The 57,671-nt window shown below is 40.6% G+C and carries 47 protein-coding genes (1 of these 47 running past the window's edge); 15 read left to right on the top strand and 32 right to left on the bottom strand.

Going from position 1 to position 57,671, the window contains the following annotated elements:
• A protein-coding gene (locus PTI45_RS11345; protein ID WP_069327694.1) for an FAD-dependent oxidoreductase crosses the window boundary here: on the top strand, positions 1-817 show its 3' portion. The gene continues 752 nt to the left of window position 1, outside the view; the window shows 817 of its 1,569 coding nt (coding positions 753-1,569); its start codon lies beyond the left edge, outside the window; its stop codon occupies positions 815-817.
• A 172-nt stretch (positions 818-989) separates the two neighbouring features.
• Here the strand turns inward: PTI45_RS11345 and PTI45_RS11340 are convergent, their stop codons facing one another.
• Entirely contained in the window at positions 990-1,337 is a 348-nt protein-coding gene (locus tag PTI45_RS11340; RefSeq protein ID WP_069327693.1) for a YrhK family protein, read from the bottom strand.
• Positions 1,338-1,604: 267 nt separating this feature from the next.
• Here PTI45_RS11340 and PTI45_RS11335 point away from each other — a divergent pair, with 267 nt between their 5' ends.
• Complete coding sequence (locus PTI45_RS11335; RefSeq protein ID WP_069327692.1) at positions 1,605-2,897, top strand: homocysteine synthase; 1,293 nt, start codon at positions 1,605-1,607, stop codon at positions 2,895-2,897.
• On the opposite strand, the gene PTI45_RS11330 is transcribed toward PTI45_RS11335, so the two are convergent.
• The gene (locus PTI45_RS11330; RefSeq protein WP_069327691.1) at positions 2,854-3,426 is read right to left on the bottom strand and encodes a dihydrofolate reductase family protein; all 573 of its coding nucleotides are present in this window, start codon (positions 3,424-3,426) and stop codon (positions 2,854-2,856) included. The genes PTI45_RS11335 and PTI45_RS11330 overlap by 44 nt on opposite strands.
• Before the next feature lie 115 nt (positions 3,427-3,541).
• A complete protein-coding gene (locus tag PTI45_RS11325) occupies positions 3,542-4,006 on the bottom strand; it encodes a hypothetical protein (protein WP_069327690.1) in 465 nt (154 codons plus the stop codon).
• A 183-nt stretch (positions 4,007-4,189) separates the two neighbouring features.
• Here PTI45_RS11325 and PTI45_RS11320 point away from each other — a divergent pair, with 183 nt between their 5' ends.
• A complete protein-coding gene (locus PTI45_RS11320; RefSeq protein ID WP_069327689.1) occupies positions 4,190-4,909 on the top strand; it encodes a 3-ketoacyl-ACP reductase in 720 nt (239 codons plus the stop codon).
• A gap of 141 nt (positions 4,910-5,050) precedes the next feature.
• Entirely contained in the window at positions 5,051-5,635 is a 585-nt protein-coding gene (locus PTI45_RS11315; protein ID WP_069327688.1) for an LOG family protein, read from the top strand.
• 104 nt (positions 5,636-5,739) lie between these two features.
• Here PTI45_RS11315 and PTI45_RS11310 read toward each other — a convergent pair whose 3' ends face one another.
• The 6 genes from PTI45_RS11310 to PTI45_RS11285 form a co-directional block, all read right to left on the bottom strand.
• Positions 5,740-7,446: a methyl-accepting chemotaxis protein gene (locus PTI45_RS11310; RefSeq protein WP_069327687.1), complete on the bottom strand. Its 1,707-nt coding sequence runs from the start codon at positions 7,444-7,446 to the stop codon at positions 5,740-5,742.
• Between the two features lie 224 nt (positions 7,447-7,670).
• Positions 7,671-9,209 (bottom strand): PucR family transcriptional regulator, encoded by a 1,539-nt coding sequence (locus PTI45_RS11305; RefSeq protein WP_069327686.1) that lies wholly within the window; start codon positions 9,207-9,209, stop codon positions 7,671-7,673.
• A 136-nt stretch (positions 9,210-9,345) separates the two neighbouring features.
• A complete protein-coding gene (locus PTI45_RS11300; protein WP_069327685.1) occupies positions 9,346-10,218 on the bottom strand; it encodes a carbohydrate ABC transporter permease in 873 nt (290 codons plus the stop codon).
• Positions 10,218-11,150 (bottom strand): carbohydrate ABC transporter permease, encoded by a 933-nt coding sequence (locus PTI45_RS11295; protein WP_069327684.1) that lies wholly within the window; start codon positions 11,148-11,150, stop codon positions 10,218-10,220. The genes PTI45_RS11300 and PTI45_RS11295 overlap by 1 nt, the downstream gene beginning before the upstream one ends.
• 96 nt (positions 11,151-11,246) lie before the next feature.
• Positions 11,247-12,551 carry an ABC transporter substrate-binding protein gene (locus PTI45_RS11290; protein WP_069327683.1) on the bottom strand — a complete coding sequence of 435 codons (1,305 nt, stop codon included), beginning with the start codon at positions 12,549-12,551 and terminating at the stop codon, positions 11,247-11,249.
• A gap of 146 nt (positions 12,552-12,697) precedes the next feature.
• On the bottom strand, positions 12,698-13,645 hold the full coding sequence (locus PTI45_RS11285; RefSeq protein ID WP_069327682.1) for an aminopeptidase: 948 nt from the start codon (positions 13,643-13,645) through the stop codon (positions 12,698-12,700).
• Between the two features lie 168 nt (positions 13,646-13,813).
• Between PTI45_RS11285 and PTI45_RS11280 the strand changes: the two genes are divergently transcribed.
• From PTI45_RS11280 to PTI45_RS11270, 3 genes are all read left to right on the top strand, one after another.
• Positions 13,814-14,350 (top strand): cysteine hydrolase family protein, encoded by a 537-nt coding sequence (locus PTI45_RS11280; RefSeq protein ID WP_069327681.1) that lies wholly within the window; start codon positions 13,814-13,816, stop codon positions 14,348-14,350.
• 195 nt (positions 14,351-14,545) lie between these two features.
• Entirely contained in the window at positions 14,546-15,406 is an 861-nt protein-coding gene (locus PTI45_RS11275; RefSeq protein WP_069327680.1) for a basic amino acid ABC transporter substrate-binding protein, read from the top strand.
• Positions 15,407-15,482: 76 nt separating this feature from the next.
• Positions 15,483-16,136 (top strand): amino acid ABC transporter permease, encoded by a 654-nt coding sequence (locus PTI45_RS11270; protein WP_069327679.1) that lies wholly within the window; start codon positions 15,483-15,485, stop codon positions 16,134-16,136.
• A gap of 16 nt (positions 16,137-16,152) precedes the next feature.
• On the opposite strand, the gene PTI45_RS11265 is transcribed toward PTI45_RS11270, so the two are convergent.
• The 3 genes from PTI45_RS11265 to PTI45_RS11255 all read right to left on the bottom strand — a co-directional run bounded on the left by PTI45_RS11265 (position 16,153) and on the right by PTI45_RS11255 (position 19,586).
• Positions 16,153-17,493, bottom strand: a complete 1,341-nt coding sequence (locus PTI45_RS11265) for a TrkH family potassium uptake protein (protein ID WP_069327781.1) — start codon at positions 17,491-17,493, stop codon at positions 16,153-16,155.
• A gap of 27 nt (positions 17,494-17,520) precedes the next feature.
• Positions 17,521-18,651, bottom strand: coding sequence for a nitric oxide synthase oxygenase (locus PTI45_RS11260; protein WP_069327678.1), 1,131 nt, complete (start codon positions 18,649-18,651; stop codon positions 17,521-17,523).
• A gap of 452 nt (positions 18,652-19,103) precedes the next feature.
• The gene (locus PTI45_RS11255; protein WP_069327677.1) at positions 19,104-19,586 is read right to left on the bottom strand and encodes a Dps family protein; all 483 of its coding nucleotides are present in this window, start codon (positions 19,584-19,586) and stop codon (positions 19,104-19,106) included.
• Between the two features lie 356 nt (positions 19,587-19,942).
• Here PTI45_RS11255 and bacA point away from each other — a divergent pair, with 356 nt between their 5' ends.
• The 3 genes from bacA (at position 19,943) to PTI45_RS11240 (ending at position 22,727) form a co-directional block, all read left to right on the top strand.
• Entirely contained in the window at positions 19,943-20,779 is an 837-nt protein-coding gene (bacA, locus tag PTI45_RS11250) for an undecaprenyl-diphosphate phosphatase (protein ID WP_069327676.1), read from the top strand.
• Positions 20,780-20,915: 136 nt separating this feature from the next.
• The gene (locus tag PTI45_RS11245; RefSeq protein ID WP_137223124.1) at positions 20,916-21,290 is read left to right on the top strand and encodes a hypothetical protein; all 375 of its coding nucleotides are present in this window, start codon (positions 20,916-20,918) and stop codon (positions 21,288-21,290) included.
• Between the two features lie 102 nt (positions 21,291-21,392).
• Positions 21,393-22,727: a hemolysin family protein gene (locus PTI45_RS11240; protein ID WP_069327674.1), complete on the top strand. Its 1,335-nt coding sequence runs from the start codon at positions 21,393-21,395 to the stop codon at positions 22,725-22,727.
• 91 nt (positions 22,728-22,818) lie between these two features.
• Here PTI45_RS11240 and PTI45_RS11235 read toward each other — a convergent pair whose 3' ends face one another.
• Positions 22,819-23,877, bottom strand: coding sequence for an anthranilate phosphoribosyltransferase (locus tag PTI45_RS11235; RefSeq protein ID WP_069327673.1), 1,059 nt, complete (start codon positions 23,875-23,877; stop codon positions 22,819-22,821).
• Positions 23,878-23,898: 21 nt separating this feature from the next.
• The gene (locus PTI45_RS11230) at positions 23,899-24,492 is read right to left on the bottom strand and encodes an ANTAR domain-containing response regulator (RefSeq protein ID WP_069327672.1); all 594 of its coding nucleotides are present in this window, start codon (positions 24,490-24,492) and stop codon (positions 23,899-23,901) included.
• 451 nt (positions 24,493-24,943) lie between these two features.
• On the opposite strand from PTI45_RS11230, the gene nirB reads away from it, so the two are divergent.
• Genes nirB through cobA form a run of 3 tightly spaced genes read left to right on the top strand, consistent with a single transcriptional unit; the run spans position 24,944 to position 28,566 of the window.
• On the top strand, positions 24,944-27,394 hold the full coding sequence (nirB, locus tag PTI45_RS11225; protein WP_069327671.1) for a nitrite reductase large subunit NirB: 2,451 nt from the start codon (positions 24,944-24,946) through the stop codon (positions 27,392-27,394).
• A gap of 18 nt (positions 27,395-27,412) precedes the next feature.
• The gene (gene nirD, locus PTI45_RS11220; protein WP_069327780.1) at positions 27,413-27,724 is read left to right on the top strand and encodes a nitrite reductase small subunit NirD; all 312 of its coding nucleotides are present in this window, start codon (positions 27,413-27,415) and stop codon (positions 27,722-27,724) included.
• 17 nt (positions 27,725-27,741) lie between these two features.
• Positions 27,742-28,566: a uroporphyrinogen-III C-methyltransferase gene (gene cobA, locus PTI45_RS11215; protein WP_069327670.1), complete on the top strand. Its 825-nt coding sequence runs from the start codon at positions 27,742-27,744 to the stop codon at positions 28,564-28,566.
• An 11-nt stretch (positions 28,567-28,577) separates the two neighbouring features.
• On the opposite strand, the gene PTI45_RS11210 is transcribed toward cobA, so the two are convergent.
• From PTI45_RS11210 to PTI45_RS11165, 10 genes are all read right to left on the bottom strand, one after another.
• Complete coding sequence (locus PTI45_RS11210) at positions 28,578-29,015, bottom strand: Imm63 family immunity protein (RefSeq protein ID WP_069327669.1); 438 nt, start codon at positions 29,013-29,015, stop codon at positions 28,578-28,580.
• A 212-nt stretch (positions 29,016-29,227) separates the two neighbouring features.
• Positions 29,228-31,000, bottom strand: a complete 1,773-nt coding sequence (locus tag PTI45_RS11205) for an adenine deaminase (protein WP_425415579.1) — start codon at positions 30,998-31,000, stop codon at positions 29,228-29,230.
• Positions 30,997-32,073, bottom strand: a complete 1,077-nt coding sequence (locus tag PTI45_RS11200; protein ID WP_069327668.1) for an ABC transporter ATP-binding protein — start codon at positions 32,071-32,073, stop codon at positions 30,997-30,999. The genes PTI45_RS11205 and PTI45_RS11200 overlap by 4 nt, the downstream gene beginning before the upstream one ends.
• 16 nt (positions 32,074-32,089) lie before the next feature.
• On the bottom strand, positions 32,090-32,881 hold the full coding sequence (locus PTI45_RS11195) for an ABC transporter permease (protein WP_069327667.1): 792 nt from the start codon (positions 32,879-32,881) through the stop codon (positions 32,090-32,092).
• A gap of 7 nt (positions 32,882-32,888) precedes the next feature.
• Entirely contained in the window at positions 32,889-33,710 is an 822-nt protein-coding gene (locus PTI45_RS11190; protein ID WP_069327666.1) for an ABC transporter permease, read from the bottom strand.
• A gap of 180 nt (positions 33,711-33,890) precedes the next feature.
• Positions 33,891-34,883 carry a nucleoside hydrolase gene (locus PTI45_RS11185; RefSeq protein ID WP_083243486.1) on the bottom strand — a complete coding sequence of 331 codons (993 nt, stop codon included), beginning with the start codon at positions 34,881-34,883 and terminating at the stop codon, positions 33,891-33,893.
• 84 nt (positions 34,884-34,967) lie between these two features.
• Positions 34,968-36,044 carry an ABC transporter substrate-binding protein gene (locus PTI45_RS11180; RefSeq protein WP_069327664.1) on the bottom strand — a complete coding sequence of 359 codons (1,077 nt, stop codon included), beginning with the start codon at positions 36,042-36,044 and terminating at the stop codon, positions 34,968-34,970.
• A 229-nt stretch (positions 36,045-36,273) separates the two neighbouring features.
• The gene (locus tag PTI45_RS11175; RefSeq protein ID WP_069327663.1) at positions 36,274-36,621 is read right to left on the bottom strand and encodes a DUF2294 domain-containing protein; all 348 of its coding nucleotides are present in this window, start codon (positions 36,619-36,621) and stop codon (positions 36,274-36,276) included.
• Between the two features lie 328 nt (positions 36,622-36,949).
• The gene (locus PTI45_RS11170) at positions 36,950-37,903 is read right to left on the bottom strand and encodes a nucleoside hydrolase (RefSeq protein ID WP_069327662.1); all 954 of its coding nucleotides are present in this window, start codon (positions 37,901-37,903) and stop codon (positions 36,950-36,952) included.
• Between the two features lie 164 nt (positions 37,904-38,067).
• Positions 38,068-38,970 (bottom strand): diacylglycerol/lipid kinase family protein, encoded by a 903-nt coding sequence (locus PTI45_RS11165; RefSeq protein ID WP_069327661.1) that lies wholly within the window; start codon positions 38,968-38,970, stop codon positions 38,068-38,070.
• Between the two features lie 359 nt (positions 38,971-39,329).
• Here PTI45_RS11165 and PTI45_RS11160 point away from each other — a divergent pair, with 359 nt between their 5' ends.
• Positions 39,330-40,196, top strand: a complete 867-nt coding sequence (locus PTI45_RS11160) for a YitT family protein (protein WP_069327660.1) — start codon at positions 39,330-39,332, stop codon at positions 40,194-40,196.
• A 319-nt stretch (positions 40,197-40,515) separates the two neighbouring features.
• On the opposite strand, the gene PTI45_RS11155 is transcribed toward PTI45_RS11160, so the two are convergent.
• From PTI45_RS11155 to PTI45_RS11140, 4 genes are all read right to left on the bottom strand, one after another.
• Entirely contained in the window at positions 40,516-42,372 is a 1,857-nt protein-coding gene (locus PTI45_RS11155; RefSeq protein WP_069327659.1) for an ABC transporter ATP-binding protein, read from the bottom strand.
• Positions 42,369-44,102, bottom strand: coding sequence for an ABC transporter ATP-binding protein (locus PTI45_RS11150; RefSeq protein ID WP_069327658.1), 1,734 nt, complete (start codon positions 44,100-44,102; stop codon positions 42,369-42,371). The genes PTI45_RS11155 and PTI45_RS11150 overlap by 4 nt, the downstream gene beginning before the upstream one ends.
• On the bottom strand, positions 44,102-44,602 hold the full coding sequence (locus PTI45_RS11145) for a MarR family winged helix-turn-helix transcriptional regulator (protein ID WP_245703473.1): 501 nt from the start codon (positions 44,600-44,602) through the stop codon (positions 44,102-44,104). Before PTI45_RS11145 ends, PTI45_RS11150 begins: the two co-directional genes overlap by 1 nt.
• A 197-nt stretch (positions 44,603-44,799) precedes the next feature.
• Positions 44,800-45,318: a MarR family winged helix-turn-helix transcriptional regulator gene (locus PTI45_RS11140; protein WP_069327657.1), complete on the bottom strand. Its 519-nt coding sequence runs from the start codon at positions 45,316-45,318 to the stop codon at positions 44,800-44,802.
• Positions 45,319-45,458: 140 nt separating this feature from the next.
• Between PTI45_RS11140 and PTI45_RS11135 the strand changes: the two genes are divergently transcribed.
• Positions 45,459-47,957 (top strand): S-layer homology domain-containing protein, encoded by a 2,499-nt coding sequence (locus PTI45_RS11135; RefSeq protein WP_069327656.1) that lies wholly within the window; start codon positions 45,459-45,461, stop codon positions 47,955-47,957.
• Positions 47,958-48,075: 118 nt separating this feature from the next.
• Here PTI45_RS11135 and PTI45_RS11130 read toward each other — a convergent pair whose 3' ends face one another.
• The 4 genes from PTI45_RS11130 to PTI45_RS11115 form a co-directional block, all read right to left on the bottom strand.
• Positions 48,076-50,370, bottom strand: a complete 2,295-nt coding sequence (locus tag PTI45_RS11130; RefSeq protein WP_069327655.1) for an ATP-dependent DNA helicase — start codon at positions 50,368-50,370, stop codon at positions 48,076-48,078.
• A gap of 334 nt (positions 50,371-50,704) precedes the next feature.
• Positions 50,705-51,034, bottom strand: a complete 330-nt coding sequence (locus PTI45_RS11125; RefSeq protein WP_069327654.1) for a hypothetical protein — start codon at positions 51,032-51,034, stop codon at positions 50,705-50,707.
• A gap of 22 nt (positions 51,035-51,056) precedes the next feature.
• Positions 51,057-56,555, bottom strand: coding sequence for an RHS repeat domain-containing protein (locus PTI45_RS11120; RefSeq protein ID WP_069327653.1), 5,499 nt, complete (start codon positions 56,553-56,555; stop codon positions 51,057-51,059).
• 12 nt (positions 56,556-56,567) lie between these two features.
• A complete protein-coding gene (locus PTI45_RS11115; protein ID WP_175425171.1) occupies positions 56,568-57,248 on the bottom strand; it encodes an RHS repeat domain-containing protein in 681 nt (226 codons plus the stop codon).
• Between the last annotated feature and the right edge of the window lie 423 nt (positions 57,249-57,671).

Below are 57,671 nucleotides of genomic sequence, written 5' to 3'. Positions count from 1 at the left end.
AGTCACTGACCAGAATGGATTTTACTTTGCTCGTCTACGTGCTCAACGTTCTTATACATTAGCGGTTCGTGCAGAGACGACTTTTGCCGGTGGGATGTATCTGAGTGTAGATGAACCAAAACACTCTCTTCGTTCGGCTACGATTGATGGACAAGAAATGTTGATCGTTGGCGGTAATGGACACAAAACAGGTCAAGAAGATGAGACGATTACGCATTATGAAGGTTTGGAACACTTTGTAGGCATGTTACTGGGGATCAAAGAAATTCCCTACCGCTGGTCAGCTCAAGATTTATTTTCGCTTGATGATATCCCATGTATTGGTTATATCACAGAAGATGAGCCGAATATTCTAGTCGGTACCGCTTTTGCCAAATGGGGGATGACTTCAGGTACACTTGCAGCTCATATGATGACAGATATGATTATGGGTCGGGATAATCGGTATGCTGAACTGTTTAACCCTTCTCGCAAGCAACCGTTATTGACTAAGATCAAAACAGCTGTTGTCCAAAATGCGAATGTGGCTAAAGAAATGATTACAGGTAAATTAGACTTTAACCGCCGTAAAGCCGATGATCTGGACAATGATGAAGGCGGAGTCATTTGGCATCATGGGAAACGCACCGGTGCTTATCGTGATCCAGAGGGTGCTCTACATATGGTGGATACGACATGTACCCATATGGGTTGTGAAGTCGGTTGGAATGAAGCTGAACGCTCGTGGGATTGTCCTTGTCACGGAGCACGATTCGCCTATAATGGTGAGGTGATTGAAGGCCCAGCGACTAAAGCGTTGAAAAAAGTAAATCGGTAATCAGCATTTCTATAGAGCCTATCTTAGAATTAAATAGAGCGTATGTTAGAGTTAAATATAAAAAAACCTCAACTCTTATCGTTGAGGTTTTTTGTTGCCGTTTTTTGTTTTCATAATCATCTATAATCTGAATGCAAACGGTGTGCTTTATATTATCTTTATATCCTGCTGTTTATTTAGAAGGATAAAAAGTCTCTTTTCCTTTTTCATCGTCAATCCATTCCATATGAACACGTTGAATAATAGAAATAATCGCTCGCAGCAATGTATTCGCATTACCGATAATAAACATAATCGTGCCTGTTTTCGTTTCACTGGTAAAAAAGAAATAACTACCTGTCAAAAAACAAAGTGTTGTAAAAATATCATTCAATAGCCGGAATAGTTCATACCGATTGTTGGTAAAGATACGCCGATGTGTTAGATCCACAACAAGACTGGTTTCATCTGGTTTACGTATACGCATCCGACGTGATTTTCGTGGTAGATTCTTTCTTCTCGTTGCATCACGTTTTCGCATAAGATCACCCTCCTCGTCTGATATTACCCTTATTTTCAAAGAGTGAAAGTCATTCAAGAGAAGCTTTTATGTCGTAAATATCAACACTTTATTCACAAAACTATATGTACTCCAGCTATAAAGCATACTATTTTTATAGGAATTATAAAATTAAGATTGAATATTACATCAGATCATGCGAAAATAGGTAAAATTGAGAATGAACAACACCTCTGATTCGACAGCCTCTATTCACCTATTCTATTTGGTTAAAGGAGATTTGAGCTTATGTCTGAACATCAACCTTTTTCATTCGAAACGTTAGCTATTCATGCAGGACAAGAAATCGATCCGACTACTTTTTCAAGAGCTGTACCGTTATATCAGACTTCTTCATATGGATTCCGTGATAGTGAACATGCGGCTAATTTATTTGCACTCAACGAATTTGGTAATATTTATACCCGTCTGATGAACCCGACAACGGATGTATTTGAACAACGGATTGCTGCTTTAGAAGGTGGCGCAGGTGCACTGGCTACCGCATCAGGGCAAGCCGCGATCACATTTTCGATTCTCAATATTGCCAGTAGCGGTGATCATATTGTATCCGCGGCGAGTATATATGGAGGTACATACAACTTATTTGCTAATACATTGCCTAAGCTTGGTATAGAAGTTACATTTGTTAATTCAGACGATCCGGAGACGTTCCGAGCAGCGATTACAGATCAGACGAAAGCGCTTTATGCAGAAACGGTAGGTAATCCGCTAGGAAATGTGCTGGATATCGAAGCTGTTGCTGCGATTGCCCATGAGCATGGGATTCCGCTAATTGTCGATAATACTTTTCCAAGTCCTTACTTGCTTCGTCCGATCGAACATGGAGCGGATATTGTAGTGCATTCGGCGACCAAGTTTATCGGAGGTCATGGTACATCTATTGGTGGTGTGATTGTAGACAGTGGGAAGTTCGATTGGACAGCCCATGGTAAATTTCCAGGCTTAACTGAGCCTGATCCGAGTTATCACGGCTTGGTGTATACCGAAGCGGTAGGTGCTATTGCTTATATTATCAAAGCCCGTGTACAACTGATGCGTGATCTAGGCGCGCCGATTGCTCCATTTAACTCGTGGTTATTGTTACAAGGATTAGAGACGCTCCATCTGCGAATGGAACGTCATAGTGAAAATGCTAGTCAAGTGGCTGCTTTTCTAGAGCAACATCCGCAAGTCGAATGGGTAAGCTATCCCGGTCTAGCCAGTCACCCTTCTTACGATTTGGCACAGAAATATTTACCTAAAGGTCAAGGAGCGATTCTGACATTTGGGATTCGTGGTGGCGCTGATGCCGGGAAGAAATTGATTGAGCAAGTTCAATTATTTTCACATCTTGCTAATGTAGGTGATTCCAAGTCGCTTATTATTCATCCTGCCAGTACAACCCATCAGCAGTTAACGGAAGAACAACAACTAGCTGCGGGCGTACGTCCAGAATTGATTCGTTTATCGGTAGGCACAGAACATATTTCGGATATTATTGCTGATCTGGAGCAGGCGATTGCAGCAAGTCAGGCTTAACATAATGTAGTGTGACGAGTTGTCCATACGAACGAGTCTCTTGAGCAATCCATGATGAGGTCGGGAATCCTTCTCGGAAAAGGGGGATTCCTGAACCTAACATCACAGGTGCTATCGTAATGATCATTTCATCGATCCAATGATGTTGCAAAAATTCATGAACAAGCTGACCGCCGCCCATTAACCAGATATGCTTACCTGATTGTTCTAATTGCTGTGGTACCCACGATGTTAATTCTTCTTGAATAGGAGTAACATGTTCGTCTGCCTGCTGAGATGAACGAGAAAATACATAACACTGCTTATCCTGATATGGAAAAGGCATATCAAACCCCTGAATAACTTCATATGTATGTCTACCCATAAAAATCGTATCAACCTGCTCTATAAAATCGTTATACCCGTTATCACCTTCCCCTTCAATCTGTTCTAACCACTCTACACTTCCTTGTTCATCCGCTATATACCCGTCTAAAGACATAGCTATAAACAAAATAACACGACGCTTGGATGGATCTTTGAATTTCATAAATACACCTCCTAGTTTGTATTTATTGTAACAAAAAAAGATAAATCAGTACACATGTTCGTGTGACTAATCTATCTTTTTATCATTGTATATTGGTAGTTCGTTAGATGTAAGATCATGCAATATTCCCTGTCTGATGGGCATTTAACGCATCATAATACGCTTCTAAAGAACGATCCAGAATCGTTTCAAAAATAAAAAGTTCTACGTCAGGCAATAAATCGCGTGCATATTCCCACGCATTTTCTTCAATTCGCAAAGCAATCCGTGCACACTGCAAAGAATCCGAACACTGCTCTAATTCATCAGCTAACATTTCTAACATCGGATCATGAGCATGACCTAATTCATGAGCAAAAATGATCTGAATATAAGATTCGATAGGTTGTAACGATCCAAATAGCTCGATACATTGTTCTTCAATTTCTTGAATATATAAAGTAATCGTACGGCTGTTCATACCGAACTTGCCACCTATCGAACGATCACCTGGAAAATACGGTTTGGTTAACACGTGCACATGACTATTGGCGCGGTGCAATAATTTTTCAATAATAGGTTGAACATAATCTTGATCCAAAAGGCATCCCTTCACTTTCTAGGAATTAAATTCCACAATATATCAGTATATAGGAATTGTCGGAATTTGTAACTGATTTTATTACATTTTCTCAAAAGTAATTGCTTTAATTTTGCCCCGATGAGTTCGGAAGAGTATAATAGGTACGCAATCTATCACACGATTACTAGGAGGATTTCATCTATGGATATTCATCATAAAACAGCTATTATCACAGGAGCAGGTAAAGGAATCGGTAAAGCGATTGCTGAAGCTCTTGCGAAAGAAGGCGTGCAATTAGGATTACTAGCACGTACTGCTTCAGATCTAGAACAGTTGAAGGCTGAATTGACTTCTACTTATGATATTCAAGTATTTACAGCGACAGCAGATATCGGGAACTCGGAAGAAGCACGTCAGGCAGTTGCTTCACTTGCGGCTTCTTTGGGACGTGTAGATATTCTGATCAATAATGCTGGAATCGGTAGCTTCGGTAAAATGGTTGATATGGACCCGGCAGAATGGGAACAAATTCTACGTGTTAACCTAATGGGTACATACTATGTGACTCATGAATTGTTACCAGGTATGATCGCACAAGAAAGCGGAGATATTATCAATATTGCTTCTACTGCGGGTGAACGTGGATTCGCTACAGGATCAGCTTATTGCGCTTCCAAATTTGCTGTGATGGGTATGACTGAATCATTAATGCAAGAAGTACGCAAATTCAATATCCGTGTAACTGCGCTAACACCAAGTACAGTGAATACGCCACTTGCAGTCAATGCAGGGCTACCGATTGGTGAAGAAGATCGTATGATGCAACCGGAAGATTTGGCTGAATTGGTTGTAGCTGCACTTAAATTACCTTCTCGTGTGTTGCTGAAAAGCGCAGGTCTATGGACAAATAATCCGCAATAATTCAATTTTGCTTATCTATTTCTTTATTAAAGTTCTATTAGGGGATCAAGCCTTGAATATATTCAAGGCTTTTTCTTATATTGCGCTGATAAAGGGTATATATACTATACAGATATATACCTTGCATAAGGAGTGAATAGTATGAGATCAATATGTGTATTTGCAGGCTCGGGTACAGGATATAATAGTGATTATTTGCAATACGCATCATTGTTAGGTCAACGTATTGCTGAACATGAGATTCATTTGATTTATGGAGGTTCACGACTGGGATTGATGGGTGCTATCGCAGATGCCGCTTTACAAGCAGGAGGTACAGTCACAGGAATTATGCCTGCTGGATTGCTACATAGCGAACGAGGCCATCAAGGATTAAGTGAGTTGATTCGAGTCGACAGTATGCATGAACGTAAAGCAATGATGCAAGAAATGGCAGATGCTTTTATCGCTTTACCCGGTGGATTAGGTACACTGGAAGAATTATTTGAAGTATTATGCTGGTCACAGATTGGAATTCATCATAAGCCGTTAGGATTATATAATGTGAATCAGTATTATGAACCTCTGTTACAGTTGATTCAACATACTGTTCGTGAAGGATTTTCAGGTTCGTCTTCGTTAAGCCGATTGGTCTATTCTGATGATGCAGATACATTGTTAGAACAAGTGAGTCATGATATGCCGATCACTTCTGATCTGCGTTGGGACCCTTCTGCTTGGACTTGAACAGATTGGCTATGTGTACAACAAATACCCGCTGAATCGATCATCTATGGTCGGTTCAGCGGGTATTTGGTTTGTGATATTTTCTAAGACATTATCCGATTAGATTACGAAAGAACTTTGGATACTGCTGCTTGCAATTGAGATGACATCGCATCTAACTGCTGTGAGCTTGCCGCCAGTTGTTCAATCTCAGTTCCTACGGTTTCTGATACAACCAATACTTTATTAGAAGATTGAAGGGCATGTTCAATCGTTTCTTCTAACTGAATTAATTTTGCTTTTACCTTTTGAGAACACTCGATTTTTTCTTGAGCAATCACAGATACTTCACCAATACTGATCGCTGTTGTTCCTACCGCTTGCCAGATCGCTTCCAAAGCTTCTTCAGATGATTGCGCCGCAGCACGACCGGATGCGAGATGGAGACTACCTTGGTTTAACGTCTCTACAGCACGAGTAATCGATACACTCATTTTGGAAGTGAATTGTTCTACCGATTGTGCTCCTTCACTTGCTTGTTCAGCCAGTCGTCTGACTTCTGAAGCGACTACTGCGAATCCTCGCCCTGCTTCTCCTGCACGTGCAGCTTCTATCGAAGCATTGAGAGCTAGTAGATTTGTCGATCCTGCAATCTCTGAGATCGTATGTGCAATCAATTGAATTTCTTTGGAATAGCTATCTAACTCCTGTACGATTTTCCCATTTTCAACAGCGGCTTGGGCAAATGCTTCTAACGATTGAATCGTTTGTGTCATCGTTTCTTTGCCTCGTTGCGCTGTTTCTTGTGTATATTCTGAATCCTGCACAGCTCCGTTGATACGAATCGCAGCACGAGTAATAAGATGTGAGAGTGTCTGCATAATATCGTTGGATTCGTGAATCACTTGGTTGCCTGAAGACGCATTGCTATTCATTTCTTTATTACTAAGTACAACCTCACTATACGAATGACTCATCTGTTCGAGTGATCTGGAAAAGTGCTCTGACGAATCACTGATCTGACTTGCCGAAGAATACATATTCTGGCGAATGTCTGCCATTAGATGCGATAAATTATCCATCATGGCACGAATCGACAGACTTAAACGTCCAATCTCATCTTGACTACGTACTACAGGAAGCTCTACTTGTAGACTGCCCCCTGCGACTTGCTCAGCAGCCCGAGTGATCATAATTAAAGGACGTAACAGACGCTTCGTTACTAACCACACTACAATCATTGCAGCAACAATTTCTAATACAACGAATAAAATAATCCCTTTTTCAAAACTAGCATTGGCTTCTTCATAAGGAGCATTAGGTACACCCACATACCAGATACCAATCACTTCACCGGAAGCATTTTGAAGAGGCATATATGCGGCTTGATTGACTTGCCCGACCACATTTGCTTCGCCTGTATAGGATTGACCTTGTTTTAATACGATATTACCGACTGTATCTGAGATTTGGGTACCTGTTGCACGTTGCCCATCTTCTTTGATCACATTTGTAGCAATTCGAGTATCATTTAAAAATAAAGTAGCGGTATCCCCTGTTTTTTGACCAAATTGATCTATCCATGCAAATTGATCATTCATGACCTGCGAGCCTTTATACAATTTCCCATCACGCGCTTCCCATTCCCCGGGATACATCGCATCCATTAACAAATAACCACTTTCCAGATCGCCAAGTAGTTTTTGGTGAGAAGCTTGAATCATTTGGCTACTGGCACGTTGAACTGCATAATAACCCAATAATCCACTTCCAATAATAATAACGATACTAATATAAATAACCATCTTTTCTCGAAATCCTAATCTTGCCATACCTTTTCGTACTCCCCCTAATTATGCTGTTTACCTGTAAAAATGTAACTCTATTCGTACTTATTCATGTGCAATCTCTGTTGTTATCCCCAGTACAACATCATTTGCTAACTATCTTGCTTATTATTTATCGGTCAAAATCATTAATTGATTAAGCTTCTATGTAACTAAAATTTAAAATAAAAAGCCGTTCTCTCTGATGAGAAAACGACTTGGATACTTCATTATTCGGGATGTTCTAACAGGTAATAGTAGATCAAGCACATCTGGTAGACCAATTGCTCATGAGGATCGTTAAGATCAAATCCTGTAATATCTCGAATACGTTCTAACCGATACTTTACTGAATTGCGGTGGATCGATAGCAAATGAGCAGTATCAATCAAGCTACTTCGACTTTCCAGATAGAAGAAAAGTGTCCGTAATAAATCGGTCGTATGTTCTTCGTCATATTGCTTGAGCTTACCGAGCTTACGGTCAAATAGTATACCGAACCCTTTCTCATCCATCGTGCCACGTAGTAAATGATAGACTTCGATATCTTTGTAAGCGGTCAAAGCGGTTTCCCCGCTCAATCGGCGAGAAATCGTTAGTGCATTACGGGCTTCGCTAAATCCTTCATGGATATCCCACAACGCTTTGGGGCGACCAATACCCGAGCGATATCCTGCTAATTTGCCTTCTTTATCATTTAACCATGACAAGACAATATCTGCCCATGGAATAGTCTGTTGGCGCTGATCTCCCGCATAATCTGCATTCACTTGAGGTGTAGGTAGAAATAGAATCGCACGATTACTACGAAACTCGATATGTGGACGAATATTATACTTGGCAGCTTCTTGGTACAATAAGCGTGTCAACCATTCTTCATCCGGTGCTACACGTCCTTCAATCACAGCCACTTCCCACAAATGAGAAGGATTCATTCCTAATTGTTGACCACGATCTTCGACTTCATGACGAGGAGGAGCCGGTGGTGTCATCAATTCATCTATAAAATTACCTCGTAAACGGTTTTCAGTGTCTTCGATAATTTTGTTACGCATCAGTTCTAGCGCCAGTACTAATCGTGCTTGTTCAATCCCCACTTCTTCCATTGCATCTAAATGTTCTTTATCGACTAACAGATAAGCGACACTACGCTGATCGACATTAATATTTCGCCGGACAGGATACTGCGCATGATGGAAATCCCAACCGATGGGTGAGGAGACGATCAATTCTTCACTGTGGTTGATCACAGCGACAGGTGCTTTGAGTAGTCCTGCCACATGATCGCTTACTGCTTGGATACCTATATTTTCAAGAACCATGGTGGTTAATGTACGATACGCTTCATCTGATCGTTGCAGTAACACTTCTTGTCGATGGAGTGCTTGTTCGATAACAGCATGAGTGATATCACTATATGAAATGTCTTCTGGTAATTCGATCAAGGGAAGTCCATACTGATCACTTAGCTCTTTCGCTTCTGCTGAAATATGATCAAGCACCTGTACCGATTTGATCACCAGACCTGCTGCTCCACTTTGATGTAACTGTTGAATCATTGTTAGTAATAACGCTGGACGATCTCGAAGCGCATATGCGGTCACCAGAATAAGTACTCCTTGCTTATCTCCTGCAATCTCATAAGGTTCTTCAATAATATCAATCGTTTTGACTACACGATCCAGCCCTTGTGCACCGCTTATCACCTTCGTTTGATGTAACAAAGGAATCTTTAATAACTCTTGTATCGTCAATTCTAGCACTCTCATTTTGTTCACCACCATATTCACATTGTTGCTAGATCTATCTTCTGCTCTATCATACTATCCTAACACACCAAAAAAGCGTATCCCTTTCTTCGGTAGAATAGGATAACGCTTAATGGAGTTGCAATACTATAGTGACTTATCCTTTGGTACCTGCGGTCAAATTCATCCCTTCGATAAAATAACGTTGAAAAATAAAGAACAACACAATCACAGGCAATAATACCAGTACAGAACCTGCCATCAGATAATTCCATTGTGTCTGTACACTTCCTCGAAAAGATTGCAGACCGATTTGTAAGGTATACAGCGACTCATCATTTACATACAACAGTGGACCCAAAAAGTCATTCCATGCGCCGTTAAATGAAAGAATCGCAATCGTTGCTAGTGCAGGCTTGGATAGTGGAATAATCACTCTTAACCATGTATAAAAGTGACTGGCTCCATCAATCTTCGCGGCTTCACTCAGTTCACGAGGAATACTTAAATAAAACTGTCGCAACATAAAAATATAAAAAGCACTTCCCAAAAACTGCGGAATAATTAACGGATAATAAGTGCCCACCAAATGTAATTTGGAAAACATCACATATTGCGGAATAAGGGTAACAAATCCCGGAATCATCATAGTCGCTAGCAAAATCGAAAACCATATTTTTTTACCACGAAATCGAATACGTGCAAATCCATACGCAACAAATGCGTTCACAATCACATTACCAGTGACTGCAAAAAAGGAAAGCAATAATGTATTCAACGTATATTGAGTAAATGGAGCTGCTGCCCATGTACGAATATAATTATCCAGATGAAATTCTTGCGGGATAAACGTAGGCGGATATTGAGCAATTTCTTGCATCGACTTTAACGATGTTGCGATCATCCACCAGAGGGGCAATAAGAATAAGACACTTCCTAATGCCAGAATGATAAAAATAATGATTTGACGTGGAGATAGACGCTTTTTATGATGTATCTGCGGTGAGATATATGGCTGTACACGTCCCATTATTGATCATCTCCTTCATAATACACCCAGCGTCTGGATAATTTCATATTGATTAAAGTGAGTACAAGCACGATCACAAATAGCACCCATGCCATACCCATGGCATAGCCCATATCAAACACAGTAAACGCTTTGTGCCACATATGCAGATTATAAAAAAGCAGTGAATTCATAGGTCCACCGTTGCCACTTTCAGTCATAACATATCCTTCTTGAAATACTTGAAATCCACCGATAAAACTGGTTACAACATCAAAGAAAATGACAGGCGAAATCATCGGCAACGTGATATGCCAGAATCGACGAAACACAGAAGCTCCATCTAATTTAGCCGCTTCATAGAGTTGTGAAGGTACACCTTGTAAGCTCGCTAGATATAGTAACATCCCTCCGCCTACTGCCCACATTTTCATCAAAATAATCGCCGGCTTAGTCCATACCGGATCACTTAACCAAGCAGGACCTGATATACCTACCCAAGATAATAAGGTATTGATTAACCCACTGGTTGGACTTAATAATTGCATCCATAGAAAATAGACACCGACTCCAGATAGTACAGCAGGCAAATAATAGATCGTGCGGAAAAAGCGCATCCCTAAGATCTTCTCATTTAATAACAAAGCCAGTAGCACAGAACCGATCGTCGTTAGAGGAACCATCCATACAACATAATATAATGTGTTTCCTAAAGACGTCCAGAACAAAGGATCATCGGAAAACATCCGTCTATAATTGTCTATCCCGATAAAGTCCATTCGTGAGGTCACATCATAATTGGTAAAACTGGCATACAGCGAAAATAACATAGGAAACAATGTAATCCCAAATAATCCAATCAACCACGGCAGTATAAACATATACCCTTGTCTTTCTTCCTGACGGGCTAATTTAGACAGTTTCGGACGTTTATGCCCGATCGTTGCTTTCATGATTGACCCCCTTTATGAACGTAGGAAGCGAGAGTTTAACAAGGATTAGCTCCGAGTCCACTCTCGCCTCTACACTTGAATTACATAATGATTGATTTATTTTGTATTTTGCGCCATCAAGTTCTGTATATCTTGTTGCGCCGCTGCTAAAGCTTGCTCGGGCGTTTCTTTTCCCAGCAATACAGCATCCATATGTGGATTAATTAGATTTTTATAATCAGGAGCACTTAATGGAATAGGGAATAATTTGGTACTTTCTAGATTTTCCACTGAAGCTTTGTAGACTGGATTCTGATTCGCTTCTGGATCTTGTGCGGCTTCCATATTAGCGACATTATCAAAATTTTTGATGGCCCAGTATTTCTGAGCTTCTACACCTGTTAGATACTTCATAAATTCCCAAGCTTCCGCTGGATGCTTAGCTCCGCGAGGAATTTCTACAACGAATCCACCACCACTACTCCAATGACCGGAACCACTTTCACGTTCTGGAATCGGGGCTACACCAAAATCGAGGTCTTTGCCAAACTCTTCAAGTTGAGTGTTATACGTTCCTGTCTGAATATACATAGCGACTTTACCTGAAATAAAAGCATCGCTTTGTCCATTACCGAATTCGGCTTTCATCGCATCTACCGTCTGACGACCTAGACGATCTTGCCAGGACAGCAACCATTTCAGCGTGTCTACTTTGCCCGGAGTATTGATCGTGGTCTGATTATTATCATCAAAGTACCCTTGACCGTTGTCTCCGTTGATCAACCAACTATCTATCCCAAAATCACCCCAAAGTGGATAGAACCCAACTTGTTGATAGGTATCGCCACTTTTTTTATCTAATTTTTGAGCATACTCTTCCAATTCTGCCCATGTTTGTGGAGGATGATTGGGATCAAGCCCTGCTTCTTTAAAAGCGGTTTTGTTATAATACAGCATTCGTGTATCCGTATTGAACGGTAACGCATATGCTTCATTGTTATAAAGTACATTTTTCCATAATTCTGGATAGAAATTGGCTTCAATATTATCTTTTTGCAAATAAGGGGTTAGATTGGTATTTTGATTTTTGCTCGCCCGGAGATTTACGTTGGCGTAATCATTAATAATGACATCCGCCGGATTACCAGCCGCCACTGCCGCAAGATTCTTTGTCCAAATATCACCAAAAGGGAGGTATGTATGCTTAACAATAATGCGATCCTGCGAAGCATTGAAGTCACTGATAATCTTTTCGATAATCGGACGACGAGTCTCCGAACCCCAAAATGTCCAAAAATCGATTTCTACCTTGCCATCTGCTCGTTGCTCCGATGAATCAGATCTTGGCGTACAGGCAGTCATCAACAATAAAATAACCATTGGGACAATCCATAATATATTTCGTGTATACTTACGATGCATGAACAAATTCCTCCCTGTGTAATTAACAATAGAATAAAAAAGCTCTATATTTACAATAAAAGACAAAGTATTACTTTGAATCCACTTATTACAATAAAAAAAGAGCAACTTCTTGTAATAGCAAGAAGTCGCTCTTTTTACTTTTTTTATGCTAACAATTCGCCTGCACGCATAATCAGAACATCATCCAGATACACGTCTGGCTTCTGGACAACAGCGTCAATATGTACACCTGCTGCAACTGTTCCACCAAATGTATTATTACTGCCAAAAGCAACATGGATCGTACCGTAGACTTTTTCATCTTCCAACACAATTCCTGTAATACGTGCTTTATCATTTGTTCCAATTCCAAATTCACCTAACATCCGTCCATCGCCGTCACCTAACATCAGCAATAATTCGGCTCCTGTATCCCCTTCGGCAGCGACCAGACGACCTTCACTAATATTCAGTAATAATGGAGAATCCAGTGCTCCGATCCCTGCAATAGAACCATCAATCACGATCTGACCTTGAGCGGTTCCTTCCATCGGAGCAATATAAGCTTCACCTGAAGGTAAATTACCGGATTCTCCAGGGTTCAAATACAATCCTGTACTCGGAACACCTTCACGTTCTTCTATTGAAAAGGATAAGCTATATCCTTCTTTTTCAATACGGACTGTCGATGCTTTGGTCAGTAAAGAAGTTACATGTTCTGTTAATTCTTTCACTTTGGCATATTCAGCAGTGATCGCACCATGGGTGAACATATCTTCTGTAATTCCTGGCATCGTCGCTACCCGTGTACCTGCGGCTGCGGCTTGCTTACGTGCAGCGGTATGAGTTAACGAATAACGTGTTACACAGATTGCTACCGAAGCGTTCATCATCGCTGTAGCAATCGAAGCAGGTGGTTCTTCTCCTGATTTGCTACGCTCTTGCATGACCATCAACATCGATTCTGCTCCTAATCGCTTTCCTGCTTCATACAGAGATTCAGCTAGATGTTGGCGACTATCATCAGCCACTACAACCAAAGACTCTCCTGCTTGGAGTCCAAGACAATCAATCAATACATTTTTACTAATTTCGATACGTTCTTCGCTCATGGTATATCCATCCTTTGATTCTAGAGTATAAGTAAGATTGATCGCGTACTTTATGTCTTATATTGTTCCATAACTCTGTATAAAACACCAATCGCATTTATATAATCCAGATGCTTTTTAAGATATAATATGTTTTTACATCATACATAGGTGATCGGAGGAATAAAGATGAAGCAGGCATTACTTGTTGTTGATATGCAAGAAATCTTTTTTGATTTGCCTGAAAATGCGTTGTATCAACGCGATCGACTCACTACAAAAGTCAATCAACTGATTGCCAAAGCTCGTACTGTAGATTGTCCGGTGATCTTTATTCAACATACCAGTTATACCGCAGGCGAAGATCTATATGTCGATACGCCTGAATGGGAAATCTATCATAAGCTAGATCGTCAGGATAAAGATCCTGTGTTCCGCAAAACCAAATGGGATGCTTTTTACCAGACGGAACTACTACCATGGCTTCAAAAAAATCAGATTCAGCAACTCATTTTTGCAGGTGCACAGACTGAATTCTGTATCGATACTTCTATGCGAGCTGCCTATAGTCTAGGTTATCAGCAAAATATTGTGATTAAAGATGGCACCAGCACACTGGATAGCTCTGTATTGCGTGCCGATCAGATTATTGCTCATCATGAAAATGTATGGAATGGTCGTTTTGCTCAAGTCCTATCGGTTGAGGATGTACAGTTTCAATCTTAACTGAATATATAGTCTTATCGTGACGTTACCTATTCTCTCTTTTGTAAAATAGTTCTCTACCTACTTTACAAAAGAAAGAGTAGGTTTTTTGTATTTATGTGACTTTATCTAACAAATAAATAATATTTATTGAGCTTTTAGAACTTAATTGGTAATATACATATCATATAAAGTAAATTAATAGGGGGTTATGATTTGAAAAAGACTTATTTGTTAACTTTTATGACATTAATTATGGTAATTGTACTTTCTGCATGTGGTACACCGCCTGCTAAAGACCCTGCTCCTGCTGCTTCTACAGATTCAAGTACAACCACAAATACCAGTGATGAGACGATCAAAGTTGCTACAGATGCTTCATACGCTCCGATGGAATTTATGGATTTGGATAAAGTCTCAGGGTTTGATATTGATTTTCTAGCGGCTGTTATGGAAGAAGCGGGTTTGAAATACGAGGTTACTAATATTGGATGGGACACTCTACTGGAAAGTGTAAAACAAGGTACCGAATACAAAGCAGGTATCTCTGCTGTCTCGATCACCGATGAGCGTAAAGAAACGTATGCGTTCTCAATCCCTTATTTCGAATCAACCAATATGATTATGGTCAAAGAAGGAAGTAACATCAAAAGCGCAACCGATCTCAAAGACAAAACCGTCGCTGTCCAAAACGGAACGACTGCGGATATCTTGATGTCCAAAATTATGGGTCAAAATAGTACCAATCTTAAAAAGTTCGATAGCAATACGTTAGCACTGCTCGAACTGGATAATGGCGGTGCAGATGCTGTTGTCGCAGATATTGCTGTGGTGCGCGAATATATCAAAAACAATCCTAACAACAAATTAGTCGGCATCACCGATAATACTAATTTCAATTCAGAATACTATGGACTGATCTATCCTAAAGATAGCGATCTCAAAGCTAAAATCGATCCTGCCATTCAAACGGTGATCGACAATGGGAAATATGCTGAAATCTATCAAAAATGGTTCGGCACAGCGCCTGATCTGACGAATTTAAAAGCTGAAATTACTAAAGCAGGGACTTCATAAGCGTAATGCGTCTATCGTTATTCTGTTCATCATCTATGTCACTACAAAAACCTTTTAACATAGAAAGGGACTCTGCATGACAGACTTCAGATTCGATATTATCGCTTATTACCTCCCGATCTTATTAAAAGGGACTTTGTTAACGATTGGTATTTCATTTGCAGGTATTATTTTCGGATCGATCCTTGGATTGATTATGGGATTTGGACGGATGTCTTCCAAATGGTATTTCAACTTACCGACAGCTTGTTATATTAACTTTTTTCGTGGAACTCCATTGCTTGTGCAAGTGCTTATGGTTCACTTTGGTCTGATTCCACTATTGCTTGATCGAAGTGATCCCATTCTAGCTGCAATCGTCGCTTTAACACTCAATTCAGCCGCGTATACTGCTGAAATTTTCCGTGCTGGTATTCAATCGGTTGAAAAAGGGCAAACAGAAGCGGCGCTATCCCTCGGGATGACACGCCGCCAGACGATGCGCTATATTATTTTGCCACAAGCGATCAAGCGAATGATCCCTGCTTTTGGTAATGAATTTATTGTACTGATCAAAGACTCTTCCCTGGTTGCAATTATCGCCGCTCCTGAACTGATGTATTATGCTAACAGTATGCGCGGGCAATATATGCGTGTCTGGGAACCTTATATCACAGCTTCCATCATCTACTTTATCCTCACCTATTCGCTAAGTAAATTATTGAACTGGTGGGAAAAGAAAATTAATTAATAAGCAACAGAGAACATCAGCCAATCAGTACCTTTTCTTCCGGGTAACTGAACTTGGCTTCTTTGTTTTTCTGTGCTAGTGCATACGCTAGAGCAAGTGGACCAAGACGACCGATAAACATGGTAATAATAATGATCACTTTTCCTGCGGGTGTTAAATGAGGCGTTAAGCCCATTGATGAACCTACTGTACCGAAAGCTGATACCGTTTCATAGAAAATACTTAAAAATTGCGCATCTGTTCCACTTTCCGTGATGGTCAGTAAGATCGTCATTGTAAACACAATACCCAGCGAGATCATAATAACCGCTAATGCACGAAATGCTGTATCAAAGCTAATTCTACGGTGGAACGCACGAATCTCACTACGACCCCGGACAACACTGTAGAGCGCCAGCATTAGAATCGCAAACGTATTGGTTTTGATCCCGCCACCGGTGGAACCACTAGCAGCTCCAATAAACATCAGAATAATAAATACAAATTGCGTTGCCGCCATCAGACCACCGATATTGACGGTATTATAACCGGATGAACGTGGCATAACGCCCTGGAATAACGATGCCCAGATTTTCTCGGTGATACTCAAATGCCCGAGTGTTGCTGGATTGCCCCATTCTACTATCAGTACAAACAATACGCCAAATACGGTCGCAATCGCTGAAGTCATCAGTACCAGTTTGGTATTTAAAGAAAATCTGCGCCATCTGCGCTTTTGCAATATATCGGTTACGACAATGAATCCAAGTCCACCGATCACAAATAGTGAAATAACGACCGTATTGACGACCGGATCGCCCACATGACTGGACAAGCTATCTGGAGACAAGGAGAAGCCTGCATTATTAAAAGAAGAGATCGCGTAAAAAGCGCCCTGATATAGCGCAGGTACCCATCCCATTGTCGGTCCCCAATGCAGTGTCAAAGTGATCATCGCTACAAATTCAAGTACAAAAGCGATCAGGAAAATGTTAAGCGATAATTTCACTAATCCCTGCGTTGAAAAAGCATTGGTCGCTTGCTGGATCATTAAACGATGTTTGAGTCCAATCTGCTTTCCTAATAACACAGCAAACAGTACCCCGAATGTCATAAATCCTAGTCCACCGATCTGAATCAATACCATGATGACCAGTTCACCGAATAGTGAAAAGCTGGCTCCCGTATCAATCACAGCAAGCCCTGTCACACAAACAGCTGAAGTGGCGGTGAAAAAAGCATTCAATAACCCTACACTATGACCATTAGTACCCGCTAACGGAAGACTCAGAAGTATCGTTCCAATAAAAATCATCCCTGCAAACCCCAGTGGAATCAAGCGTGCCGGATGAACAAACCCTTTCATATGCCTTGCCATTTTATTCAAAATAATATTCCTCTCATGTTAATGAAACGGACAGCCTCCTTGCGAAGCAGAAGCTTTCTGTTCATATAGTTTATCCTGATAAAAGAAATTGGGAGTGACCACCCGGTTATCATACGATTGATGGAAAATATGTGTAGTTGCAGGTGACATTGGCGGAATAAGCCATGTCCAGTTACCTGTTACAGCACGTCCTGCTTCAGCTTCCCGTTCTTCAAATCGTTGAAATTGTGAAGCTGCTGTGTGATGATCAACAATACTCACACCTGCTTCTTTAAACGAATATAACACAGCCAAATTCAATTCAACTAATGCACGATCTTTCCATAATGTGGATTTGCTACTGGTATCGAGTCCCATGATTTTTGCCATTTGTGGTAACAAGTTATATCGCTGTTCATCAGCAAAGTTACGTGCACCGATCTCTGTCCCCATGTACCAGCCGTTAAAAGGAGCCGCTGTATAATGGATACCGCCAATATTTAAGCGCATTTCAGAAACGATGGGAACAGCGTACCACTTTAATTCCAATTCTGTAAATCCCGGAAAATCAGGATGGATCATCGGTACTTCCATTACATCTGCTTGAGGAATCTCAAACCAGCGTGGTGAACCATTATGTTCACTAATGACTAATGGGAGCACATCAAACGAAGTTCCTGCCCCTGTCCAACCCAAACGTTCACAAAATTGCGTAAACTCAAGCGAAGCAGGATCACCGATTATCCCTTCTTTCGTCTGATAACCTGCATAGCGAATCAATTGATGATTCCAAACTCTCATCTCTGATCCGTCGATCGCACGAGGTCTAAAAATAGTGATCGTTGGACGCACTTTCCCTACATTTGTAGCATACCGGATATGCTCAAGTAAAGAGTCAGCAATCTGCTCCGTTCCCTGAATATGGCGTTGATCCCGTACTTTGAGATTATCCCAAAATAAACGTCCAATACAGCGATTACTATTACGCCATGCCATCTTAGCCCCATGCTCTAATTCTTCAAATGTATGTTCATAACTTCCATTGTTTTGAATATCATGTTCAACTTGTTGTAGACGTGCCTCTAGTTCAGCGTCACTTTTGCCAAGTTCTTGATAACATTGACGCAAAAATAATGTTGCTTCCTGTATTAGCGGATGTGTAACGGCCATGTATTCCACCTCATTTTATCTTATCCATTAGAATCTACTTCTATCACCATATAAAAACAGGCGACGCTCTGGTGGGAGCCCGCCTGATTAGTCTGTGTATCGTTATTAGGATTGTCCATATTATACGTTACAAACCAATGCTTCGGCAGTCTTATGACACAATTGTCACAGAACGTGCACATCCTTGCTGTATAAGGGCTGATAGACTTTCCATATCGTTCCATAAATAGAGGGTACACTCTAAAATACGTATCAATATTGTAGTTGGATGACCTTGATATAGCTTTGATTTACTTTAGCTATAAAACAGATATTTTTGCTTACACAATAAAGATCATTACTATATATAACGACATAAAAAGTCCTCCAGATGATACTCTGGAGGACTTTGATATCACTATAATAGTATAAACAATATAAATTCGGATTGCTGTTAGCTAGAAAAAGGAATCTTAGCGACCAAGATAAGCGTTTAACATCCATGCTGCTTTTTCAATCTCGCCACGAATACCGATCAATAGATCAGCAGTCGGTTGGTCACTGACTTGTTCTGCAAGAACGATTGTTTCTGTTAATTCTGTAGATACGGTTGCGATATCTTCGACAAGTGAACTTACCATTTGGTTCGCTTGCTCTGTACCTGTTGCTTCAAGCAATGTAGACAATTCCAATTGCTCACGAAGTGTAGCGACAGGTTGACCACCGATTGCTAGCAAACGTTCAGCAATATCGTCCATATATACAGTAGCTTGATCGTATAATTCTTCGAATTTAGCATGTAGTGTAAAGAAGTTCTCACCTTTGACGTACCAGTGGAAATTGTGAAGTTTGGTATAAAGCAAAGACCAGTTAGCAATTTGTACATTCAAAGCGTTATATAATGCAGTTGTTTGTGTAGTCTCAGTTGTAGTAGAAGTGTTTTGTAGAGATGTCATAGATAATTCCTCTTTTCGTTTTATATTTTTAAATTTAGACTTATTCTAATTCCTGAATTAATAATAACAGATAGAATAGAATTTGGCTAGTGTTATCTGCAAAAATTATTTTTTATGATCGACAAATTACGAGTTTATATGTTGCTAATCGTAACTATTTCTAAATAAGCAAACGCTTACTTTATGAATAACCTTTACATATCTAGTTCTTTTCGTTCAGTTTTCTTACAATGGTCTGGCTATCTAAAAATAACATAGGCTATCTAGCAAATTGACGGAGTGCGGTCTTATCTCATACTATGGAGTAAGCGTAAATTACATTTATACCTATGCTCACATTAAAAGGAGGTCCGTTCGTGGATATTATTTCAGCGATTATTATGGGTATTATTGAAGGCTTGACGGAGTTCTTGCCAGTATCCAGTACCGGGCATATGATTTTGACCAGTTATTTACTTGGTCTAGATCAGAATGCAGAACAGGTCAAAACATTTGAGATTGTAGTACAACTCGGAGCCGTACTTGCGGTTGTCGTACTGTACTGGCGTAAGTTTATTGATATTTTGATGACGATTCCTGATCTATTTAATGGTCGTCTCAAAAGTAAAAATGGTATGGCTCCTCAACGCCGTCTAAACATTTTGCATATTATTTTGGCGATGTTGCCAGCTGTTGTGGTTGGATTGATTTTGCATGACTTCATTAAAGAACACCTTTTCGGACCTATGACTGTCGTCTACAGCCTTGTTGTCGGTGGTTTGCTAATGATCTATGCCGAATGGCGTAAAGGCCGCTCAGCGGGTAATATGACGGTTGATGATATTACATACAAGCAGGCTTTTGGTGTAGGCTTATTCCAGTGTCTTGCTCTATGGCCAGGATTTTCTCGTTCCGGTTCTACCATCTCAGGTGGACTATTGCTCGGGATATCTCACACTGCTGCTGCTGAATTTACATTCCTAGTGTCTGTGCCGGTAATGTTCGGAGCAACAGGACTTGATCTTGTCAAAAGTGCACAGTATTTAAGTATGGATGACTTCGGATTTTTTGCAGCTGGATTTATTGCGGCTTTCCTTGTCGCTCTAGTCGCAATCAAAACATTCTTGAATCTGCTTAAACGTCTTCCATTGTATGTATTTGCTTACTATCGCTTTGCATTAGCTATTATTTTCTTTATCTTACTTACTCGTTAAGCAAAAGTTAGTATAGAGCTAATCCGTAATCTGATTCAATATTCGATATTCAGAGTTAATATATTTGTAATAATATGAATATATATAACTATACATGAGGACGACTTTACCGTCCTATTCAAATGGGAGATGCTACTTGGATACTTTACCCGCACGAAGGCGAATGATGAGTGCTGTACTGATGAGTCTAATCATGCTGTTGTTCTGTATGCCATTTCAATCAACAGATGAAGAAGACTATGACTTTGCTGTCACAACTGGAATTTATCCAGGCAAAATGACATACGGATCAGCACGGTATGCAGGTAATGTAGATGGCGGATCAAATGTGCCTACTTTACCACCAGTGATGACACTGGCTGCTTACTTTGCGATTCTGGTTCGGTATGTGCGTATATCGATCAGTCCCACTCATCTTCTTTCTTTCATCCCTCTCTTGCTCAAGCGCTTATTACTTGCAGAGCTTAAGTACCGGTCCAATTATATGGATACAGTTTCCGTACGACCTTAATCATGTCTAACACATTTGCTGATAGTAAGTGTGACTCATTCACATTAATGGATCGCGGATGCTGACCCGATAGGATCGGCACGCACGAAGGGAGAGAGTTTGTTGTCTGACAGTATTAATATAGGACTTAATTTAACGTTATTTGTAATTTTAATTATCTTTACTGCGTTTTTCGTCGTTGTGGAATTTGCGATTGTAAAAGTAAGAGGTAGTCGTATCGATCAATTGATCACTGAGGGAAACAAAAATGCTCGCTATGCGAAAGAAGTCATCTCGAATCTGGATGGTTACCTGTCTACCTGTCAATTAGGCATAACCATTACAGCGTTAGGGCTGGGTATGTTAGGAGAACCCACTGTAGAATATATGTTGTCTCCTATCTTTGCTAATTTGGGTGTTACTGAATCACTCAGTCATATTTTATCGTATGCGATTGCTTTATTATTAGTAACTTATTTCCACGTAGTTGTCGGTGAATTAACACCGAAGACAGTGGCTTTACGCAAAGCAGAACAAGTGACGTTGTATACCGCTCGTCCGATTATCTGGTTTAACCGTTTGATGTATCCCTTTATTTTTATTTTAAATGGATCGGCTATCTTCTTAACACGCTTGATTGGTCTACAACCTGCTAGCGAACATGAAGAAGCTCACTCGGAAGAAGAATTGCATATTATTTTGAATGAAAGCTATGAGAGTGGCAAAATCAATCAAAGCGAATATGGTTATGTAAGTCGTATTTTTGCTTTTGATGAAATGCTAGCTAAAGAATTAATGGTTCCCCGTACAGACATGGTGTGTTTGTTTACCGAGAAATCACCGGAAGAAAATCGGATGATTATTCGTAAAGAACAATACACTCGTTTCCCTGTAGCGGAAGGAAGTAAAGATAATATTATCGGTATGATCAATACCAAACAGTTCTTTTTAGCAGCGGAAGAAACGCCGAATCTGAATGTCGCTCCATTGATTCATCCTGTGATGTCTTTATCAGAGACGACACCTGTAAAGCATTTGCTCAAACGAATGCAACGTGAAGGAACACATATTGCGATATTAGTCGATGAATATGGCGGGACTTCAGGGATGATTACGATTGAAGATATTTTGGAAGAAATCGTGGGCGAGATTCGCGATGAATTCGATGCAGATGAAGAAGATGAAATTCAACAAATTGCACCGCATCATCTGATTGTCGACGGTAAAGTATTTATCAATCGTGTCAACGATCTGCTAGGTACAGATCTGGATGATGAGGAATTGGATACGATCAGTGGTTGGTTATACGGTCAACGTCCTGATCTTGCCATTGGGGCGGTGTATGAATTCGAAGATCTGACGTTCAAAGTATTGCGTCGTAGCGCACGTCGTTATCGCAAGCTAGAGATTGTCAAAAAAGTAGTCGAAACCGATGAAAATGAAGATACCGAATCATAATGATATCTGATCTAGATGATCCTCATTCAATCATTGGCTAAAAACATTAAAACCGCTTTTTCCTCAAGAGGAGAAGCGGTTTTTTGTATATTTATATCTTCCCGAGCGATAACATATTGGGCTGTTCGCCACGCATCAGCTGACCCCAGTGGCAGTAGACTTGATAGGCTTTGCCACTTTCCAATATAGACTTAGCGGTATATACGCCTTCTTCAATCGAGCCTGTCTGGCCTGTTAGTGCTAATCGGTAAGCACTATTGAGTAGCACTTGATTAGTAAATGCAAGATCAGCTTGTCCGCGTAATACCTGTTCTGTCACTTCGATCTGTGTAGCGGCTGTCCAGCTCATTTCAGGCAAAGAAATATCAAGTCCATACACTTCAGGATCTATAATCTCCATACGAGCTTCACCATGTTCTACTACATACGTACGTGTAGGACGATCAATAAATAAATCTTCCGACCCCTCCGCTCCCTGAATAATAGCGGCACGCTGATAATCCAGCCGTTGCAATACTTTAGCAATTCGTTCAAAAAACGTATTATGGAACACCCCATATACTAGATAAGGAGAATGACTATAATTCATTAATTTCTCAGCGCTATTCAGGATCGTACGTACCCCTATTTCTTCACGTAATGTACGCAAAGCGCCAAGAGGAGGACACCACTGCTCTGCTGATACAAATAACAAGCCTGTTTCTTGAGCAGCATATAGTGATTGATCCCGTGTCAGATGATCGGTATTGACTCCCATTTCACGTAACAACAAAGGCAATGTGACTCCCCATTTAGGAGGTAATGGCTCACTGCCATGTAACGTCACTTTTTGACCTGTGGACGCTAGCACAAATGAAGTCGCAAAGCTGGCGATAAATGAAGCGGTACGTCCATCATAAGGAGCTGCACAATCTAGACTATTGATCGAAGAAGTACGGAGTGCATATTTACGACAGATATCTACGAACGCATGCATTTCTTCTATATTTTCCATCTTCATCCGTTCTGCCATCAAAAAAGCACCAATCTGTACATCAGAAGCTTCTCGATTCAAAATCATTTCGCCTACCGCTATCGCTTCATCATAAGTAAGATCTCTGGAACCTCTTTTGCCTCGACCTACTTCTTTCAGTATGTCCGTCATGTTCACGTCAGGTTCCTCCTTTGACTATTAAGATTGTAATAATTGATGGGCTTTAACGATCGCTGTGGCAACATCTACAAGGCGTTTACGATCGTTCATCGCTTTTTTACGTAAAATGTCATAGGCTTCTGCTTCAGAGATCTTTTTCATATCTGCTAAAATGCCTTTTGCCATATCGATCCACTTTCGATCTTCTAAGCGGGAGACCAATTGCTGACGTTCACTATGCCATTGTTGCCTTTCGACACAGATCTTAGCTGCAAAATGAAGAGCCCAGTGAAGGTCTTGTTCTTTCATGGTGGGTGTAAGAATCCCATCGATAGCACTTTCCATTTCACAGGCTTGGACAGAAGAAGAGGTAGTATATGGACTGCACCACCATAACATCGGGATATTGCGTGAATGCGTCAGAATATGTTCGAGGATAGTAATCTCTTCAATAGGTAGATCAAGCACTACAGCATCGGCTTTGGTTAACAAAGATTTGACATCATCAGCCCCAACTGAAATCGACGCCTGATACCCGTTATCTTCCAGCAAAGTCTCAGGTAATACCACAGACTCTAGCTGATCCGGACCACAGATCATATTATTCATACGGATAATCAGTAAAGAACGCATTGAGAGGTACTCCCTCCTCATATCACTTAATACTTTATAATGAAATATATAATAGAAAATATCACATGAAAAGCTAAATTTTAAAGTGAATATATATATTTCAGCTCTTTTCTAAGAAAAAGAAGGTAAATGAGGTTATTTCGATATTTATCATGTAAACATAATTAACTTCTAATTTCAAATAAAATTTTTATGTTATTTATATTGACATGTAATTATACATCTTTTATAGTTGGTTTATCGAAAAACAACATGTTCAGCTTGTCGCATCATTATGTTGAACTATATTTCTTTTGAATATCATAGATACAATGGAGTATCTAAATCATAGACGGCAATGAAGCCTGTCTCTACCCTATATCAGAGTACCAAGCGTTTCGCACGCTTATCTCTGGTTGGAATGAGACAGGCTTTTTTATATTTTACAGAGATTGTAGGAGGAGAGATCATCATGACAACACCCAAAAAATTAGTACTGATCGGAAACGGAATGGCAGGCGTATGGACGATAGAGCATTTACTGAAGCTAGCACCACATGCATATGAGATCACTATTTTTGGAGCAGAACCTCATCCGAACTATAATCGTATCTTATTATCTACCGTGCTTGCAGGTGGCGCTTCAATCAACGATATCATTATCAATGACCATGATTGGTACAGTGACAATCAGATCACTCTACATACAGGTGATCCAGTCTTACGTATAGATGCGCAGAACCGTCAGGTCATTGCTGCTTCTGGCTTGCATGTTGACTATGATGAAGTGATTATCGCAACAGGTTCAAGAGCCTTTATCCCACCTATTCCGGGTTCAGACAAAGACGGAGTGATTGGATTTCGAGATATTAAAGATTGCGAGACCATGATCTCAACCGCTCAGACTCATCGTAAAGCAGCTGTTGTCGGGGGCGGACTACTTGGACTTGAAGCGGCACGCGGATTACTGAATCTGGGTATGGATGTCACCGTTATTCATATTAATGAACATTTGATGGATCGCCAGCTTGATCTTCCCGCAGGATTGATGCTTCAAGAACAGTTAGAAGCTCAGGGCATGAAGTTCTTACTGGGCAAGCGTACCGTTGAATTAACCGGCAAGCGCAGAGTCACAGGGCTTCGCTTCACGGATGGCGAATCATTGGACGCTGATCTTGTGGTAATGGCAGTAGGGATTCGTCCTAATATTGATGTAGCTTTATCTTCAGCACTTCAAATAAATCGCGGAATTGTAGTCGATGATCATCTGCATACGAATATTCCTCATATTTCAGCCGTCGGTGAGTGTGCAGAACATCGAGGCATTGGATACGGGTTAGTTGCTCCCTTATATGAACAAGGTGCTGTGCTTGCTAAACGTCTCGCAGGACTAGACACTGCCGGGTACGAGGGCTCGGTTACTTCGACCAAACTCAAAGTTGCCGGTGTAGATGTATTTTCAGCAGGACAATTTGCAGATACAAAACAGACCAAGTCGCTACGTATGCAAGATGATATCGATCATATTTACAAAAAATTAGTTATTCAAGATGGTAAATTAATTGGAGCTGTATTGTTCGGAGATACGTCTGAAGGCAGTTCATTGTTCTCTTTGATCAAAAGTGGTGAGTCGATTGTCGGACGTGAAAAAGAATTGCTCACTGGTTATGTAGCTGGTGCGGCGGCAGTATCTCCTTTGCAACGATTAGAAAGTATGGCTGATGACGAAATCGTATGTGGTTGTAACGGTGTTAGCAAAGCAGCGATTGGTGATGCAGTACTGAATCAAGGTTGTCATACGATGGGATCACTCAAAGCTTGTACTAAAGCTTCTGCTTCTTGCGGAGGTTGTGCTCCACTTGTAGAAGGATTGCTTCAATATTATGCAGGAGATTCAGCTCAAGTAGCGGTCAAAGAAGGCATGTGCGACTGTACTTCACTACAACGTGACGAGATTGTAGAGCAAATCAAAACGATGGGTCTCAAAACAGTCAAAGAAGTGATGAATGTACTGGAATGGCGTGAACCTGAAGGCTGTTCCAAATGCCGCCCCGCACTCAACTATTATCTAGGCATGTTATTTCCAGCAGAATATGAAGATGAAAAAGAATCTCGCTTCACCAATGAACGGTATCATGCCAATATACAAAAAGACGGTACGTATTCAGTGGTTCCTCGTATCTATGGCGGAGTCACCTCACCTGCTGATCTCAAAAAGATAGCTAATGTAGCTGAAAAATATAATGTACCACTCGTTAAATTTACAGGTGGTCAACGATTAGATTTACTCGGTATCCAAAAAGAAGACCTGCCTAAAATCTGGGAAGAATTAGATATGCCTTCCGGTCATGCTTATGGCAAAACATTACGTACAGTCAAAACATGTGTGGGTAATACGTTCTGCCGCTTTGGGACACAAGATGCGATGGCAATGGGAATCAAAATGGAAAAAGCATATGAACGCTTAACTGGCCCTGCCAAAATAAAATTAGCAGTCTCTGGATGTCCACGTAACTGTGCAGAAGCGACAATCAAAGATTTGGGCTTAGTGGCTATCGATGGCGGTTGGGAACTGCATGTGGGAGGCAATGGTGGTGTTAAAGTACGGGCTGCCGAACTGCTATGCACAGTCAAAACAGAAGAAGAAGTGATGGAATGGTCCAGCGCGTATTTACAATATTATCGTGAACATGCTCGCTTTAATGAACGCACCGCCGCATGGATTGAACGTGTAGGTCTAGATCATGTCAAAGAAGCACTTGCCGATCAACAGACTCGCTTGGAGCTGGTTAGTCGTATAGAAGAAACGCTGAGTTATACTTCTGATCCGTGGAAAGAAATTATTGCCAAAGACGAATTACGCAAAAACTTTGAACCTTTGAACCAAGCACCATTAACCGGATCGACCACATCTATCCATTAAGGGGGAACTGCGATGACGATGACCAAATTACATGTAGGGCATATTCAAGACATCGATAAAAAAGGATCACGTACTTTCCAACTAGGTGAGACCGAGATTGCTTTGTTTCACCTTAGTGATGGTAGTATTCATGCCGTTGAAAATAGCTGTCCTCACAAAAAAGGACGATTATCTGAAGGGATGGTCTGCGGGACAGCGATTCATTGTCCTTTACATGATTGGAAAATCGATCTACGAAGTGGCAAAGTACAAGAACCTGATGAGGGTTGTGTGCATACGTACAATACAGAAGTCGATCCTGATAGTGGAGCGATCTATATCACATTTTGAGCAAAGGAGTGGTGAAGATGAATAGAGCATATGGCACAGTAAGCATTATCGGGGCAGGTCCAGGTGATCCTGAATTGATTACAGTCAAAGCATTACGGCGGATTCAGCAAGCCGATGTGATTATGTATGATCGTCTAGTGAATGATGAGTTGTTAACCTATGCCCGTCCAGATGCACAGAGGCTATTTTGTGGTAAATCGCCTGGATTGCATCATATGAATCAAGCCACTATTCATCGTACATTACTCTCTTATGCATCAGCAGGTCATGCTGTCGTTCGACTCAAAGGAGGCGACCCCTTTGTTTTTGGACGAGGTGCAGAAGAAGCTTTATTTCTAGCTGAACATCATATTCCTTATGAGATTGTACCGGGTATCACATCAGCGATTGGAACAGCCGCCAGTGCTTCGATTCCGCTCACTCATCGTGGTGTAGCCACATCATTTGCTTGTATTACAGTCTGCCGGGCGAATCCAGCGATTGAGCCAACCACGACAGAATCGATATTCTCTTCCGCTCCACCGCTATCTCCGTCCCCTGTGCGGTGGGATCTACTCGCTCACAGCGTGGATACACTGGCAATCTATATGGGTGTCAGTCAATTGGAAGAAATCTGTAGCGAACTGATCTTTTGCGGTAAACCTTCTACAACCCCTGTCGCTATTATCGAAAATGGAACAACCGAAGCCGAGCGCATATTTACAGGTACACTGGCGGATATCACTCAAATAGCCACTGCCGCTCATGTGAGTAATCCAGCGATGATTATTATCGGTGCAGTGGTTCATATCCGGGAACAATTAATACAGATGAAGCATCAAGCCCATCAAATGATCGGGTAACCTTTATGATGCTAGATTGATTCTATATCTGCTCGTTTACCTTTCTCATGCCACCATTGTGCATATATGCCGCCAATCGCATCAAATATTTGCGTCTGATCATGTTGCCATTCTGCTACTAGCTGTTCATCATATGTAAGAAAAGAGGTTTTGTTATCGACTTTGTATTTGCGTAATAAGCGAATATGAGTCACCAGTTCAATCGTATACGCTAATATCCAGTACAACATCGCATCCTCATCATATATCATTTTGGTAAACACATTTTGTCCACGTTCATACATCTGTAGTCGGTATCCTGTGGCAGTCAGTTCGACAAAAGGAGCAAAGTCTTCTCGAAAAGATGACATAAACGGATTCGTAATATAATCGATATACTCTTCTTTCAGTAAAGAAGTACGTTGCAACAACGAATGTAATTGTTCTATATACTGTGCTTGTGTTTTCATACAGATACCTCCTGAATAGTTATCATCTTATGCTCTATTTTCGCTATATGTAATCTATCCTACACGTTTTTGGGATATCGTCAAAAAAGTAGCGAATCTAAAAAAGCCGTTTTCCTTTATGTAGAGGAGCAACGGCTTTTTTAGTATGACTATTTTGAATAATTATGCTTTTCATCATTTCAGGTAGAGATAGCATAAAAGATGATGCAGTCTTAATAGGAAGAATTCATACTATTTCGAGTAGCTCCTGTTAATAAAGGTACTACTTTCCCATGATTAACATCAATAAGACCATAATCAGTAATTTTGAGTGCAGGGCTAACGGGCAACGAATGCGTACTAATAGACATGATCGGATTATAATGCTTATACCCTAATTCACGCATAGCCGTAACCAGTTGATCCACAGCAACAGCTGTTTCTTCCAGTGGGGCTTCTGTTAAAATACCACCTACAGGTAAATGTAGGGAAGCGATGATTTCTCGATCTAATACGACACAGAATCCGCCTTGCTTACTAATCACTTCATTGGCTGCTATTGCCATATCTTGTGGATTACGACCGACGACAAGCAGATTATGATTGTCATGTGAATAGGTGGTTGCTATCGCCCCACGTGTAATCGTATCTCCACCGATCAGACCATACGCATGATTTCCATTTTTTCCATACCGCTCAAATGTAGCGATCAATCCATACCCGCTCTGTTCCCACATCAACTGCTGATTACGCACACTTACATCAGTTAGACGTTCTTCGGTAAAGGTTGATCCATCTTTGACCATCATTACCCGACATTCATACAGACCGTCATCGTTATGAACTGGAACTTGAAAATGTTGCTCGTTCAGTAGCTCTAACTTCACACTCTGATAAAAGTGGGCTGGGAATTGTGGTTGAGAAGAAGGCTGTATATACGGCTGATCCTGCTGATACACACACAATCCTTTTTTGTAAACTTCATCAATCTGGAACTGCTCGATATCGGATAGTAAAATAAAATCGGCTAATTTACCGGGTGCTATGGCTCCACGATCACTCATATTCATTCGTTTTGCAGGTGTAAAAGTAGCCGCATAGACCGCTGCTTCAGGTGTCATTCCCATCTGAATCGCTTTACGGACGATATAATCGAGATGTCCACGCCACGCTAGACTATCGGTCATCACATCATCTGTCACAAAGCAGAAATGTTCTGCAACATCATGATGGATCATATAATCCATAATTTCCGGTGTCATTGATTTCTCTTGCAGTTCAATAAACATCCCTGCTGCTATACGCTCTGTCATTCCTTCAATACTCTGATGGGTATGATCAGAATCGATTCCTGCTGTGATCAATTGATGGAGATCTAGATCAAGTAACTTGGGCGTATGCCCTTCGATAACAAGATGTGGATAATTCGTCTTCATATGACGTAAAATTTGATTCGTTTTACATTCTGGATCACGTATCACATCGACATAGTTCATAATTTCACCCAGACAAATAATCGACTCCGTGCGCATCAACTCGTCGATATCCGCAATTTCGATAGAACCGCCTGTTGTTTCCAGCGGTGTGGCGGGTACAGAACTAGGAATACTATACATCATATCGCACGTTACATCTTGACTGGCGGCAATCATTTCTTTGACCCCTTCAAGCCCGAATACATTAGCCATCTCATGCGGTTCAGGTACGATCGTTGTGACTCCGCGACGTAAAATGCCGTGAGAAAAGGTCGCTGGTGTGACCATCGAGCTTTCAATATGCAAATGGATATCGATTAGACCGGGGATCATATATCGTCTATGACCTTCAATGATCTGCTCGGCGGCAAAGCGATCACTGCTTTGTTGACCAATATATAGAAATTTGTCTCCCTTAACGGCTACATCGCCTGTACGAAATTCTTTATAGTAACTATTGTAAACCTGAACATTGGTGATAAGCAGATCTACAGCGATTGGAGAGGATGCAGATGTATTTACACTACTCATTGTGCCACCATCACAATCTTATCCGCTGGAAAAGTAATCATCACCTGTTGACCGGGTGCGATCGGGATATCCATTTCTTGATTAACTGTAAATGCTCCTAACGCTGTCTGTACTTCAAATTGATAACTTCGTCCTAGATACGTACTGACTTTGACTGTTCCTGGTACTTGATTGGACAGAGACTTTTGCAGATCCGTCAGTTGACCTAAAGGTATAATACGTAAATCTTCCGGACGGATCGCGCCTTTGTACGTGTTCGCTGTCGATTGACCGGCTTGTAATTGCACATCAAATCCGTAATCTCCAATCGTCCACTCTAGCCCTGTATTTCCTTGACGAGTCCCATCAAACACCAAAAAGTTATTAAACCCGATAAAACGAGCGACATATTCGGTTTTGGGATACTGGTAAATATCGGTAGGAGCACCTAATTGCTCGATTTTGCCAGCATTCATTATTGCTACTTGGTCGGAGATCGAAAAACATTCTTCCTGATCATGAGATACGTAGACCGCAGTCATTCCTAATTCTTGCTGTAAACGACGAATCTCAACACGCATCGTCACTCGGAGATTAGCATCCAGATTACTTAAAGGTTCATCAAATAGTAGCAGATCCGGTTCAATCACCAGTGCGCGGGCAATAGCTACACGTTGCCGTTGTCCACCAGACAATTCTTGAGGGAACCGCTTTTCAAAGCCATTCAGACTAACGATATCAAGCATACGTAATACTTTTTCTTTCACTTGCCCTTCTTTCATTTTGCGCAGACGTAAGCCGAACGCTACATTATCATAGACCGACAAATGTGGAAATAACGCATAACTTTGAAAAACAAATCCAAAATTGCGTTTGTTCACAGGTAGGTGAGTATAATCACGTCCGTCGAACATAAATTTGCCACCTTTTGCCTCCAAAAAGCCTGCAATCAGACGCAATGTGGTTGTTTTGCCACAACCGCTTGGTCCGAGTAATGAAAGTAATTTACCTTCTTCTAATTTGAGATCGAAATTCTCCAAAATCAGGTGGTTATCATACGCCACCGATACCTGTTCTAAGCTGAGTAATGTCATCGTCGTATGCCTCCCCTTATCGTTTGGTAAAGTAAGCCAGTCCACCCATCAGACGCTCAATCACGAACATCAATAGACCGGTCAATATCATCAATACGACCGAAATCGCAGCTATCGTTGGATCAAAATAATTCTGTACATACGTCAACATTTGGATCGGCAATGTACTAATTCCCGGTCCTGTCATAAATACCGAGATATCGACATTATTGAATGACTCCAGAAAAGCGATTAATACCGCCGCCATAATGCCTGAGCGGATATTCGGTAATACCACTCTGAAAAAAGCTTGCAAACGCCCTGCACCAAGACTGACTGCCGCTTCTTCGATCGAAAAATCAAAGTTCGATAGACTGGAACCAATCACTCGAATAATAAACGGCAACATAATGACCGTATGCCCGACTAAGAGACCTGCATAGATTGGCAATTGGTACATAACTAGCACATATTTGAGCATCGTAAAACCAAGTACAATACCGGGAATCAACACCGGTGATAAAAAGATCGCATTGAGCAAATCACGTCCGCGAAAGTGATATCGACTTAGCGCATATGCCGCAGGTACACCCAGAATCAGAGCAAGTAAATTCCCCAATAACGAAATAATAATAGAGGTGACAAACGTCTTCGGAAACATATCGACTGCCCATATATTTTGATACCATTTGAGTGAAAATCCATCCGGTGGAAATTTCAATACTGTGCCCGGTCCGAATGAGGTGACCGAGATGATCACCAGTGGTCCTAGCAGAAAAATAAAAACTAACGTGCTAAATATCGCCAGTCCGTAATGTTTTTCTTTCATCTTCGTCTCACCCCTTCGGATTTAATTTCGTAGCTACTTTGTTCATCAATCCTACAACAACCAATGTAATCACAATCATAATCGTAGCGATCACTGAAGCTAGATACCAATCATTTAATGTCATTGCATTCTGATACAGGAATGTAGAGATTACCCGTTCTTTGCCTCCAAGCAAGGCTGGAGTGGTATACGCGGTTAGACTACCGACAAATACAAGTACACTTCCGATGATCAGACCCGGAATCGTGAGCGGAAATAATACTTTACGTAATGCTGTAAACCGAGAAGCGCCCAGACTTTCTGCGGCACGAATCAGTTCACTATCTACATTTTCCATCACACCTACAAGTGTAATAATGATCAATGGTAAAAATAGATGCACCAGTCCGATAATCATCGCTGTTGGTGTATACAAAATTTCGATCGGTTTATCGACAATCCCAGTAGCAACCAGAGCATTATTCACCAGACCTTTACGTCCTAGAATAATCATCCAGCTAAACGAGCGCACAACAGGGCTGGTCAACAACGGAAAAATAGATAAAGCTAGTAAAATCCCTTTTTTTCGTGTACCCAAGCGAGAAATATAGTAAGCCACCGGATAACCGAGAGCGATACAGATCACAGTTGTAAATACACTTACTCGTAGAGTTGTCAGTAGAATCCGATTGAAATACGCATCTTTGAAAAAGTACAGATACCCTTCCAAGGTAGGCTTGCCTTCTTGCACAAACGTTGAGCCAATCGTCAATATAATCGGGATCAGCATAAATACGGTAAGGAACAGCAGCCCGGGTAGGAGCAGCCAGTACATCTTATTGATTTTCATAGGTGGATACGCTCCTATCTGAGCAGAATTAAGGTGGTTCTTAGGGATAGAGCAATTGATTTTACTTTTAGAAAATCCACCCTATCTTCAATGGTACGGAGTATAAGAACAAAGTCTTTCCTGAAGCGGATACCTTAACCACATCAAAAGTTAAATGATTAGTCCACTCTAAGCACACTGCTATTTTAAAGAAATCTGCTCTGCATTTTCGATCAGTTCTAGTTCTACACTTGCTACCGGCTCGGTTGCTTTGAGATTACTAAGGGATTCCAAAAAGATTTTGAAAAAGGCGATATGGTTGACCGTTAGAGCAACTTGGACGTTGGGTTGTTTGCCCAAACGATTTTGAAAATCGCATACCGTTTGTCCATCGCATAAGTTGCTGTTGGTTTCGACATCGACGTGATATAACGTGGTGCTAATCACATCGGGATACAGAGCGGCGGCTACTGCAAGCGGGTCATGCATAGCGCATGCTTTGACTCCATTGCGTTGTTCGTAGCGCTCCATATAAGCGGATGTGCTCTGACCTACATACACTGCGATTTCAGGTTGAGCGGTACGATTGAGCGCACCGAGATGGTTGTTGTTTAGCAATACTTTGCGTGTCACATCTAACGGTACAAGTACTAGATTGACAAAGCCTGCATTTAGGACTTGCTTGGCGGCTTCAGGATCGACGTACATATTGTATTCAGCTGTTGGTGTGATATTACCGTATTCATTGACAGCTCCACCCATAATGACGATTTCTTTGACGTTAGCGACAATCTCCGGCTGTTGTTGAATCGCTAATGCTACATTGGTCAGTGGTGCCGTGAGAATCAATGTGATCTCGCCGGGATGGCTCATAATTTGCTCAATCATAAATTCATGAGCGGCTTGAGGTTGAACATGCTGCTCCACTTGCATCTCCGTTAAGGCGCCACCAATCCCATCATTACCATGAACCGAATGTTCAAATCTAGGCTCTCGAACTAAAGGAGCATCTGCTCCTGCAAAAACAGGAATATCGGTACGATCGATCAACTGTAGAATTTTGAATGTGTTCGTCGTCGCTTGCTGCATGGATACATTCCCATTAACCGTCGTAATCCCTAAAATGTCACAACTTCCACTACCAACAGCTAGCATGATTCCAAGCGCATCATCGATTCCTGTGTCGACATCCATAATGACTTTCCGTTGCCCTGCACTCAAAATACATCCTCCTTTGATCTTTAAGATGTGGTTGTAAAGATCGTACTTTATTGGAGCTTAACCTCCGATTTCGCGGTTCCAACGATCTGTCCATACCGGCATACTTTTATTTACAAATTCCATATCTAACTTACGTAGATTCTCTATAATATCTGCACCATACGTAATTCCTTGTGCTTCTTCATCTGTCAGTACCACATCTTTATTGACAGGAGAATCAACTTTGGCTTTGGCAGATTTCTCTTGTACGTCTTTGCTCAACTGCCAGTCGATAAATTCTTCAGCCAGTTCTTTGTTATCGCTACCTTTGACGATGTTCACTGTATTGATAACGGCATAAGCTCCTTCGGATGGAGTGACGAACTTCGCACCCGGTACAGCGGCTTGAATATCTTTGAAATACATTTCCATAATCGGGCCACCTGCAATCTCTTCTTGTCCGATCATATTGACGTATTCCGAGGTTTGGCTATAGTATTTGACCACACTCGGGTCTAATTGTTTTAATTGAGTAAATGCTGCATCTTCGTTAAATTCTTTATTGCCTGCTACACGTGAAGCGGCATCGATCATCATCGGGCCTGCGGTTGCTGTAATCGCTGGCATCGTTAAGTTATTAGCAAATTCCGGCTTCCATAGATCGCTCCAAGAAGTTACCTCACCACTCACTAATGCTGGATTGTAGGCTATACCAAGCTGAGCTACTGTATAAGCAGGTCCATATTTTTCGCCATTGGGTGCTTTGGCAATATCATAAATCTGATCTAAATTCGTTAATTGGGTACGATCAATCGGTTCTAGTAAATCATCGTCAATCGCTTGTTGGGCATAATAATCAGAGAGGTAGATGAGATCCACATTCGTACTGCCCTGACGAATTTTGTTTAATCGTTCTGCATTGTTACCTGTTTCGAGTACGATTTTGACATTATGTTCTTTTTCAAATGGTTGGAATACCGATTCTTGTAGAAAATCTTCGGAAAAGCCCCATGTCGAGATAACCAGTTCCTTTTGTCCGTCTGCATTGCCACCTGTGCTTGCATTACCGTTCTGATCAATCGTTGTTCCACAACCTGCAAGCCCTACACCTGCTAATGTTAATGCCAGCAATCCACTCATCCACTTTTTACTCATTGTTTGGTTTCCCCTCTCAAATGGTTGATTCTGAATAACAATGTTGCAACAATTACCTATAAACAAACAAAAAAGAAAAGTATCCTTGTAAGAACAAGAACACTTTTCTTCGATAAACAAAGCAAAGCGGTACCCGTTACAAACTGATCTGCATCCGGTCACCTTTTAAGATAGATCAAAAAAGGAAATCCGCCAGTCAGGTTGGCGTGTCAGTTGAAACCAGCTTGCGTTATTGATTCTCTGTCAGTACCACATTGGTAAAAGCCCATTGGGTAGACGCATCATAATCGCGCAATATAGCTTCAATATTCAATTGTAATTCTTGTTCTAACTTCTCACGAAATTTGCGCTTATAGACAGTCGATAAACGAAAATCGACTTCCTGCTTGAGTGCAGGATCTTCGCCTTCAAGAGCAGCCGATCGCGGAGAACGTCGGTGTCTGGCTTGAAAAGTAATAATATGATCTTCAACCGTAACTCGTAACAACGTAGTTCCGTAACCAAATAGTTCTTTGGATACTTCGTTATACAACTGTGCCATTTTCTTTTTGGACTCATTATGATCCAGAAGATTCATCTTATCACCTTCACTGGTAAATGTCGTACGTTTGGTTCGTCCGACCTCGTTATTATACATAAATTAATAGTGTGGAGCAACATAATTAGGCTATTTAAAATAAATTTTGTTCTATAAGCGAACATTACGTGTAAGCATATTCCAATTCATCCGTTTTATTGAGCTTCAATTTCTACTATTTTGTTTGGAACAATGAATGTAATTATTCTATATCTTATCTATCCTACACCTTTTTGGGATATCGTCAAAAATCCGCCTGTAGTTGACCTAGTATATAGGTTTGGACAGACGGATCATATACAGCTTGGAATGTATGTTATCTGATGTATTAATAACGAGCAGGTGCTGATTTCTTCGCAAGTTCTATCATATAGTCAAAAAACGCAGTCGGATTCGTATCATAGACAAAATTCACTGGACGACCATCTGCTTGTTCTACAGTTCTACCTTGTGATGGACCATCTGGAATGACTACGCAATGAACGACTTTTTTCTGTACAATATCTGGACGACCAATGGATAACGTAGTCAGTACATCCCAGAAGTAGTAGGTTGAATTGTTCTCCATATGTACAAGTGGTGGACAACAAGCATAGCAGTTACCTAAGAAATCAACACCTTCATAACGACGATCGGTTGACCAGCGTTTACGGATGTTAAGGTCTAAAGGTACTTTGATCGTGCTTTCCAAAGCAACAAGATCAATCACAATATTACTTTGCCATACACGGTGTGCCGCTTCCGGATCCCAGAACACATTCCATTCTGCACTTCCATCATGTTCAGGTTCATCGACATTGCCATGTGCGAATCCGCCACCCATCCAGACTAATTTTTCAATTTTGTCTTCGATCTCTGGTGCTTCATCTAGAGCACGCGCTAGATCGGTAAGAGGGCCGGTAAATAGTAATGTTGTTTTACCTTCCGTCTGTAGCAATTGTTGAATCATATGACGGTGAGCCGGCAATTCAGCCAGTGGTGCTTCCATCGTACCCGATTCATTTAAGATCGGTAATGCATCTACATAAAAGGTATGCATCCGCCAAGCCGCAGGAAATGGATTTTTACCCCGTGAATTAGAACGAGCCACTTCAGGTGCATATTTGCCAAAACGGTCGATAATTTTACGACTCGCTGCTGCTCCTGGCTCCAAATAGCCATCGGCTGGAATAACGGATACACCTGATAATTTTACATTGTCCATCTGCAATAACATAAATAGAGATACTAGATCATCGACTCCAGCATCATGGTTAAAATAAACCGATTGAACTTGTGACATGATTACTTGTTCCCCCTGTAGTGCATCTTTTACTGACGATGCTTGAATTTCACGTTCTCTTTATTCATATCATAATGCCCCCCAGAATACCAGCCAGTGTTGATCCCGTCTATCGTCAATATTTTATAGAAAATTGTACGCTTTGGAGGCTATCGTATAACTATTTATTCTATATTGGATACAGGTTCTCCGATCAGAAATGTTAATTTACCGGATAATACGCCTAGCTCTGCAGGTGTCTCCAGATAGATTTCACCATCCATATCGGCAGGCATCGGTTGAGCAGTAGTTAACGTCGCTCGTGTGGTTCGAATATAATCTATATTGCTATATTGCGGATTCCATATTTCTTCTGTTTTGCGACTGACAATTTCACGAAGTAATGGCAATCCCGCCTCACGGATAATCAGCACATCTAATAGACCATCTTCCAATGAACTTGCTGGAAAAGGTAATGGATTGGTTCCCAAAAAGCGCCCATTTGCCACATAGATCATAATCGCTTCCCCGTCGATCTCTCCTTCATCATGAGTCAAATGAAAAGTAAACGGTTCGGCTGTTCGTACCGTCTGTAATGTACTGAGAAAGTAACTGATTTTGCCCAAAGCACCTTTGAGATCAGGATTAATATTTTGCGAAGTCTCTGCAATTAATCCAATCCCGTAAAAGTTAGTAAAATATTGCCCGTTCACCGTTCCGATATCTAATGTACGGGTATGACGTTCATTGAGTACTTGTGCGGCTCTTTCCATCTGCTGAGGCATTAACAATGCTCGTGAAAAATCATTGCAAGTTCCGCCTGGCAATACCCCGATCACTGGAGGATGCTCTAATAGTGCTAATCCATTAATACATTCATGGACTGTTCCATCTCCACCTAAAATATAGACAACATCGTATTGTTCACCCAGTTCATGACATAACTGCTTCGCTTCACCGGGTCGATCTGTACGCCGTACATTTAATTCAGGTAATTGTGATGACAAAATGCCCAAAGCTGTTCCTAGTAATTCGGTCGTCAATGAACCTGCATTTCCATTGTAAATAAGTAGCCCTTTATTATACATAAAAGTACCCCCATGATTGGAGCATAAGATACTTATTCATACCCTTCTTTGCCCTATTTTTAAACGATTAGTAGACAAATACGTACATTTCTCTTGCTTGGCTACGAGAACATGCGAAAAGCTTAATAATTCTGCCTTTTTTGAGGTTTATTGATTAAATTTTACGTTTTATTAGGATTGATAAGAAATTTATGATATTATTTATATAGGTAGCTTATCTTTTTTAGTACGATTGTGCTCTTTAGATATTGTTGAATAGTTCGATAGGTTCGCTTGTTTATGCAAGAATATCCATAACGTGTAGCGCTTATGGAATTAATCAATAATCCTACCTAATAATTTGAGAAAGAGGATTGTGTATGCCGAGAAAACACCGCAAATTAACTCCCGTCCAATTGCTCGCCAAATTCATTTTCATTACAACTGGTGCTGTAATGATGGCAGTAGCCCTCGAAATTTTCCTTATTCCTAACAGCGTAATCGATGGAGGAATTACAGGTATTTCAATCATTTTATCGGAAGTGACTCCGATTCCGCTAGGTCTCTTTATCTTTATTATCAACGTTCCCTTTCTGATTATCGGTTATAAACAGATCGGTAAAACGTTTGCTTTTTCTACATTATACGGGATTACAGTCATGTCGTTGATGACAGCTTACTTGCATCATGTACCTGCACTGACAGATGATAAGATCCTAGCCAGTATGTTTGGTGGTGTGATTCTTGGATTCGGGATTGGTCTGGTTATTCGCTTCGGTGGATCACTGGATGGTACAGAGATTGTAGCGATTTTACTTTCCAAACGATTCCATATGCCTGTAGGACAAATCGTTATGATTATCAACGTATTTATCTTTGCTGTTGCCGGGTTTGTATTTGGTTGGGATTCAGCGATGTTCTCAATCTTTACGTATTATATAGCAGCCAAAGTAATGGATATTGTTGTAGAAGGTCTAGAAGAATCCAAATCGGTTACGATCATTTCTTCCGAATATGAAGAAATCTCGCAAGCGATTGTGGATCGCCTTGGACGTAGTACTACTTTTATGTATGCTAAAGGTGGTTATTCCAAAGAAGATACACAGATGATCTATTGCGTCGTGACTCGTCTCGAACTTGCGAAGCTACGGACGATTGTACAAGATATCGACCCTTCTGCTTTCCTTGCGATTGAGCATGTGTCTGAAGTCATCGGTGGTAACTTTGAGAAGAAAAATATTCATTAATATTTCTAGTGAATTATGCTAGAGTAGTATTAAAAAAATGACCATAGCTATTTATTCAGCTAGCAAAGCCTCTTCGCTATATGGCGAAGAGGCTTTTTATGTTTTACAGATAAAACTGAGATGATAACCTATCATTTCTTTGTTAAAATCCGAATAAGATTGGTGTTGTAGTTCTGTCTAGGAGCTGCCTCGTGCTGGTCTTATTTATTTTCAAAAATTCTTATATTATATAGAATACTTTCAATAAAAAAAGCACGATCTTTTTCCTCTTTTAAGGATAAGATCGTGCTTTTTATTATATTTTCTTTTTGATATGACGTTAATTTGCTATCTTCACCTGTCCAGTAAACTGACTATTGTACAGATCCGCATAAAATCCTTCTTGCTCTAACAATTCCAAATGCGTACCTGTCTCAATCACTTTACCGTGATTCATCACTAGAATCAGATCAGCTTCACGAATCGTCGATAAACGGTGAGCAATCACAAAGTTAGTGCGCCCTTCCATCAACGTGTTCATCGCTTGTTGGATCAATACTTCGGTACGGGTATCGACACTACTGGTCGCTTCATCCAGAATCAGAATCGCAGGATCCGCTAAGATCGCACGCGCAATCGTTAATAACTGCTTTTGACCTTGTGAAATATTAGAAGCTTCTTCATTCAAGACGGTATCATAGCCATCTGGTAATGTGCGGATAAAGTGATCCGCACGCGCCGCTTCAGAAGCACGTATAATTTCTTCTTCTGTCGCATCTTCACGTCCGTACGCAATATTATCGCGAATACTTCCACCGAACAACCAGGTGTCTTGCAATACCATTCCGAATAAGCTGTGTAGTTCAGCACGTGACAATTCACGGATATTTTGACCGTCTATCGTGATCTGTCCGTTATTCAGTTCATAGAAACGCATTAACAGATTGATCAATGTCGTTTTCCCTGCGCCAGTCGGACCTACAATCGCAACTGTCTGTCCGGCACGCACCTCAATATTCATATCTTCAATTAATAATTCATCTTTTTTATAGCCAAAAGCTACATGTTCAAACGTGACATGACCACGTACAGGACGAGCAATCGTAGCTGTCGCTTGATCTTCTTCTTCCTGTTCATCCATAATTTCAAAAACACGCTCTGCTGAAGCAATCGTGGATTGAATAATATTAGAGATATTGGCAAGCTGTGTGATCGGTTGCGAGAATTGACGAGCATACTGGATAAAGGCTTGTACGCCACCAATCCCTACTGTTCCACGAGTGACCATAATACCGCCAATTACACAGATTAATACATAACCAATATTACTGATAAATGACATTAACGGCATAATCGTACCGGAAATATACTGTGCTTTCCAACCCGACTCATACAGCTTTTCATTTAACTCATCAAATTGGGCTAAAGACTGCTTTTCCCGTCCAAATGCTTTGACAACACGGTGTCCGGTATACATTTCTTCCACATGTCCATTCAGATCACCTAGTGATGCTTGTTGTCCGGCAAAATGCTTTTGCGAACGCTTAGCAACCACAATAGTGACAAGTAGACTCAGTGGAATCGTTAAGATCGTAATTAGTGTCAACAGTGGGCTGATCGTCAACATCATAATGATTACACCCACCAGTGTCACGATCGATGTAATCAACTGGGTCAGACTTTGCTGTAATGTATTGCTAATATTGTCCACATCATTGGTTACCCGACTCAGCACTTCACCATGAGACTGCCTGTCATAGTAACGCAACGGTAGACGGGACAATTTGCTTTTCACATCTTTCCGCATTTCATAAACGGTATTCTGAGCCACCCCAGACATAAAGTATTGCTGAAAATAAGCAAATAACGAACTAAATAGATACAATCCTGCCAGAATCATTAGCAGATCAATAATATATCTAAAGTTAATAGCAGTTCCTCCGGTGACACTATTAAACAATTCATCTGTCGCCATTCCCATAATACGGGGAGCCACAATACTGAATAATGTACTGAGCACCGCAGCAATTAGCACAACAAGTAATTGCATACGATAAGGCTTCAAGTAAGCTAGCAATCTTCGTAATGTGCCTTTAAAGTCTTTAGGCTTTTCGCCCGGTAAAGACATCCGTGGTGGTCCGCCCATTTGTCCCGCTTGAGGTCGTTGTGGAGGTTTCGGTTTTTCTTCTTCACTCATGCGATTTCCTCCTCCGACAGTTGCGAAGATACAATCTCACGATAGACTTCGCTACTTTCTAGCAATTCACGATGGGTGCCTCGACCCACAATTTTGCCATCTTCTAACACAATAATCTGATCAGCATCCATCACTGTACTGACACGCTGAGCAATCATCAAAACAGCAGCTTCTGTTGTTTCTTCTTTGAGTGCTGCACGCAATCTAGAATCAGTTTTGAAATCAAGTGCTGAGAAGCTATCATCAAAAATATACAATTCTGGCTTACGTACCAATGCACGAGCTATCGACAACCGCTGCTTTTGTCCACCTGATACATTCGAACCGCCTTGAGCAATCACTGAATTGTATCCTTCTTTCATTTCACTAATAAATTCAGAGGCTTGCGCAATCGTAGCCGCATGCTTCATTTCTTCATCGGTAGCTTGTTCATATCCATACCGAATATTTTCTGCTATTGTGCCTGTAAACAGTAATGCTTTTTGCGGTACATAACCGATTTTCGCACGCAGTGACGCTTGATCACGTTCACGAATATCAATACCATCGACCAGAATTTGCCCACTTTCCACATCGTAAAAACGTGGGATCAGATTCACCAGTGTCGATTTTCCTGATCCTGTTCCACCGATAATGGCAGTCACTTCACCACTTTTGGCTTGAAACGAAATCTGTTCCAAAGCAGGTTGCTCTGCTCCTGGATAACGGAAGGTTACATTATCAAAAATCACACTGCCACGGCGCTCTTGAAGTGTTGTAGTCACAGGTTGTTCAGGATCTTCAATCTCTGGTTTCATTTGCAAGACTTCATTAATACGGGTTGCAGAAGCCGAAGCTCTTGGCACCATCACGAAGATTACAGATAACATTAAGAAGGAGAATAGAATCTGAGTCGCATACTGAATAAATGCCATCAGATCACCAACTTGCATATCACCATAACTAATCCGTACGCTACCGAATCCAATAATCGCAATAATCGAGAAGTTCAAGACCAGCATCATAACAGGCATCATCAGCGCCATCAATTTATTAACCGAAATTGCTGTATCCGCTAGATCACGACTGGCTCCATCAAACCGTTTACTTTCATACGTATCCCGATTAAATGCACGAATTACGCGCAGCCCGGTCAGATTTTCACGCATGACCATATTCAAGCGATCCAATTTGCTCTGCAATGCTTTGAATAGTGGCATTCCTTTACGAGCAATACTAAAAATCGCAAATCCTAACAACGGAATAACAACAACGAAAATAAGTGATAACTCTGCATCTTTGGAGATCGCCATAATAAGACCGCCAAGCATCATAAGCGGAGCCATTACCATCATCCGTAACATCATCGTTAGCACTTGTTGAAGTTGTGTAATATCATTGGTTGTACGCGTAATTAAAGAAGCTGTTCCGATACGATCAAATTCTTGCAACGAAAAATTTTCGACATGTGAAAATACACGACTGCGTAGATCACGACCAAAACCGATCGCAATCTTGGCTGAAAAATAACTAGCCGCGATGGAACATAACATTCCACCTGCGGCAAAGAGTAACATATATAAGCCAATACGCACAATATAAGCTGTATTCCCTGCCGCTATACCTGTATCTACAATATCAGCCATTAATGTAGGCAGGAACAATTCTGACATCGTTTGCAAAAATACCAACAGCAGAACCAGACCGATTCCACCGTAATACGGTCGAAGCTGTCCTAGCAGTTTGGTCATTACTCTGCATCCCCTTTATGTTCTGGCTCCGCAGGTTCAAACACTCGTTCTTGAAAATATGAAAAAACGCGACCCAATAATTCGGTTAATTTGCGACTATCTTCTTCTCCTAGATAATCAACCAAACCTTCAAATGACGTTTTGAATACAGCTAATGACTGTTCCATAATCGCTGCACCTTTATCAGTCAATGTGACACGAACAGCACGACGATCGCTTTGATCCATATTGCGCTCAACCAATCCATCGTTTTCCATCCCTTTGATCAATTGTGTAACGGTTGGAGACGTAACCCGAAGCAGGCGACTAAGTTCAGAGACTTGCATCCCGCAACTAACCGAATCTGCTTTGTTACCGATACAGATCAAAGCCATAATTTCACTTGGTTTATATCCCGCTACTGGCTTTTGACGCCAATCTGCTTTACGAAAAAGACGAAACGCACGTAATAACTCTTCACCCATCGGTGATATTCCTTCAAACTTCAAATCTTCTTCCACCATTTATTCACCTCAACGTAAAATCCTATTATTTAGCCATACTAATTATTAGGTTAACTAATTTTAAATCTGTATGCAAACCTTGTCAATGTTTATAACCATATACTTTTAATTATATACACTTTTCGTAATAATCCTACATTTAATTCTTTATTTTAAGAGAATCCGTTTTATTTATATTTATATGGTAAATAATGTTATATCTCAAGCTGACTGCTTACTTCAAAACCTTCTCGAAGTTTGGATATCAGTTCCTGCATTTTCACAAAATCATCCTCATCGAACTTGGACGTAAGAGCAATCATTAAGCCAACATAGCCTTCTACATTTTGCTCTACAAATCGCATTCCTTTGTCGGTTAATTGCACCGATGTACGGCGACGGTCTTTGGCATCATGAATTCGTTTGACCCAACCTTCAGCTTCTAATCCATCCACCAGACCGGTAATCGTTCCTCTTGTCACTTGTGCTCGATCTGCCAATTCAGAAGGTAACAGACTACGATTCGTATCGGCATACAAAATGCACAACATCATAATTTTGCCTCGGGATAATCCCATCCCTGCAAAACGGGCATCCATACTTTTAAAAATCTCTTCAGCTGTACGTATAAATTGAATCGTTGTTTTCACCGATTGCGCAGCTGGTGTATGTTCAGGTATCCCTGTTAATTTCATAAAAGTCTGACTTAATACCTCCGAAATCTCCAACTTCACACCGATCACTCCTGATTCTTAACAAATTTTTAATCTTTTTTGCATAAAAATGTAAAGTTAAATCATTTGATTACGATAAACAGTTATATAGGTTTGCAAATTCTTGCGAACTATTCATATATAAAGGAGGACTATAACTGATGAGCAGTAATCCGTTTTACCCACGCCGTCTGCTACAAACAGGTATCTGTAGTGTGATGGCTGTCTTGTTACTACTACCACCGATTCCAACACACGCATCAGAATTAGCAAGACATGTGCAGAACGGTCAGGATACATTCCTGGGTGGAACCTATATTGAACTCGGGATTTCCAGCAGTGGAACACTCGGCACAGACAGTGACAGCCCATCCGGTTTTCATCCCGGAGATTTGAGACGCAATATTGGTATGAATGTGGACAAAGACGGTTATGATTTTGGTAAGGACATGACCAGTGGTGATTATGTATTGCCGGGAAGCCCTTCAGAAGGTTTTGTGGTCGGTTACAAACCGTCTGTATCTTCTAAGTCTCCACTCACATTTGTGAACGAAGAACAAAGTGGAAGTATTGATATTCCAAGCACCACTCAGGATTTATCCACGGATGAGCAATTAATCGCTCAAACATCTGGTAACACATCTGATCAAGCACTCGCTGTCCAACAGAACATTTCCTTCAAGCCGGGAGATGCTTTTTTCAAAACAACTATCACACTCAAAAATAACAGCGTTACAGATTCCGTGTACGATGTTCATTATATGCGCTTCCTTGATCCTGATATTGATGCTGATTTCCATGAAGATAACAGTACGATCAACTGGGTTCCTTCCAATCCACCTCAAGATGCCGAAGCGATTGCAGCGGCGATTGGGAATACCAGTGATAATATTTTCATGTATGTGGCACAAGATCCACGTGCTCAAGCATCTGTAGGATTCAGTCGTAACCCTTATATCGAACCTGCTTTTAAAAAAGATGGCGGTCAGCATATTCCAGCTAACCTTACCGATGATTGGTTAACACTGACATTCAATGCTGGCGATCTAGAACCCGGTGGTACAACCGAATTGGTATTCTATAGCAGTCTAGATTCCAATATGAATGGTGCGCTATCTAAAATTAGAGAAGATTATGCGGCGAGCACACTAGCTGTCCCTTCCGAGATCACGTTAACCGGCGATACGATTGCATGGAACGTAGATGCTGGCACAACAGCAGGCTTACTGAACACCTCTACTCAAAATCCAAAAGTACAAGATTCCTTTACCTACACATTGATTGGTGGCGAGGGAAGTAGTGCTAACGATTATTTCACTATTCAAGATAATCAGGTGAAGACCACCAAAGCACTGACACGAGGCGTGACCAGCTATCCAATTCGTGTATTAGCAACAGGAAGTAATGGCAGTAATTTGGAACAAAGCTTTGTGATTCATGCCACTGCACCTGATTTGGGAACAGATCTTGCTTCTTTATCTATTGAAAATGGAGCTTTAACTCCTTCATTCTCACCTGAAAATACAGCCTATGCGGTAACATTACCTGATGGAACCACACAGACAACAGTAAAAGCGAGTGTCTATAATCCAGACGCATCACTTCTTATTAATAATGTAACAGTAGCAGATAGTGTATATGCGGAAGAACCGATGACACTTCAATCTGGATTAACAACGATTACGCTCGAAGTGCGTGGTACTAATGGAATTTCCAAATTTTATAAGGTTCAGGTATCTTCTAATTCGACACTTCCACCTGTAGTACCTGTTGAGACTACAGAACCTGTTCCAAATGATTCCGTACCAGCAATGCCAACACAGACGACTCCAACCACAGACACGTATACAGGCTTGCCAGTCTCTCCACCACTGGTCATAACAGCACCATTTGTACCTGTTGTACCGACTGAACCATTACCATCAACTGAAGTGGTCACTGGCGGTGGAGGCGGAAGCGCTATTGGAGCATCTGCGCTGGATGATAATCCAACGTATAATGAATTAGCGAACGGCACTACCACTACACCAGCTAAAAATACCGATGCAACGACCAAAGCACCGCCGAAGTCGACAACCAATGTAAAAGCAAGCAGTTATATTCAAGGTTATCCAGATGGTACATTCCGTCCTGATCAGAAAGTGACTCGTGCGGAATTATCAGTGATGTTGGAGCGTGCTCTGATATTACAACAGGCAGGATTACCGGCAACTGGAACTAGCAGTACCGATTTTAAAGATGTACCGACTTCATACTGGGCAGCTTCCAGTATTCAAAGTATCGAAGGAAGCGGTTGGTTACAAGGGTATCCGGGCGGCAACTTCAAGCCTGCTCAACCGATGACCCGCGCTGAACTCGCTACATTGATTACTCGCTGGCAAGGACTGAACAGCACATCTACAGCTTTGTTGCCAGCAGATGTTCAAGGGCACTGGGCAGCTGATACGATCAGTGAAGTCATTCAATCCGGATGGATGAAAGGATATCCAGACGGTCAATTTTATCCGAATCAAGCAGTCAGTCGGGCTGAAATTGTTACTGTATTGAATCGTGTACTGGGTGAGGACACTTCTTCTACATCTACTACAGCAAGTAGCTGGAAAGATGTAACTCCTGGACACTGGGCATATAGCGAAATTACCAAAGCTTCACAGAAATAAGTATTTAAGGGTTACACTATAGAATTGTACGCGAATACCCCTGCACAGTTGCGATATGAACTGTACAGGGGTATTTTTTGAATCTGTGATCTATATCTATAAATCACTTTATAAAATCTTATGGCTGAGAATCACTGCGCCACTCTGTCGGTAACAACTGATAATAAGGACGTTGCAAAAAGCGATCATCCACCAGCATCAATAGTCCCCGATCTTCTTCGGTACGAATCAAGCGACCTCCCGCTTGAAGGACTTTGTTCATTCCGGGATAGACATACGCATAATCGAATCCATTGAATCCAGCCTGACTGAAATGCTCACGAATCAATTCTCGTTCAGGTCCAATCTGTGGTAGCCCTACACCGACAATAATGACACCTGTCAGGCGATCACCCGCTAGATCAATCCCTTCACTGAATATTCCACCCATCACCGCAAACCCTGTTAAGGTACGCGGATTATCACTTTGAAAAGCATTCAGAAAACGGTCTCGTTCTTCTTCTGCCATTCCAGACTGCTGAATCAATACATCTGTTTCTACATCTAATGTCTCAAAAATATCAATCACATCTTGCATATATTGATAAGAAGGGAAAAAAGCTAAATAATTGCCTGGTCGCTTATTGATCAGTTGAGCCAGTACATTCGCAAGTTCTGTTCGTGTACGCTCCCGATCCCGATAACGTGTAGACAACGGTACAATCTGTACCTCCAATTGTTCTCGTGAAAAAGGAGATGGAATCGAAATATTATAATCGTCTTCCTCTGCCCCTAACATATCGCGGTAATACCGAATTGGAGATAATGTCGCTGAGAAGTGAATCACTGAGCGATATCCTTTAGCCGTCTGTCGAAGTTGTAGCGAAGGATCAATACAGAACATCCGTAAATGCACATCACTACCCTGCACTTCCGCATACGTCATATGACTCTCCATATCATACAATCGCCCAATTCGTAGAAAAGCCTGCACCGCAAAATACGTTTCCAGCAACAACTGGATATCTCCCTGATCTCCTTGCTCTAGCAAGGTAACTTCAGCTCGAATCACAAACTCTTCTAACAGTGGGAAAATTTCTTCTGGTGCTTGTTGTCGCTGGATCAACTTGCCATCTTCGCCTTGCTTCCGTAACCGAATAAAGTACGCATTGATCGCACTGGAGATTTTGGCTAACGATTCCGCCGAGTCTTTATAATCTCTTTTCAAATCCAGAAAAGCAGCCTTATTCAATGCTGCCGAAAACATATTCCGTCCACGATCGACCAGATTATGGGCTTCATCGACTAACAAAATTGTTTTTTTACGCATATCATCGGATAAACGTTTGAATGAAACTTTCGGATCAAATACATAGTTATAATCGCAAATCACAGCATCTGACGCATACGAAGCATCAATTGATAATTCAAATGGACATAGATGATGCTTTTGCGCATATTGTTCGATCACTGTGCGGGTCATTAGCGTCTCATTACTCATCATATCGAGAATAGCGCCATTAATACGGTCATAGTAACCTTCTGTATATTCGCAATTATCGCGTCCGCCTGTACTATTTGCCGAACAGAAGCAGACTTTGTCTTTGGCAGTAATCGTCACTCCATGTAGATTCAAGCCACTGTTTTCCATCCGTTGTAGTGCTTCTTCGGCATTGGCTCTGGTGACCGTTTTGGCAGTCACATACATCAATCGTTCTGCTTGCTCGCTTCCGATCGATTTGATCGCTGGAAATAACGTCGAAATCGTTTTACCTGTTCCTGTCGGTGCTTCAGCAAATAAATTCAGTTTCTCACCGATTGTTTTGTAGACTGCTCCTGCAAATTTACGTTGACCGGATCGGTAACCGGCAAAAGGAAACGCTAACTGCTCAATACTATCGTTACGCTTCTGACGGTGGTTGGCGATCATTTCCGCATAAGGTGCATATTCAGCTACCGTATCGTTAGCAAACTGTTGTAGTTGTGCACGGGTCTGTATACGTTCAAGCTTGGTTTCTTTGCCACTGCTTTTGTGTACATACGTTAATTGGACTCTCACCTGTTCCAGATGACGATCTCGTGCGAGGATATAACCGTACATCTGTGCTTGCGCCCAGTGCACCTCTCGCCCGTCTCCAATATCCTCTGCTGAAATCGAAGTGGACTTGATCTCATCCACAGTGAGTAGCCCTTGTTCATCCACCCATAATCCATCGCAACGCCCTTCGATCCGAAAAAGCAGATCATGATAAGCAATTTCGGTTTTGAGATGGACTTCTTTTTCCCCGTGTTCGCCGTATCCTTCTTGAATCTGTTTGTGAATACGTGTTCCTTCTTGCATCGACTGGGCTACGCGGAAGCCTGATTCGATACTGCCTGTCCGATATACATATTCAACTAAAGTCCGTACTGAAATATCTATAACGGTCGTCACCTTCCGCACCTTCTCTCTATTGGTTGTTTCTTTGGTTGTTGAGTTTGTTGAATAAGCATCATTTCTATTGTACTGTAATCTGTTTATTTTACCAAAAGCCTGGCATTATTTGAGACACATGTTGGTCAGATACAATTATCTTCAATTCATCTATTTACTTTTTATGTAATAAAAAAATAGGATTCAAAGTAAAGTTATTCTTCTGTCTTCTCATCACACGAGTTAAATCGCATAACTTCTTTGATCGATTCTAATTTTTATTTTCAAAATTCATAATACTAATTGAGTGAAGCAAGAGAAAGACCCTGAGAATTTAATCCTCAAGGTCTCAAACTTATTTAATAACTATATAGCATAAGAACGCTTTTTTGTTATCCATTGAAGAAAGTAAATGGTATACACATGAATCTTTCTTATCTTCTCTTACATAGAATGTCGATTTATACTCTATAAATTGTACTAATGATGCAAATATACTTTTTGCTCCAGGTAAGTCAAACTCTTTTAACTCTATCACAATATTAAAATGACCTTGCTCATAATCAACAGAAAAGTCTACAATATTATCCTGCCTTTCAAGAAAGTCTGTTGTCTCTGACCAAATCCCTATCTCATATTCGATGTTTAGATTCTTTGATAATTCTAATAATATATTCTTATTCATTTCTTTTTATCAACTCCGATTATTATTTAGGTTTAGGAATATAATTGCCGCCCGAATCCGGGGAATGAACCGAAACAATTCCTCCACTTTCATTAGTTACAACTTTATTTCCTCGAGAATCTTTGTATTCCCATGTTTTCCTACCTTTATTATCAATTTTACTTTTTCTACTCTTTTTATTATTGTTTATTATATTATCAATTACTTGACCTGAGAACCCTCTGTCATTTGCCCGTTCTGCAGCATGTGTACTAAATGAATGACCTCCTGGTGTCTTGTTACCTGTTTTGATTTCACCATTTGCATTACTACCTATTGTTCCCATAGCCATTGTCGCAACATACTCTGACAGTTCATAATTTTGATAACTACTAACCAACTGCTCTATTGCCCAGTCTGATTTTCCTGCACTATTTCCGTAGGTGCTTGTACCTGTCGTTAGATCAAACAAATAATTGTAGGTGTTCTCATCTACGAAGTTGTTATAGATTTCAGTGACTTTCGCTTTCGCCTTCGAATATAATACACTCGATTTTGATTTCACTTGACTTCGAATCTCTTGCAGTAAATTCCGCAAAGCCCCATCATTGTATGATTCTCTAATTAAATGCCCCGTTGGGTCTGTATAAATTAAAGGATTGTTATGCACATACGTATATCCATTTAAACTTAAAGGATTCGTGATCTGCCCTTCATAACTATCCTCATTCAAAAACCGTCCCTGACTCGGATCATAATATCTCGCTTTCAGATAATATAATCCTGTTTCATTATCGTACGCTTCACCTGCATACTTGAAGCTATTAGATACCGTCTCCTGTTGCTTCGCAATGTTACCCCATTCGTCATATCCGTAGCTGTTCACAATATTTCCACTGGTATCGACCATCTGCACCACGTCACCATGTCCGTTAAACAGATAATAATAGTCTTTACTTGCTGTTTGATCTTTTTTCACCAGCACTCGATCTCCACGGATGTAAGACGAAGTGTTACCGTTACTTACTTTTTCAGATACTACTTGTCCGCTACCGTTATAGCCATATTGGGTAGTAGTTGTACCTGTTGTTTTTTGCGAGCGTAATCCGTCAGGCAAGTAGTCGATTGTTGTCTTCGTATCGTCAATCGTCGCTGAAATGAGTTTGTTATCTAAGTCATAGCTGTAATTCGAACTCTTTGTAGCTGTAAGTTCTTGCGTATCACTTAGTATTTTGCGATTGCCACGTAAGTCATACGTGTAACTAGCGGTACTTCCATCACTGCGTTTCACTGCAATCAAGCGATTAAGCTTGTCGTAGGTGTACGTAGAAGTTTTGGTGGCTCCATCATTCAGAGTCTCACCGATCGTTAAAATATTCCCATTATTATCATAGGCATAATTGTAACTCGATAAGTTGCTAGAACCTTTAGTGTTACTCATCTGAATCAGACGATTCAGAGGGTCATACGTGAAGCTTTCTTTTAGCGTACTACCATCTGCTAACGTTGGAAACGTAATTGACTGAACTTTGCCTAGAGCGGTGTATGCGTAATTCACATTAGCCGCATTTGCTGTATTGCGCGTCTGTGCTCCATTGGTCTGAATTTGACTCAACCGAAGCTTGTCATAGCCATAGTTTGTAAAATAACTACTTCCTGCTAGGCTATTCTTCTGATTAGTTACACGATCCAACGTATCATAAGCCACATCTAGACGAGAGCTATACGCATTTGAACCTGTAGATACCAGACTGGTTACTCGATCTTGTTTATCAATCGTACTGGTTTGAGTTGCTGTTTTAACACCATCCATGTACAATTCGTGGCGATCGGTTAGCAAGTTCCCGTCACTACCGAAGATCATTTTTGTTTGTAGTGTGTTGCCTGCCTTACCTGTTAACGTCGCTACGGTACGTTCTCCACGCTCATCATATTGATAGTTAGTAGTTGTTCCATTACGGTCACTTTCCTGAGCCACTAATCCACGAGCATTATAACTGATATTCGTCGTTTGTCCGGATAAGTCTGTCTTGCTAGTGATCGCTCCGATTTCGTTATAACTTTTCGCATATAACGTTTCTTCTTTACCTGAAGGATCTACTGCTGTAATCCGAGTTAACTGTCCATTCACATCATAGTTATATCGACTCTTCTGATTAAGAGCATCTTGTACTGTCGTTAGTCGATTCAATGCATCATAACTATACGTGTTAGTAACTCCATTACTATTTGTATTTCCATTTGGATCGGTGTAGCTTAGAATATTACCTTCCAGATCATACGTATAGCTTTCTTGAATCGGTTGATTATGAGAAGCCGCTCCATCTTTGAACGTTACATTTTTCAACAAATTACCATAAGCATCGTAAGACTGTTCTACGGTATTCAAACGAATATTTCGATTGTCTGAATTTGCACGATAAGCGCCAACATCTGCCGCAGCTATCGCAAAATGATTGATCTTTTGTTGTGTTAGATGATTGGCCGTTACATATAGGTTGCCATATGCATCTGTAGCTTCTTTACTCTGTCCCCATGCGTCATAAGTAACCGTCTGAGTGTTGCCCATGTTGTCTATCCCATAGATAGCGTTACCTTGATCATTCGAGTGGTATTGAGCACGTGTCCAGCCATTGCTTTCATTCCATGTCTCATCGACACGAGGGAATCCAAAACCATCGTAATACAGAGATTCTCTACCGAGTGTCGTTACTGCTCCACTGGATGTATTTGTATATTGACGTGCTGTATCTACGCGTAATGTCAAAATATTAGCATTTTCATTATCTGCACCCGCACTAGACACTCGATTCGTATACGTATACTGATCTTCTACACCATACACTGTTCCATCCAAATTCGTAATCGAAGGAGAGACTACTTTAATAGGACGACCTAAAATATCATACGTGGTCGTGGTCGCTTTGCCATTACTGTCGATTTGTTGAACAGGTAAACCTGTCGCCATATCGTATTTCGTTTGTACATGAATATTCTGTGTATTTTTACTACCATCTTTAGCAGTATTCGTAATTACAGTGGTCTGCTCGGTAGGATAAGCATACTGCGTTTCTGCACCATAACGAGTTGCTATTTTTGAAGTTAAACCATAGCCAACTTCTTCTGATACAGTCACTTGAGCAATCTGATGAGGATTGGCTGGTGAAGCATCATAGCTATAGACTTTCGTTTCACCTAGAGCATTCGTAGACGTTTGTAAACGCCCATCTGATGTATATGCATACTTCTCGCTAAGCGATTTGTTAGCATCTTGATACCATGATTTGCTAGCTAGTTGCTTATACGTATTGTCGTACGTATAGCTTGTTGTATGTTGACTTTTGGTTGTCGCATTATTAAATTCACTATCCAAAAGGTCATCGGTTTGACTTTGAATATCTCCCCAATCCGTATAGACAGTTTCGCTATAACGTGTGGTTGTACCATCGGCATCTTGAGTAGTCGTTTGTGTTTTGGTTGGTTTAAATCTGAATACAGGATCAAAACTCAAATTTGTCGTTGTTTTATGTTCATTATTTGCGGATACGGTATCTACCGAAATTAGCTTTTTCTCGCCACTAAATGTAGTCGTTTGAGTCAATCCATTACTTTCTGTATTACTTTTAATTTTGCTCGTGCTGGAATAACGATAATCTTTGTCTGCAATCTCATAATTACGATTACTGTAACTTCCTGCATAACTATAATCCACATGACTATAATCGCCTGACGCTTGAACATCGCCATTTACCTGTTTGTAGAGCTGATCGGCTCTGGATACAATGCGATAGTCTTTAACAGCCCCTTTTTTACCAATGTCATGGATAGTCGATTCATACGTATAATTGGTTACCAATCTTGGATATTTCACTTGCTTGAGTAACGCAAAAGGTTCTTGTGCTCCTGCTGTATCCAATGGATAATGTCCAGAACGGAATGTGAATAGACCTACTTTTACATCATAATCAAGATACTCCTCATCTTTGGAAGGATCGATAATGCTGTAAAGTACAGGAGCATAACCATCATTAGCACCATTATATTGAAGATTTATTCTACTTTTTGCAAAAGTGACTCTTTTGATTTCCTGATTGTTTGCATCTCTAGCGATAGCCACCAAGTTTTCACCCTGGAAATCGCTATTTCTCAAGTTAGAATCATACTTAAATTCGATGGTTCTTCCTAAACTATCTGTAATCGTTGAAAATACTTTAGCTACTTTATCGTTATATACCTGACGATCTGCATAGCGGAAAGTAATGGTATTCCCATAACGATCTACAATTCCTACTAATCTTCCATCTTTAGCAAAATACTCACGCTTTTTATCTGCATGTTCTAAATAGTAAGCCGAAGCATCTTGACCATTATTAAAAGAACCTGCATCGCTCATAAATAGTAAATCTTTACCTTGATAGTCAACTAAATGAGTGCTCTTTGTTGGTTCTGACCATGTGTTGTACAGATCAATTTGGTAAGAAGCTCCTTGACCGTCATAATAATACATATAATTATTAGCGATTTGTACAGACGGGAACTGAAATGACCATCCTAAACCTAGATCATACCGTTCAAGAGGATGATTTTTTTTGATTACGTAACCTCTACCTTTTTTATTACTATTTCGTTCATAAGGTGAGGACTCATTGGAATTGTACATAATGCCTAGATTCAAATCTAATCCATCTCTACCTGGAAAACTCATTTCATTTTCTTTCCAAGAAAGACTTCCTGATGCTGGATCAATCGTTTCATTATTTTTGTCGTATTCTGCAAATTGTAACTTATTGGTCTGATTGATCGATTGTTTGGCAATTAGATCATTCATTACACTATTATATTTTTCATCTAAATCATCTGAAGAACTAGATATACTGGCAATAGATACTTGTGAAGAAGCATTTAATTTGGGTTGAGATTGAGTCAGTGAAGTTTCTCCAGTCGTTGGATTCACTGTATACACATCATTGGTTACAGATGTTCCAGTAAACATAGGCGTAGCTACATATTTCTTTTCCATCGATTCCCATGAAGAACCGGACTGATTTTCTTGCCATAATTTGATAGGATCGATACCAGATTGTTGATATAAATAAGTCACCCAATAAATATCAATTAATTCTGCGCCGTCCACTACCATATCTTCAACCTGCTGTTGAGTTAGAGGTGCAATATAGGATGATGTTGTTGAAGTGTTGTCTGTACTGAGCGAGTTAATCGAGGCACTACGCAAGCGTACTTTAGATGTAATAACAGATGGTGTTGAGTTCTGATTAATTTTAGCGCCAATTGCAGCTAACTCTTGATCTTCATCATCATAAGTATTCTGTCCCACACTATCCGGTGTATTTTTTATCGAAGCATTCCATTCTTTTAAATCGACATCTACGGGTGGTGCAATGACACTAGGAGGAGCGGTAGCATTGCTAGAAGAAGGTGTCGTTTCTGCATGAGCATATGAAGGAGAATACACAACCGTTATAATCAAAATAAAGCTTAATATCCATAATGTTAATTTACGATTCAATTGTCTATAGTTCACGTTCCGGGCTCCTTATGAGTTCAAATCGACCACAAATATACTTTCTATAACCGTTTGTTTTCCTTGCTTGTTTGTAATGATAATACGTAACACATGATCAAATTCACCAGGAACTACTTTCTTTTTATCCGTTTTGCGATCACGTTTCTTATGTGGTGTTCCAGCAGTAGAGAAGGTTAGACCATTTTGGTAAAAACCAGCAACATGGTTGTTATAGTCTGGATATACTTTATATACATCTTCACGTGATCCACCCATAACACCGCGTCCTACATTAACATCGTCGATATATAGATCTACTTTCGCAATTCCAGCAGGATCTAAATACCAACCATAAGTATTTACAACATGAGTATCTTGTTTATATTCCACTACATCAAGAACATAATTAATAGGTAAGCCTGATTTGGCTGGAACAGGTACAGCTGGTGGAACAAGTGTTGGATCAGGTGGTGCTGGTGTCGGTACAGGCGTTGGAACTGGAGTTGGCGCAGGTGTCGGAGTAACAGGGGTCGAAGGATTAATAATGTTACTATAATCTCCATTTGTTACCTGTTTACTAAGCAAATTTCCGTTAGCATCGTAACTGAATGCTGTTTTTTCTTTAGTTGTTGTAGTTGAAATAAGTCTGCCATTAGCATCGTATTCATATAGCTTCTTCGCATCGGCAAATGCAAAAGATGATGAACTCATAAACAATGAAGTGGCTAAAAGTGAAAAAGTAAATAAGTTAACTATTTTTCGATTAATTTTTTTATTATTTTTTATCATATTGTATCTAATTTCTCCTTATTCTCGTAATTACAAGCTAGGTTTTCCAAAATTCAGCTAATCGCTCTTGATATATGTATCTCCCTCCAATATCCTCCATATTAGTTTCCGATACCTTAATATATACATATAGAATTTAGAAATCTATATTACAATTTTGATATATATTTTTAATCATTTTGATATTTACTTTTTTACATATATATGAATAATTAATAGTCAATTTTTATACATTAAATTCTTATAACAACTTATAAATAACTTTAAAATATTGTTAATAATTATAATATATTGATTAAATTTCTATATATGTTTTTATTTAATATAAATATATATGTATACCCT

Origin of the sequence: Paenibacillus nuruki, from assembly GCF_001721045.1 — a bacterium.
GTDB classification, from domain to species: domain Bacteria; phylum Bacillota; class Bacilli; order Paenibacillales; family Paenibacillaceae; genus Saccharibacillus; species Saccharibacillus nuruki.
The sequence above is the reverse complement of the archived record's forward strand: the minus strand, read 5'-3'. Positions and strand labels throughout refer to the sequence as shown.

Bases quoted from the DNA above. Each gene is read 5' to 3' on its own strand.
- PTI45_RS11125 (WP_069327654.1), bottom strand. From the start codon at position 51,034: ATGAATAAGAATATATTATTAGAATTATCAAAGAATCTAAACATCGAA.
- PTI45_RS11290 (WP_069327683.1), bottom strand. From the start codon at position 12,551: ATGCATCGTAAGTATACACGAAATATATTATGGATTGTCCCAATGGTT.
- PTI45_RS11230 (WP_069327672.1), bottom strand. From the start codon at position 24,492: ATGCGTTCTTTACTGATTATCCGTATGAATAATATGATCTGTGGTCCG.
- PTI45_RS11315 (WP_069327688.1), top strand. From the start codon at position 5,051: ATGAGATCAATATGTGTATTTGCAGGCTCGGGTACAGGATATAATAGT.
- PTI45_RS11255 (WP_069327677.1), bottom strand. From the start codon at position 19,586: ATGACATCTCTACAAAACACTTCTACTACAACTGAGACTACACAAACA.
- PTI45_RS11195 (WP_069327667.1), bottom strand. From the start codon at position 32,881: ATGAAAGAAAAACATTACGGACTGGCGATATTTAGCACGTTAGTTTTT.
- PTI45_RS11340 (WP_069327693.1), bottom strand. From the start codon at position 1,337: ATGCGAAAACGTGATGCAACGAGAAGAAAGAATCTACCACGAAAATCA.
- PTI45_RS11285 (WP_069327682.1), bottom strand. From the start codon at position 13,645: ATGAGCGAAGAACGTATCGAAATTAGTAAAAATGTATTGATTGATTGT.
- PTI45_RS11185 (WP_083243486.1), bottom strand. From the start codon at position 34,883: ATGGATGTCGACACAGGAATCGATGATGCGCTTGGAATCATGCTAGCT.
- PTI45_RS11180 (WP_069327664.1), bottom strand. From the start codon at position 36,044: ATGAGTAAAAAGTGGATGAGTGGATTGCTGGCATTAACATTAGCAGGT.
- PTI45_RS11300 (WP_069327685.1), bottom strand. From the start codon at position 10,218: ATGGGACGTGTACAGCCATATATCTCACCGCAGATACATCATAAAAAG.
- PTI45_RS11160 (WP_069327660.1), top strand. From the start codon at position 39,330: ATGCCGAGAAAACACCGCAAATTAACTCCCGTCCAATTGCTCGCCAAA.
- PTI45_RS11150 (WP_069327658.1), bottom strand. From the start codon at position 44,102: ATGACCAAACTGCTAGGACAGCTTCGACCGTATTACGGTGGAATCGGT.
- nirB (WP_069327671.1), top strand. From the start codon at position 24,944: ATGACAACACCCAAAAAATTAGTACTGATCGGAAACGGAATGGCAGGC.
- PTI45_RS11265 (WP_069327781.1), bottom strand. From the start codon at position 17,493: ATGGCAAGGCATATGAAAGGGTTTGTTCATCCGGCACGCTTGATTCCA.
- PTI45_RS11190 (WP_069327666.1), bottom strand. From the start codon at position 33,710: ATGAAAATCAATAAGATGTACTGGCTGCTCCTACCCGGGCTGCTGTTC.
- PTI45_RS11135 (WP_069327656.1), top strand. From the start codon at position 45,459: ATGAGCAGTAATCCGTTTTACCCACGCCGTCTGCTACAAACAGGTATC.
- PTI45_RS11295 (WP_069327684.1), bottom strand. From the start codon at position 11,150: ATGAAAGCAACGATCGGGCATAAACGTCCGAAACTGTCTAAATTAGCC.
- PTI45_RS11200 (WP_069327668.1), bottom strand. From the start codon at position 32,073: ATGACATTACTCAGCTTAGAACAGGTATCGGTGGCGTATGATAACCAC.
- PTI45_RS11170 (WP_069327662.1), bottom strand. From the start codon at position 37,903: ATGTCACAAGTTCAATCGGTTTATTTTAACCATGATGCTGGAGTCGAT.
- nirD (WP_069327780.1), top strand. From the start codon at position 27,413: ATGACCAAATTACATGTAGGGCATATTCAAGACATCGATAAAAAAGGA.
- PTI45_RS11205 (WP_425415579.1), bottom strand. From the start codon at position 31,000: ATGAGTAGTGTAAATACATCTGCATCCTCTCCAATCGCTGTAGATCTG.
- PTI45_RS11270 (WP_069327679.1), top strand. From the start codon at position 15,483: ATGACAGACTTCAGATTCGATATTATCGCTTATTACCTCCCGATCTTA.
- PTI45_RS11280 (WP_069327681.1), top strand. From the start codon at position 13,814: ATGAAGCAGGCATTACTTGTTGTTGATATGCAAGAAATCTTTTTTGAT.
- PTI45_RS11165 (WP_069327661.1), bottom strand. From the start codon at position 38,970: ATGTATAATAAAGGGCTACTTATTTACAATGGAAATGCAGGTTCATTG.
- PTI45_RS11115 (WP_175425171.1), bottom strand. From the start codon at position 57,248: ATGAGTTCATCATCTTTTGCATTTGCCGATGCGAAGAAGCTATATGAA.
- PTI45_RS11210 (WP_069327669.1), bottom strand. From the start codon at position 29,015: ATGAAAACACAAGCACAGTATATAGAACAATTACATTCGTTGTTGCAA.
- cobA (WP_069327670.1), top strand. From the start codon at position 27,742: ATGAATAGAGCATATGGCACAGTAAGCATTATCGGGGCAGGTCCAGGT.
- PTI45_RS11175 (WP_069327663.1), bottom strand. From the start codon at position 36,621: ATGAATCTTCTGGATCATAATGAGTCCAAAAAGAAAATGGCACAGTTG.
- PTI45_RS11310 (WP_069327687.1), bottom strand. From the start codon at position 7,446: ATGGCAAGATTAGGATTTCGAGAAAAGATGGTTATTTATATTAGTATC.
- PTI45_RS11330 (WP_069327691.1), bottom strand. From the start codon at position 3,426: ATGAAATTCAAAGATCCATCCAAGCGTCGTGTTATTTTGTTTATAGCT.
- PTI45_RS11305 (WP_069327686.1), bottom strand. From the start codon at position 9,209: ATGAGAGTGCTAGAATTGACGATACAAGAGTTATTAAAGATTCCTTTG.
- PTI45_RS11260 (WP_069327678.1), bottom strand. From the start codon at position 18,651: ATGGCCGTTACACATCCGCTAATACAGGAAGCAACATTATTTTTGCGT.
- PTI45_RS11155 (WP_069327659.1), bottom strand. From the start codon at position 42,372: ATGAGTGAAGAAGAAAAACCGAAACCTCCACAACGACCTCAAGCGGGA.
- PTI45_RS11335 (WP_069327692.1), top strand. From the start codon at position 1,605: ATGTCTGAACATCAACCTTTTTCATTCGAAACGTTAGCTATTCATGCA.
- PTI45_RS11320 (WP_069327689.1), top strand. From the start codon at position 4,190: ATGGATATTCATCATAAAACAGCTATTATCACAGGAGCAGGTAAAGGA.